At 32.9% G+C, this 57,671-nt stretch carries 56 protein-coding genes, 2 pseudogenes, 1 CRISPR repeat array, 1 riboswitch and 1 other annotated feature (2 of these 61 cut by a window edge); of the genes and pseudogenes, 55 read left to right on the top strand and 3 right to left on the bottom strand.

Annotation, left to right across the window (positions count from 1 at the left end; translation table 11 throughout):
* The 18 genes and pseudogenes from E4Z98_RS05190 to E4Z98_RS05105 all read left to right on the top strand — a co-directional run.
* Window positions 1-210 carry the 3' end of a DUF2075 domain-containing protein gene (locus tag E4Z98_RS05190; RefSeq protein ID WP_135254657.1) on the top strand. Its footprint begins 1,455 nt before the window's first position, so only the last 210 of its 1,665 coding nucleotides appear in the window; its start codon lies off the left edge, out of view; its stop codon occupies window positions 208-210.
* A gap of 12 nt (window positions 211-222) precedes the next feature.
* Window positions 223-549 (top strand): nucleotide pyrophosphohydrolase, encoded by a 327-nt coding sequence (locus E4Z98_RS05185; RefSeq protein ID WP_135254658.1) that lies wholly within the window; start codon window positions 223-225, stop codon window positions 547-549.
* Complete coding sequence (locus E4Z98_RS05180) at window positions 549-1,229, top strand: hypothetical protein (protein WP_135254659.1); 681 nt, start codon at window positions 549-551, stop codon at window positions 1,227-1,229. Before E4Z98_RS05185 ends, E4Z98_RS05180 begins: the two co-directional genes overlap by 1 nt.
* Window positions 1,230-1,239: 10 nt before the next feature.
* Window positions 1,240-1,803: a hypothetical protein gene (locus E4Z98_RS05175; RefSeq protein WP_135254660.1), complete on the top strand. Its 564-nt coding sequence runs from the start codon at window positions 1,240-1,242 to the stop codon at window positions 1,801-1,803.
* Entirely contained in the window at window positions 1,803-3,551 is a 1,749-nt protein-coding gene (locus tag E4Z98_RS05170) for an AAA family ATPase (RefSeq protein WP_135254661.1), read from the top strand. The genes E4Z98_RS05175 and E4Z98_RS05170 overlap by 1 nt, the downstream gene beginning before the upstream one ends.
* Complete coding sequence (locus E4Z98_RS05165) at window positions 3,548-4,855, top strand: hypothetical protein (RefSeq protein WP_135254662.1); 1,308 nt, start codon at window positions 3,548-3,550, stop codon at window positions 4,853-4,855. The genes E4Z98_RS05170 and E4Z98_RS05165 overlap by 4 nt, the downstream gene beginning before the upstream one ends.
* Window positions 4,856-5,051: 196 nt before the next feature.
* Window positions 5,052-5,222: pseudogene (locus E4Z98_RS05160) on the top strand (phosphopyruvate hydratase); the annotation flags it as partial.
* A gap of 190 nt (window positions 5,223-5,412) precedes the next feature.
* The gene (gene cas9 / locus E4Z98_RS05155) at window positions 5,413-8,676 is read left to right on the top strand and encodes a type II CRISPR RNA-guided endonuclease Cas9 (RefSeq protein WP_135254663.1); all 3,264 of its coding nucleotides are present in this window, start codon (window positions 5,413-5,415) and stop codon (window positions 8,674-8,676) included.
* A gap of 189 nt (window positions 8,677-8,865) precedes the next feature.
* Window positions 8,866-9,774: a type II CRISPR-associated endonuclease Cas1 gene (gene cas1, locus E4Z98_RS05150; protein WP_135254664.1), complete on the top strand. Its 909-nt coding sequence runs from the start codon at window positions 8,866-8,868 to the stop codon at window positions 9,772-9,774.
* Complete coding sequence (cas2, locus tag E4Z98_RS05145; protein WP_135254665.1) at window positions 9,771-10,097, top strand: CRISPR-associated endonuclease Cas2; 327 nt, start codon at window positions 9,771-9,773, stop codon at window positions 10,095-10,097. The genes cas1 and cas2 overlap by 4 nt, the downstream gene beginning before the upstream one ends.
* Entirely contained in the window at window positions 10,094-11,146 is a 1,053-nt protein-coding gene (gene csn2-St, locus E4Z98_RS05140) for a CRISPR-associated protein Csn2-St (RefSeq protein WP_135254666.1), read from the top strand. The genes cas2 and csn2-St overlap by 4 nt, the downstream gene beginning before the upstream one ends.
* 40 nt (window positions 11,147-11,186) lie before the next feature.
* A CRISPR array of direct repeats spans window positions 11,187-12,542; the repeat unit is 36 nt; unit sequence GTTTTAGTACTCTAAAGATTCAAGTAATCGTAAAAC.
* Window positions 12,543-12,736: 194 nt separating this feature from the next.
* Window positions 12,737-13,183: a GyrI-like domain-containing protein gene (locus E4Z98_RS05135; RefSeq protein ID WP_135254667.1), complete on the top strand. Its 447-nt coding sequence runs from the start codon at window positions 12,737-12,739 to the stop codon at window positions 13,181-13,183.
* Window positions 13,184-13,329: 146 nt separating this feature from the next.
* Window positions 13,330-14,403: a serine hydrolase gene (locus E4Z98_RS05130; RefSeq protein ID WP_135254668.1), complete on the top strand. Its 1,074-nt coding sequence runs from the start codon at window positions 13,330-13,332 to the stop codon at window positions 14,401-14,403.
* Between the two features lie 109 nt (window positions 14,404-14,512).
* Window positions 14,513-14,752 (top strand) — a binding site (T-box leader).
* Between the two features lie 96 nt (window positions 14,753-14,848).
* Window positions 14,849-16,048: a M20 family metallopeptidase gene (locus tag E4Z98_RS05125; protein WP_135254669.1), complete on the top strand. Its 1,200-nt coding sequence runs from the start codon at window positions 14,849-14,851 to the stop codon at window positions 16,046-16,048.
* A gap of 77 nt (window positions 16,049-16,125) precedes the next feature.
* Complete coding sequence (locus tag E4Z98_RS05120) at window positions 16,126-16,542, top strand: MmcQ/YjbR family DNA-binding protein (protein ID WP_209316310.1); 417 nt, start codon at window positions 16,126-16,128, stop codon at window positions 16,540-16,542.
* Window positions 16,543-17,236: 694 nt separating this feature from the next.
* Window positions 17,237-17,551 (top strand): PTS lactose/cellobiose transporter subunit IIA, encoded by a 315-nt coding sequence (locus E4Z98_RS05115; RefSeq protein WP_135254670.1) that lies wholly within the window; start codon window positions 17,237-17,239, stop codon window positions 17,549-17,551.
* Window positions 17,552-17,648: 97 nt separating this feature from the next.
* The gene (locus E4Z98_RS05110; protein ID WP_135254671.1) at window positions 17,649-19,583 is read left to right on the top strand and encodes a BglG family transcription antiterminator; all 1,935 of its coding nucleotides are present in this window, start codon (window positions 17,649-17,651) and stop codon (window positions 19,581-19,583) included.
* An 85-nt stretch (window positions 19,584-19,668) separates the two neighbouring features.
* Window positions 19,669-20,004 carry a hypothetical protein gene (locus E4Z98_RS05105; RefSeq protein WP_135254672.1) on the top strand — a complete coding sequence of 112 codons (336 nt, stop codon included), beginning with the start codon at window positions 19,669-19,671 and terminating at the stop codon, window positions 20,002-20,004.
* 46 nt (window positions 20,005-20,050) lie between these two features.
* On the opposite strand, the gene E4Z98_RS05100 is transcribed toward E4Z98_RS05105, so the two are convergent.
* Complete coding sequence (locus tag E4Z98_RS05100) at window positions 20,051-21,397, bottom strand: Nramp family divalent metal transporter (RefSeq protein ID WP_135254673.1); 1,347 nt, start codon at window positions 21,395-21,397, stop codon at window positions 20,051-20,053.
* A gap of 358 nt (window positions 21,398-21,755) precedes the next feature.
* Between E4Z98_RS05100 and E4Z98_RS05095 the strand changes: the two genes are divergently transcribed.
* From E4Z98_RS05095 to E4Z98_RS05055, 9 genes are all read left to right on the top strand, one after another.
* The gene (locus tag E4Z98_RS05095; protein WP_135254674.1) at window positions 21,756-23,192 is read left to right on the top strand and encodes an NCS2 family permease; all 1,437 of its coding nucleotides are present in this window, start codon (window positions 21,756-21,758) and stop codon (window positions 23,190-23,192) included.
* Window positions 23,193-23,327: 135 nt separating this feature from the next.
* Window positions 23,328-24,209 (top strand): CvfB family protein, encoded by an 882-nt coding sequence (locus tag E4Z98_RS05090; protein WP_135254675.1) that lies wholly within the window; start codon window positions 23,328-23,330, stop codon window positions 24,207-24,209.
* A gap of 64 nt (window positions 24,210-24,273) precedes the next feature.
* Window positions 24,274-25,467 (top strand): MFS transporter, encoded by a 1,194-nt coding sequence (locus E4Z98_RS05085; protein WP_167790930.1) that lies wholly within the window; start codon window positions 24,274-24,276, stop codon window positions 25,465-25,467.
* Window positions 25,468-25,566: 99 nt separating this feature from the next.
* Window positions 25,567-26,007 carry a ferric iron uptake transcriptional regulator gene (gene fur, locus E4Z98_RS05080; protein WP_135254677.1) on the top strand — a complete coding sequence of 147 codons (441 nt, stop codon included), beginning with the start codon at window positions 25,567-25,569 and terminating at the stop codon, window positions 26,005-26,007.
* Window positions 26,008-26,108: 101 nt separating this feature from the next.
* Complete coding sequence (gene xerD / locus E4Z98_RS05075; protein WP_135254678.1) at window positions 26,109-26,999, top strand: site-specific tyrosine recombinase XerD; 891 nt, start codon at window positions 26,109-26,111, stop codon at window positions 26,997-26,999.
* 68 nt (window positions 27,000-27,067) lie between these two features.
* The gene (locus tag E4Z98_RS05070) at window positions 27,068-27,832 is read left to right on the top strand and encodes a segregation/condensation protein A (protein WP_135254679.1); all 765 of its coding nucleotides are present in this window, start codon (window positions 27,068-27,070) and stop codon (window positions 27,830-27,832) included.
* Between the two features lie 8 nt (window positions 27,833-27,840).
* Window positions 27,841-28,485 carry an SMC-Scp complex subunit ScpB gene (scpB, locus tag E4Z98_RS05065; protein WP_135254869.1) on the top strand — a complete coding sequence of 215 codons (645 nt, stop codon included), beginning with the start codon at window positions 27,841-27,843 and terminating at the stop codon, window positions 28,483-28,485.
* A gap of 27 nt (window positions 28,486-28,512) precedes the next feature.
* Complete coding sequence (locus tag E4Z98_RS05060; RefSeq protein WP_135254680.1) at window positions 28,513-29,241, top strand: pseudouridine synthase; 729 nt, start codon at window positions 28,513-28,515, stop codon at window positions 29,239-29,241.
* A gap of 85 nt (window positions 29,242-29,326) precedes the next feature.
* Window positions 29,327-29,456, top strand: a riboswitch (FMN riboswitch).
* Window positions 29,457-29,583: 127 nt separating this feature from the next.
* Window positions 29,584-30,180, top strand: a complete 597-nt coding sequence (locus E4Z98_RS05055) for an ECF transporter S component (protein ID WP_241856667.1) — start codon at window positions 29,584-29,586, stop codon at window positions 30,178-30,180.
* Window positions 30,181-30,194: 14 nt separating this feature from the next.
* Here the strand turns inward: E4Z98_RS05055 and E4Z98_RS05050 are convergent, their stop codons facing one another.
* Window positions 30,195-30,413, bottom strand: a complete 219-nt coding sequence (locus E4Z98_RS05050; protein WP_135254681.1) for a ferredoxin — start codon at window positions 30,411-30,413, stop codon at window positions 30,195-30,197.
* A 28-nt stretch (window positions 30,414-30,441) separates the two neighbouring features.
* Here E4Z98_RS05050 and E4Z98_RS05045 point away from each other — a divergent pair, with 28 nt between their 5' ends.
* From E4Z98_RS05045 to E4Z98_RS04950, 20 genes and pseudogenes are all read left to right on the top strand, one after another.
* Window positions 30,442-31,521 carry a helix-turn-helix domain-containing protein gene (locus E4Z98_RS05045; RefSeq protein ID WP_135254682.1) on the top strand — a complete coding sequence of 360 codons (1,080 nt, stop codon included), beginning with the start codon at window positions 30,442-30,444 and terminating at the stop codon, window positions 31,519-31,521.
* Entirely contained in the window at window positions 31,505-32,944 is a 1,440-nt protein-coding gene (locus E4Z98_RS05040) for a RecQ family ATP-dependent DNA helicase (protein WP_135254683.1), read from the top strand. The genes E4Z98_RS05045 and E4Z98_RS05040 overlap by 17 nt, the downstream gene beginning before the upstream one ends.
* An 80-nt stretch (window positions 32,945-33,024) precedes the next feature.
* A complete protein-coding gene (locus E4Z98_RS05035; protein ID WP_167790931.1) occupies window positions 33,025-33,735 on the top strand; it encodes a LysM peptidoglycan-binding domain-containing protein in 711 nt (236 codons plus the stop codon).
* Between the two features lie 102 nt (window positions 33,736-33,837).
* Window positions 33,838-34,506 carry a (d)CMP kinase gene (cmk, locus tag E4Z98_RS05030; protein ID WP_135254685.1) on the top strand — a complete coding sequence of 223 codons (669 nt, stop codon included), beginning with the start codon at window positions 33,838-33,840 and terminating at the stop codon, window positions 34,504-34,506.
* 108 nt (window positions 34,507-34,614) lie between these two features.
* Window positions 34,615-35,817 carry a 30S ribosomal protein S1 gene (gene rpsA / locus E4Z98_RS05025; RefSeq protein ID WP_135254686.1) on the top strand — a complete coding sequence of 401 codons (1,203 nt, stop codon included), beginning with the start codon at window positions 34,615-34,617 and terminating at the stop codon, window positions 35,815-35,817.
* Window positions 35,818-35,977: 160 nt separating this feature from the next.
* Window positions 35,978-37,288: a ribosome biogenesis GTPase Der gene (der, locus tag E4Z98_RS05020; protein ID WP_135254687.1), complete on the top strand. Its 1,311-nt coding sequence runs from the start codon at window positions 35,978-35,980 to the stop codon at window positions 37,286-37,288.
* Window positions 37,289-37,469: 181 nt separating this feature from the next.
* Complete coding sequence (locus E4Z98_RS05015) at window positions 37,470-37,745, top strand: HU family DNA-binding protein (RefSeq protein ID WP_135254688.1); 276 nt, start codon at window positions 37,470-37,472, stop codon at window positions 37,743-37,745.
* A gap of 144 nt (window positions 37,746-37,889) precedes the next feature.
* Entirely contained in the window at window positions 37,890-39,137 is a 1,248-nt protein-coding gene (locus E4Z98_RS05010; RefSeq protein WP_135254689.1) for a tetratricopeptide repeat protein, read from the top strand.
* Between the two features lie 12 nt (window positions 39,138-39,149).
* Window positions 39,150-39,686, top strand: coding sequence for a YpiB family protein (locus E4Z98_RS05005; RefSeq protein ID WP_135254690.1), 537 nt, complete (start codon window positions 39,150-39,152; stop codon window positions 39,684-39,686).
* A 72-nt stretch (window positions 39,687-39,758) separates the two neighbouring features.
* Complete coding sequence (locus E4Z98_RS05000) at window positions 39,759-40,127, top strand: MazG nucleotide pyrophosphohydrolase domain-containing protein (RefSeq protein ID WP_241856665.1); 369 nt, start codon at window positions 39,759-39,761, stop codon at window positions 40,125-40,127.
* Window positions 40,114-41,337: a CCA tRNA nucleotidyltransferase gene (locus E4Z98_RS04995; RefSeq protein WP_135254692.1), complete on the top strand. Its 1,224-nt coding sequence runs from the start codon at window positions 40,114-40,116 to the stop codon at window positions 41,335-41,337. Before E4Z98_RS05000 ends, E4Z98_RS04995 begins: the two co-directional genes overlap by 14 nt.
* Window positions 41,324-41,680: a thioesterase family protein gene (locus E4Z98_RS04990; protein WP_135254693.1), complete on the top strand. Its 357-nt coding sequence runs from the start codon at window positions 41,324-41,326 to the stop codon at window positions 41,678-41,680. The genes E4Z98_RS04995 and E4Z98_RS04990 overlap by 14 nt, the downstream gene beginning before the upstream one ends.
* A gap of 86 nt (window positions 41,681-41,766) precedes the next feature.
* Window positions 41,767-42,225, top strand: coding sequence for a hypothetical protein (locus E4Z98_RS04985; RefSeq protein WP_135254694.1), 459 nt, complete (start codon window positions 41,767-41,769; stop codon window positions 42,223-42,225).
* Window positions 42,226-42,388: 163 nt separating this feature from the next.
* Complete coding sequence (locus E4Z98_RS04980) at window positions 42,389-44,281, top strand: ABC-F family ATP-binding cassette domain-containing protein (protein ID WP_135254695.1); 1,893 nt, start codon at window positions 42,389-42,391, stop codon at window positions 44,279-44,281.
* Window positions 44,282-44,299: 18 nt separating this feature from the next.
* Window positions 44,300-45,247: a thymidylate synthase gene (locus E4Z98_RS04975; protein ID WP_135254696.1), complete on the top strand. Its 948-nt coding sequence runs from the start codon at window positions 44,300-44,302 to the stop codon at window positions 45,245-45,247.
* Between the two features lie 24 nt (window positions 45,248-45,271).
* Complete coding sequence (locus E4Z98_RS04970) at window positions 45,272-45,763, top strand: dihydrofolate reductase (protein ID WP_135254697.1); 492 nt, start codon at window positions 45,272-45,274, stop codon at window positions 45,761-45,763.
* Window positions 45,764-45,906: 143 nt separating this feature from the next.
* Window positions 45,907-46,278, top strand: coding sequence for a methylglyoxal synthase (gene mgsA, locus E4Z98_RS04965; protein ID WP_135254698.1), 372 nt, complete (start codon window positions 45,907-45,909; stop codon window positions 46,276-46,278).
* A 50-nt stretch (window positions 46,279-46,328) separates the two neighbouring features.
* Window positions 46,329-47,849: a UDP-N-acetylmuramyl-tripeptide synthetase gene (gene murE, locus E4Z98_RS04960; protein WP_135254699.1), complete on the top strand. Its 1,521-nt coding sequence runs from the start codon at window positions 46,329-46,331 to the stop codon at window positions 47,847-47,849.
* A pseudogene (locus tag E4Z98_RS04955) lies at window positions 47,842-49,081 on the top strand (carboxylate--amine ligase). Before murE ends, E4Z98_RS04955 begins: the two are co-directional and overlap by 8 nt.
* A gap of 20 nt (window positions 49,082-49,101) precedes the next feature.
* A complete protein-coding gene (locus E4Z98_RS04950) occupies window positions 49,102-49,803 on the top strand; it encodes an aspartate/glutamate racemase family protein (RefSeq protein ID WP_135254701.1) in 702 nt (233 codons plus the stop codon).
* A 44-nt stretch (window positions 49,804-49,847) separates the two neighbouring features.
* Here the strand turns inward: E4Z98_RS04950 and trhA are convergent, their stop codons facing one another.
* On the bottom strand, window positions 49,848-50,477 hold the full coding sequence (trhA, locus tag E4Z98_RS04945; RefSeq protein WP_135254702.1) for a PAQR family membrane homeostasis protein TrhA: 630 nt from the start codon (window positions 50,475-50,477) through the stop codon (window positions 49,848-49,850).
* A 173-nt stretch (window positions 50,478-50,650) separates the two neighbouring features.
* Between trhA and E4Z98_RS04940 the strand changes: the two genes are divergently transcribed.
* From E4Z98_RS04940 to fitB, 8 genes are all read left to right on the top strand, one after another.
* The gene (locus E4Z98_RS04940; protein WP_135254703.1) at window positions 50,651-51,508 is read left to right on the top strand and encodes a DegV family protein; all 858 of its coding nucleotides are present in this window, start codon (window positions 50,651-50,653) and stop codon (window positions 51,506-51,508) included.
* 77 nt (window positions 51,509-51,585) lie between these two features.
* A complete protein-coding gene (locus tag E4Z98_RS04935) occupies window positions 51,586-52,413 on the top strand; it encodes an SGNH/GDSL hydrolase family protein (RefSeq protein ID WP_135254704.1) in 828 nt (275 codons plus the stop codon).
* Window positions 52,414-52,429: 16 nt separating this feature from the next.
* On the top strand, window positions 52,430-53,068 hold the full coding sequence (locus E4Z98_RS04930; RefSeq protein WP_135254705.1) for a YpmS family protein: 639 nt from the start codon (window positions 52,430-52,432) through the stop codon (window positions 53,066-53,068).
* Between the two features lie 2 nt (window positions 53,069-53,070).
* Entirely contained in the window at window positions 53,071-53,592 is a 522-nt protein-coding gene (msrA, locus tag E4Z98_RS04925) for a peptide-methionine (S)-S-oxide reductase MsrA (RefSeq protein WP_135254706.1), read from the top strand.
* Window positions 53,582-53,803 carry a YozE family protein gene (locus E4Z98_RS04920; RefSeq protein WP_241856663.1) on the top strand — a complete coding sequence of 74 codons (222 nt, stop codon included), beginning with the start codon at window positions 53,582-53,584 and terminating at the stop codon, window positions 53,801-53,803. The genes msrA and E4Z98_RS04920 overlap by 11 nt, the downstream gene beginning before the upstream one ends.
* Before the next feature lie 165 nt (window positions 53,804-53,968).
* Window positions 53,969-55,744 (top strand): acyltransferase family protein, encoded by a 1,776-nt coding sequence (locus tag E4Z98_RS04915; protein WP_135254708.1) that lies wholly within the window; start codon window positions 53,969-53,971, stop codon window positions 55,742-55,744.
* Window positions 55,745-55,971: 227 nt separating this feature from the next.
* Window positions 55,972-56,925, top strand: a complete 954-nt coding sequence (locus E4Z98_RS04910) for an ABC transporter permease (RefSeq protein ID WP_241856662.1) — start codon at window positions 55,972-55,974, stop codon at window positions 56,923-56,925.
* On the top strand, window positions 56,918-57,671 hold the 5' portion of the coding sequence (gene fitB, locus E4Z98_RS04905; protein ID WP_135254710.1) for an iron chelate uptake ABC transporter family permease subunit FitB. It continues 206 nt past the right edge of the window; only the first 754 of its 960 coding nucleotides appear in the window; the start codon lies at window positions 56,918-56,920; its stop codon lies off the right edge, out of view. Before E4Z98_RS04910 ends, fitB begins: the two co-directional genes overlap by 8 nt.

The raw sequence follows: 57,671 nt of genomic DNA, 5'->3' as shown, positions 1-57,671 counted from the left end.
ACAGTAAAAGATGGTCAAATTATAGCTGTACCAGAAAATTATAAAGATGTTGGTGGAACACCTTTGAAAGAGACATTTAACTTGTATGAACTAACTGAGTATATATTGAATATCTATTATGTACTCCTTTCAAGAGGAATTGATGGCTGTGCGGTTTATTTCGAAGATAAGAGTGTTGAGAGATTATTTAGAGAAAGAGTTGGACTATAGGGGGATTTAATTATGGATGAGCTAATTAAAGAAATCAATCAATTTAGAGATGAGCGAGACTGGAGACAGTTTCATAATGCCAAAGATTTGGCATTATCAGTTTCATTAGAGGCTTCTGAGCTACTTGAAAACTTCCAATGGAAAACAAGTGAAGAAGCCATAGCAGACGATTTAGAAAATATCAAAGATGAAATAGCTGATGTGATGATTTATTCATTGATGTTAGCAGATGATTTAGGTTTGAGTGTTGAGGAGATTATTAGAAATAAGATTAAGAAGAATGGTAAAAAATATACAATAGAAGAAAGTAAAGGTAAATATGGGAAGGAGGGAAATTAATGAATCCTAAAGTTGAATTTTCAGATTCAGAAAAATTAAAGTATTTTGATGAAATATGTGAAAAATACTATCAAAAAAACTTTGGTTTAACCTCAAAAACTGAAATAGATTTACTAATGTTTAAGTTTTTTTATCAAAATAAAATCAAGAAAAAAGCAGAAGGTTTTTTTAACGCAGATTCAGATTACCTTCTTAGTAAAGAACTAGGAATAACTCAAACTAGAGTAAGGAATTTAAAAATAAAAAAAGAATTACTTTATCCTGAAGAAAACAAGGATTGGAAGAAAGATTTTTTAGATTTAATAGCTTTTGCTCAGTATGATGAACAAACAAAAAAAATGATATTAAATATTTCAGACCCTAATTTACAAATAGAAATAGAAAATCATATAGAACAACGAGGTTTATATATAGAGAAGCAACTTAATTCTAAACTATTAATAATTAGAGTAGAATACTTTATTGAGTTAGTTATTTCATTAGATTCAACTGTTAGTCAAGATGAATTAATAGAGACTATTACAACACAAATTGATGAATTAAAATCGTTAGATAAAAAAATGATGCAGCAGGGGTTTGGTAAAGTAGTAATAGAAAGAGGAGTCAATGTGATTAACTTGTTATCTGCTTTAGCAACAATTTCTCAAACAGTAGGGCCCATTTTAAGCAAATTAATTTAGGAGCAATAAGATGAAAGATAAAATTACATACCCAAATGTATTTTTTTGTCCCATGGGAGAAAAGAATACTGATACCATAGATATTAATTTCGAGAATGAAGAAGTAAATCAAAAAATTAATTTTTTTAAATCCCATCCAGAAATATTACAAGAAGTTTTTGGAAATGAAAAAAACTATCCAAAAGATTATTCAAAAATTTCTTTTTGGGGTACAACACCTAGTATGGAAAATATTTGGAAAGAAATGAACGAGAATGATTTAGTATTTTTTTCAAAAAATAATCAAGGTTTTGTATATATGGCAAAAATACATAAACGAATAGTTAATGAAGATATAAAAAAAGAGTTCTGGGAAATAGATGATGTGAAGTGGCATAATGTATTTTTTTTAAAAGATGTAAGGAAAATACAAATAAGTACTAAAGAAATGAATAAGTTTGCTAATTATAAAGAGGGATATATTTATAGAGGTTTAAGTAAACTGTCTAGATATTGGTCTGTGGAATTTTGGGAATCTTTTTCAATATATTACTATTTTAATCAATCTTTATTTAAAAAGCTGGAGGACGAATAATGACAGTAGTTGGTATTATTGAAGTGACAGGGTCAGATGTAAGAAGTTATTGTTTCGACTCACGTATTCAAATGGAAACGGAATTTAATGAAAATAAAGTTTTTGTGAGAATACAGAAAAGCGATAAGTTTATACAAAATTTTTATGGCGAAGTGGTGGACTGTTTGACCGTTAATGTTGGTGGAAATGGAAGTGGAAAGACAAGATTATTGAGAAAAATAATAAGTATTTTAGAGGGAGAAGAATTAAATAGAAATACTATCGTTATATTTAAAGAAAATGAAGAGTATTTATATAAAATTTCAAGAATATTCGATTTTGAACTATATATTGATGATGTAATAAAAAAAGAAAAAGGCCAATGGGGGAATATTATTAAACATACAAAATCTATGTTTATATCAAATAATTTAGAATCTACAAATTTGTTAAATTCTAAAAAAAAGAGTCGTGTCATAGATGCTTCTTTAACCAATTTGATAATAAATGGATTTTATGATTATAAATCACTTGAACAATCTAATACCGCTAATCAAATTAGATTTATTTTTAATGATATTTCTAGTAATGATGAGGAAGGAATGTTAGAACGCTTTGGTTTGAATAGTATTATTGAACTTGAATCAGAAAGAGTAGACAACGCTTATGATACTTACTTCAAAAAGCATAGTTTTGCCTATGCTTATCTAAACAAAGAGTCAGAAAAATTAGTTGATAATACTAAACATACTAATTTTCAATTAACGGCTAATAAAAGTTTTTTGTTCAATCAGATAAAGAGAGAAAATGATGCGTATACTGATTTTCGCTATTTTTTAGAAAATAAATTTGGAAAAGAAAGGATTAATGAAGCCCCAGACTATAATATTAATAGAATTATTACTAAAATTGACTTATTCTTAAGTGAAGAGGAAGAGTTTAGTGAAATATTTTTTGATAAATTATACAACGAAGAACGTTCAATTTATGATTCTTTTATAAAAGGGTTAGATGTAGATATTGTAGATGAATATAAGTACCTAATAGATATTTCTAACTTTATTGTAAAAGATAAAGTAGTATTAAATACTAATAAAAAAATGTTAAATAATGATATATTCAAGTATTTTAATAAATCTTGGAATAGTATTAGTTCAGGAACAAATTCCTTATTGTCTATATTTTCGAATTTAAGCTTATTGTCTGATAAAGAAGAAGATAATATTATCATATTATTAGATGAAGTAGATGTTACACTTCATCCTGAGTGGCAACGAAAATTTATCCATGAATTATTATTGTTTACTAACAAAAAGTTTAAAGGGAAAAATGTTCAAATAATATTAACAACTCATTCTCCACTGGTTTTATCGGATATTAGAAAAGATGATGTTAATTTTCTATGTAACAATCATAGTAAAATAGAGATAAATACGTTTGGAGCTAATTTAAATGAATTGATGGCGGAAAGTTTTTTCTTATCAGATGGCTTAATCGGAGACTTTAGCAAAGGTGTTATTAAAACGATAATAAATAAGATAAATGGTCAAGAAAGACTATCTCAAAGTGAAGTGAACAATATTTATTCAATTATTGAAGAAATTGGAGAGGTTTTCATTAAAAATTCATTAATTAAAAATATGGAATCATCAAGATACTATAAAGCAAATGAAAATGTAGAAGCTAGACGAGAATACTTAGAAAATGAGTTAAATAAAATTAAGATAGAGTTGAAAGAAATTAGTGAAAGTAATGGTGTAACAAAATGATTCCTTTAGAAATGAAACCTAAAATTAAAGAATTACACAATGCTTTTTTTAAAGAAGAATTTATAAAAGAATTTATTTACATGTTTCTAAAAGACAGTAGGGATTTTAATTTTGATGATGAAATTTCTAAAGATTTTAAAGAGTTATTAATTAAAGCGAAAAAAGAGTATGAAGATAAAAAAAAAGAAGATGAAAAAAAGAAAAAAAAGAAAATAAGTATTAGTAAAAATTTGGTTAGTAAAGAAAAAATGCTAACTATAAAAGAATTTAAGTGCCTATTTATGTATGCTAATTCGTTGTTAATAGAAGAAGAATATTCAGAATTGATAAAAAAAGAGAAGCAATTTGGCAATTATCTCATTAAATTAGACAAAAAGGTTTTTAATTCAAAAGTCAGAACAAGGTGTTATGATATTTACAAAAAAAATGGAAAAAAAGACATTGAATTAATTAATAACTTTGAAGAATTATTTAAAGAAAATTTTTATAAAAATAGAATGTGTAGGAATATTGGCGTAATTAAATTTAAAAATATTGAAAATATGAATGAAGTTCAAAGAGAAGGGATAGAATCGAAAGATTGGTGCGCATATTTATATACTTTTTTATTAGGAATCAGCGTATGTCCTTATTGTAATTCACAATATATCTATACATACCAGAATAAGAATAAAGGGAAAATACGTGCAGAATTAGACCATTGCTTTCCTAAGGTACACCATCCTTTTTTAGCAGTTTCATTGTTTAATCTTGTTCCCAGTTGTTCTCAATGTAACAGTTCTTTAAAAGGTAGCACGGACATTGGCATTGATAGTGTAATGAATGTGTTTACTGAATCCTTTTTAGATAAGTATAAATTTTATATTCATTCTGAAAAGAGTATTGAGAGCTTTATTGGTAATTCTTTAGACTATGATATTAAAATAGTATATGACAAGAATTATCCTCATTCAGTGAGACTAAAAAAGTTTATTGAGTCTTTCCATATTGAAAATAGATATAATTTTTTTAAGAAATATTTGAATGAACAAATCTATTATCAAGTGAATCATAGCAAAAGTTACAATAATTTTTTACAGGAGCTTTTAAAAGATATTCCTGATAAAGAGTCAATTCATATACATAGGAGAAAATATATAGAAGAAAGAAATGAAAATAGGCTACTAGGTAAGTTAGTCTCCGACATACTAGATGACAAAGAGTTAACTATTAATAATTTTGAAACAAATAATAATTTTGAAACAAAAAATTATAAGGAAACCTTTTTAGATGAAAAAACTTTAAAACAAGATATGAATACTTAATCGTTGGTGGATACATATATTATGTTTAATAAGTAAAGTATATATCACAATCTAATATATTAAGAATTTTCTTTTGGATTTTACCGTTATTTTATCATAATATTACTATGTCGAACATCTAGTATGTAGTTTACAAAAATGGCTATACTTGTTATAATTAATTCAACAATTAAATCACTGAGAAAACATTGGTATAGCAACAATCGCTGACATCGCTGTTGCAACTAACGCTGGCCAAATCAAAACAGGTTCATTAAGCCGTACTGACCGTATCGCTAAATACAACCAATTATTACGCATCGAAGACCAATTAGGTGACGTTGCTGTATACAAAGGAATCAACTCTTTCTACAACTTAAAAAAATAAGCTCTAAATTAAAAATAGTGTAATTAGGAAACCTCCCCATTCTAATGAGTGGGGAGGTTTTTTATGTTTTAAAATAAAAACACCAAGTTATTAAACATTCTAAAATTTAATGTTTAGTATTTCAAATAAACTATAACGCTTACAAATTCAGGTGGTATAATTATTAATAATAGAATATAAGGAGGTATATATGGGGATAATAATAGGTTTAGACATAGGTGTTTCATCAGTCGGTTATGGTGTAATAAATGCTCAATCAGGAGATATAATTGAGGCGGGTTCAAGACTATTTCCTATGGCTGATGCAGACAATAATAAAATCAGGAGAGAAAGTAGAGGGGCTAGAAGGTTAAAAAATCGCAGAACTTATCGATTAACTAGAGCTAAAAGATTGTTAGAAAAAAATGGATTTCCAATTGGAAAAGAAATAATTAATATATATTCTGTACGTACTAAAGCACTAACTGAACAAATTAGTAAAGATGAATTAAGTGCGTCACTGATTCACCTTTGTAAACGAAGAGGGGTATCTTATTTAGATGATTTAGCAGATGATAAAGAAGTTTCAAACGAAGCAATTAATGAGAATAAAAGATTACTAGAAGGATATTTTCCTTGTGAAATTCAATTGGCTCGTTTATCTAAATTTGGGGCGACGAGAGGAACTATTATTAAAGATAATCATGCGTATGAAAATATTTTCCCAACATCCGCTTATGTAAATGAAGCTAAAGAAATTTTAAAAACACAAAAAGCCTTTTATGATGAAATAAGTGATGAATTTATAAATGAATACATTTCAATATTAAGTAACAGAAGAGAATATTTTGATGGACCTGGATCCGAAACATCTAGGACTGATTATGGACGATATAAAGTTAATGGAGAAACTTTAAATAATTTATTTGAAGTATTAATCGGCAAATGTACTGTTTATCCCAATGAATTAAGGGGAGCAAGAATAAGTTATACCGCTCAAGAATTTGATTTGTTAAATGAACTTAACAATTTAAGTGTTAATGATGAGAAGTTAACAGAGACTCAAAAAAAACAAATTATAAAACAAATAAAAAATGAAAAAGCTCCTAAAGTAATGAATATTATATCTAAAATTACAGGTGAGTCTAAAGAATTAATTACGGGATTTATTGTAAAAGATGACAAACCAATGTTTCACAATTTTAAAACCTATCGTGACATGCAGAAATTCTTCGATGAAGAAATTATTGTTGATAACTTAAGTAGAGAAGAGTTAGATACATTAGGCTATATATTAACACTAAATACCGAAGCAAGTGGAATAAAAAGGGACATTGCTGATAAATTACCGATTTTTAACGATAAACAAATCGAACTCATTATTTCATTCAGAAAAAAATACTCTAAGGATATTAAAGGATGGCACAGCTTGTCGTTACTTGCCATGAATGAAATGATAGCAGATATGTATATTGAACCTAAAAATCAGATGCAAATTCTCGCGGAGCGAGGATTTTTCAAGAAAAATATAGAAAAATATAAATCGTATAAATATTTACCCACCAAAATGATTAGCGAAGAAATCTTGAATCCAGTTGTTAGAAGATCAGTAAATCAGTCACTAAAAATAATAAATCAACTGCTTAAAAATTATGGTGAAATTGAAAAAATTGTAATCGAAATGCCTCGTGAAACTAATCTTGCAGATCAAAAGAAGGCACAGGAACAAGCACAAAAAAATAATCGTGAAGAAAAAAGAAAAGCTATCGATCTAGCTAAAGCAGAATATGGTTGTGATGACAGTGTATTCCATGGTCATAAAGACTTAGATACTAAATTAAGGTTATGGTATCAACAGGGTGGAAAATGTCTATATTCAGGTAAAATAATAAAAATTTCTGAGTTGGTAAATAACCCTAATCAGTTTGAAATTGATCATGTTATTCCACTTTCGGTTTCGTTTGATGATGGTTTAAATAATAAAGTGTTATCCTATCGTTCTGAAAATAAAGTAAAAGGACAGCGAACACCTTGGCAATATCTAAGCGGAAGTAGCCGTAGAAATTTTGAAGATTTCAGGAATGATATAGAAAAATTGTACAATAAAAAGAAAATAACTTTATCGAAAAGAAAAAATTTACTCATGATGGAAGACATTAATAAATGGGAAGTGAGGCAAGGTTTTATTAATCGAAACTTAGTGGATACGCGTTATGCTTCCAAAACTGTGTTAAACGAATTACAAAAATTTTTTAAAGCACATGGAAATAATACACAAGTTTCAATCGTACGTGGAAAATATACAAGCACTCTTAGAAGAAAATGGCGAATAAACAAGGATAGGGATGAAAGCTATGCCCATCATGCGATTGATGCACTAATTGTCGCAAGTGTTCCTCAACAAAAGATTTGGCAAAATAAATTCAGCTCCCTACAAGAAAATAATACGAATTCAGATGCTACTGAGGAAAAACTATACCTTGAAAAAATGGATAAAAAAGTTTATGGAGAGCTAGCTTATGGAAACCCGTATCCCAATTTCTTTGATAATGTAAAAGCTTATGAGCCATACGTTAAGTACTCACACAGAGTGGATACAAAGTATAATCGCAAAATAAGCGATGCTACTATTTATTCAACAAGAGAAGTTGAAAATGCCAAGGGGAAAAAAGAAATTAAAACAATCGGAAAAATTAAAAATATTTATGATGTTAATATTTATAAGAAAGATTTTTTACCAAAATATAAAAAAGACAAAACCCAATTTTTGATGTATCACCATGATCCAAAAACCTTCGAGTTAATGGAAAAAATTATGGATCAATATTCGGATATGGACAATCCCTTTGCTGCATATCAGCAAGAATACGGTGAAATTAAGAAATACAGCAAAAAAGGTAATGGACCGGTGATTAAAGATATAAAATACTATAACAAAAAAGTAAATGAATGTGTTGATATTACACCAAGTAATTCTAGTAAAAAAGTGGTGTTGTTATCGACGAATCCTTATCGATCTGATGTATATTATAATCATCAAAAAGGTGTTTATGAGATATTAGGAATCAAGTATAAAGACATTCAGTTTCTTAAAGGTGGTAAATACGGGTTTAAAGACGGTGTTTATGAGGAATTAAGAATAAAAGAAGGAATAGGAGAAAATTCTGAATTTGTCTTTTCGTTATATAAAAATGATATTATCAGAATTACAGATACAGAAAATGGTGAAACCAACATTTTTAGATTTTTATCTAGAACGATGCCACAAAAAAGAGGATATGTTGAGTTAAAACCTTATCATAAAGCATTATTTGAAAAAGGTGATGATACGGGATTAGAAAAATTAGGAAAATCTGCAGGTCGACAATTATTAAAAGGAATTTCTAAGGAAAATTTAGTTATTGAAAAATTAAGAACGGACATATTAGGTAATATCTATCATGTAAAAAAAGAAGACTTAAGTTTAATTTTTTAGTTGCTCGTTCAATATACGGATGATATAATCTAATTGTGAGGACGCTCATATCACTAGTGATTAGGTTAAAAAATTTTTACGATTACTTGAATTTTTAGAACCTACTAAAATAAGGGGAAATCCCGAATTTACTTCTCTTGTTTAGGCAAGAGAAGTTTTTTTGTTTATTAATGAAAGGAGTGTGGTAATTTGACCTGGCGAGTAGTCTTAATAAAAGACTCAGAAGAATTAAAGTTAAAGCTCGATAATTTACACATTATTTGTTCAGAAAGTGATTTCGTAATTCCTCTTTCTGATATTTCTATGATTGTCATAGAAAGTGTTCGAACTAAAATCACTAGTAGGTTATTGGCTAAATGTGCTGATTATTCAATTTCAGTCATTTTTTGTGATAAAAATTATCTACCTGTAGGTGTTTATCACCCATTTTTATCTCATTCAAGGTCAAGTAAAATTGTTCAAAAACAGGCAAAATGGACAGAAGAAATGAAAGATAATATTTGGAAGGAAATAATTAGCTTGAAAATTGAAAACCAGAAGCAAGTGTTAGTGGGATACGGCTGTGATGAAGAAAGAATAGCGGTGCTTGATAAGTTAAAAAATGAAGTAAAGTTAGGTGATTCTAGCAATCGAGAAGGTCATGCGGCTAAAGTATATTTCAACACCCTTTTTGGATTAGAATTTAATCGTCGTTCAGATGACTTTATTGTAAACGGAGCGTTAAATTACGGCTATACTATATTACGTTCTTATATGGCAAGATTAGTTACAGGTTATGGATTAATCCCCGCTTTAGGAGTATTTCACAAAAGTGAATATAATCAATTTAATTTAGTGGATGATTTGATTGAGCCATTTCGTCCTATCGTGGATGCTTGGACAGTGAAGTATATGAATGGGAGGGAATATCTTACTGCGGATGATAGACGTGCTCTAATTGATTTACTTAATCAACGTTTAGTGTATAACGGTAATAATACATTATTGTCAACCATTATGGAAAAGTATGTTCAGAAATTTGTAAACATAATGATTGATAATAAAGAAATTAATCTAAAAAATTTTGATTTATTAAGTTTAGAAAGCGTATTTAAATGAGGTATACGGCTATGAGATTGATGTGTTTTTTCGATTTACCAACAGAAACAAAGGCTGATTTAAGATATTATCGGATTTTTCGTAAATCATTATTAGCCAATGGGTTCCAGATGATTCAATTTTCAGTTTATGTACGAACGTGTCCCAACAGGAGTTTTGCTATGAAGTATGAAGCACTACTAACTAAATATTTGCCTCCAAACGGTGAAGTAAGGTTGATGATGGTAACGGAAAAGCAGTATGAAGATATGACGTTTCTAGTTGGAAAGAAAAGTCAACAAGAGGAAGTTATTGGTGATAAGAGATTGGTTGTGATTGAGTGATTTGGAAGATAAAGTTAGATCATTCAGAGACCGTTGAAATCGAAGTTGGACAAAAAAATCAAATAATTGGGCAAAATGTTGATAAAATAAAAAAAATTCAAAAAGTATTAGGATTATTTTTTAATAAAAAGAAGTATGATGAATTGGTTTTGAGAGACTTTGGTATGGAAGAGCCTTGGATTCAAGAAAACAACGAGTTAATCTCTAAATCTCGATTCAATTTTTTTTCCTATGGCTCTATGGAAGAAATTTATAAGGAGCTTGAGTTAGGAAATAAAAAAATACTAGACGAAATTTTTGATAACTTCTTAAATAGTGACATAAATATCACAGAGATTTCAAATCAAATCGATACTGCTAGTAAAAGTATTCTATTCCTTTTTGAAAAATATCTTAAGGAAAATATTTTTAATTCTATTGAAATGGATCTTGAATTTTCTAAGAAGTTGATGATTGATTATTTGAAAAAGAATACTACGATTAATTATTATGATGAAATTGATCAGAGAAATATTTCCTATTTTGATAAAATAACGATAATAAAAGTATTTATCAATTTAATAAAATATTCATTATCTAATTCGGGAGACAGAATCTTATTAGTTGTTAAAGATAGTCCGAATTTCTTATCTAAAAAGCAATATTTAGAACTATACAGATTGATGAGTTCATTGTCAGATGAATTTCCTAATTTTTATTTTATGATGATACATTCTGATGTAGAATATTTATCTTTGGATGAAAATTCTAATATAACTATTTTAAATGACGTGAAGTTTGAAGTAAATGATTTAGAATTTTTGTATGAAAGATTGAAGTTCAATTATCCTTCTAAATATATTGAATATGAAGATTTTTTTGAGACAGGTAATAAATGGCTTGGTTATATTGGGAGTTTCGATATTCCGAATATTAATAGTCAATATTTAGTCAGTCTAATAGTGTTAAACAAGTTGTTAGGTATCGTAAATAATGATTATCTTTATACAACTAGCTTATCTGAACCAGAAATTAAATATTTAATTGATAATTTAAGGCGAACATTATAGAATTAAATTAATACTACAATCGCATTTCGACGGATTTGAGGTTTTAGTACTCTAAAGATTCAAGTAATCGTAAAACATTGCGCTCTGTACGGCGGTCTTGAAAGCTGTTTTAGTACTCTAAAGATTCAAGTAATCGTAAAACGAGCAACTGCTGCTAAACCAATCATGACTTGTTTTAGTACTCTAAAGATTCAAGTAATCGTAAAACTAATGACCGGCTGTTCAAAAAATAATTCTAGTTTTAGTACTCTAAAGATTCAAGTAATCGTAAAACAAGCAAACAAGTCACAAGCGTTTGACGAGTGTTTTAGTACTCTAAAGATTCAAGTAATCGTAAAACTTCTAAATATTGGGAAGAACATAGAAAAGCGTTTTAGTACTCTAAAGATTCAAGTAATCGTAAAACAGGAGTTATCCAAAAAGATACGAAACCGACGTTTTAGTACTCTAAAGATTCAAGTAATCGTAAAACCATTGAATTATTTCGGTTGGCGTGAAAGTAGTTTTAGTACTCTAAAGATTCAAGTAATCGTAAAACAAGAAACGATTGATCGTATCTTTGAAGATTGTTTTAGTACTCTAAAGATTCAAGTAATCGTAAAACCTAATATTGGTGGCGGTGCTTTCGAAACTGGTTTTAGTACTCTAAAGATTCAAGTAATCGTAAAACAATTTCTATGTGAGTTTGATAGCCACTTTCGTTTTAGTACTCTAAAGATTCAAGTAATCGTAAAACTCGGCGAGAAAATGATTGTAAAAGCAAATGGTTTTAGTACTCTAAAGATTCAAGTAATCGTAAAACTTTTAGTAAGGTTTAGCAAGGTTCAAATCAGTTTTAGTACTCTAAAGATTCAAGTAATCGTAAAACCAATTTATGCAGATAATCAACATTGACTTCGTTTTAGTACTCTAAAGATTCAAGTAATCGTAAAACATTTGTACGTTCGTGATGCTGCAACTGGTAGTTTTAGTACTCTAAAGATTCAAGTAATCGTAAAACATGTAGCGCCTAGCGTCCACATAGCGCTTTGTTTTAGTACTCTAAAGATTCAAGTAATCGTAAAACGTCATTTGTTATTAAGTAAATGCTCATATTGTTTTAGTACTCTAAAGATTCAAGTAATCGTAAAACAGTTGGTTATGAGTTCAAACGAACGCTTAAGTTTTAGTACTCTAAAGATTCAAGTAATCGTAAAACAAGAAAAGCACAAAATTATAGGTAAATATGGTTTTAGTACTCTAAAGATTCAAGTAATCGTAAAACACTTGTGCAATCGACATAATCTTAGTATTAGTTTTAGTACTCTAAAGATTCAAGTAATCGTAAAACAAAAGTTTACGTGTATGACACAACAGAAGAGTTTTAGTACTCTAAAGATTCAAGTAATCGTAAAACAATTCAGTTACAAAACAACCACTAAGAGAGAAGTAAGTGGCTTTTGGTAAATCAATTCTTAATTTATTTAAAACATCCTGTCATTATACATATCGTATGGTAATTGGATGTTTTTTCTATTGTATTTCATTTTAGTATAGATTATTCTGAATGTGTTGAGCCGGCATCAACCAAATAATAAGGGAGATGACAACATGAGCTATATAGAATTAGAAGATTTTGATAGTTACTATAAACGTCGAATAGGACACTATGGAACAGAAAATCATTACTTAATGGAAGACGTAAAACAGACGTTGATAAGGAAGCATTATCTTGATGAAACGTCTGTATTAATTGGCATAGCATTAGATGATCCCATCCAAATAGAACCAGCGTTGCTTAGGTATGATGTAGGAGTGAAACTTAGTCAAAAAGATGATCGTTTATTGGAGGAAGGTTTTGATAAACGACGTATTTCAGGTGGGAAATATCAAGTAATTGAATTAGCTCATACAGAGGAAGCTATTACTAGCTTTTGGTCTACAGTTTTTTCGGGAGGGGGAACGATAGAACGGGATGTTAGCCGCCCTATTCTTGAATGGTATAGTTATAAAGATATTCAGAATCATACGATGTGCATGTATATTCCTATAAAATAATTATGTAAACCTAATTTATAAAATATGAATATTTTGTGAATTTAATATAACATTTTTGTGAACGTGTTGATACGGTTACCCTCATATATTACAATCATTATAGACGAGTATGTAAATGATAAAATAATGGTTGGGTGAGTTGATAAATGAATAAGACAAAATACATGATGCTTTTTTTGGGGATAGTAGTAGGAATGGTTGCCTTTCTTAGATATTGGTGGTTGTTTATTGCAATATGTTTATTTTTTATGAGTTATTTGTACAAAGAGAAAAACTTAAAAAGACTTAATAATCATCAAAAAAGAAGAGCGCAGATATTCTTGTGGACAGGTACAATTGTCGCGGTTATTCTTTTGGGAGAACTGGGCGTCCATGCAACAGAGCGATTAGATGCTAAGGTTTCAGACTATATGACGGCATATAAAAATAAAGATAAGCCTGATCCCAAAGTGTTAGCACAGCAAAAGAAAGAAAAAGAACGACAAGACAAAGAACAAAAACAAAAAGATTTATCTAACCAGCTAATTAATCTATGGAAAGAATACGCAAAGGATAAATCACCGGTTATTGATATTGCTGTCTATGACATGCAATCCAATCAGGAATTTCAATATACGAATCAACACGAACAGCCTTTAATTCCTACCGCAAGTGTTATCAAAGTTTCTGTATTAACGGCACTATTACATAAACATCAGGAAGAACAAACTGAATTATCAGAACTTGAAATAAAAAGTGCAGAAAACATGATCAAAAGCAGTGATAATAACGCGACAACCTATTTAATCGATAATTATTTAGATAAAGCAACATCAATCCAAGCTTTATTTGATACATTAGAAATGAACGATTCTACGTATAATTATCATTGGGGGCAAACAACAACTACAGCAAAAGATCAAATCAAATTATTAAAAAATGTATTTATGCCATCAGATTACTTAATTGATTCAGAAAGAGAATACATTCAAAAATTAATGTCTGAAGTAGATATCGATCAAGCTTGGGGTGTTGGGGCAGGATCTAGTCACGTTGCTTTAAAAAATGGGTGGTTAACTGATACTAATGATTGTGTCATTAACAGTATCGGACAGGTCATGAATGGTGATAAAAAGTATTTAATTGCGGTGTTTACGAATCATGATCAAACCATGGCTGAAGGTAAACAAATTATTGAACAATTGACTAAAATTACAAGCGATATATTATTTCAACAGTAATAATAAAACCGTCATGTTTAGGCATGACGGTTTTATTTTAACTAGTTGACAATTAATTAAAATAAGATTAGAATAATTAATGTTAGATTATAAAAATATTGATTAAATATGTAAAGCAATGAACGGGTGAGTACATGATAGTAACTTTAACAGAGAGCTTCGGTAGCTGTAAAGAAGCAAAGTAAACATCATGGAAAATGGCCAATGAGCTTTCTAGTCTTAGTTTTCAACTACAAAGGACTAGCGGTAGCAACCGTTATGAATGCAAGAGTATAATGATACTTGAAGAGGAGCGTGTTCGTGAGAGCCGTTCAAATTAGAGGTGGTAACACGCAAAAGCGTCCTCGAGCAAATGATTAGTTATTTGCTCGAGGACGCTTTTTTTATTGGTCTGAATATAATAAAGAGTTTTATCCCAATAAATAAACAAAAGGAGAGAAAAATAATGATGAATTATCATGACAGAATAAAGAACGCGATCCAAATACGACTGAAAGAATATCAAGAGGTTGCTCTTGATATCCATGATCATCCCGAAGTAAGTAATGATGAGTTTTATTCATCTGATCGTTTAATGAAAGTCTTGATGAAGGAGGACTTTTCTGTAGAAGCTGAAGTAGCGGGACATCGTACCGGTTTTATTGGTCGCTATGTATCAAAGAAATCCGGCCCTATTTTAGTGTTTTTAGCAGAGTATGATGCTTTACCAGGGATTGGACATGCATGTGGTCATAATTTATTTGGTGTTTATTCTATTTTAGCCGCCACAGCCCTAAAAGAAGTAATTGATGAGGTGGGGGGCGAAATTCGTGTTTATGGAACCCCAGGTGAAGAGGGTGGTGAAAATGGTTCTGCTAAAGGAAGTTTTGTAAGAGAGGGGTTATTCAATGATGTCGATGTTGCATTATGTGCTCATCCAGCTCATAAGTATGGTCGTACAACGACTAGTTTGGCCAATGATCCGGTTGACATTAAGTTTTATGGAAAGGCCTCACACGCCGCAGGGGCACCGGAACAAGGAATTAATGCACTAGAAGCGTTAATACAAGTCTTTAATAGTATTAATGCTTTACGACTTCACTTGCCAAAAGATGTTAATATTCATGGTATTATAACAGCTGGTGGTGTGGCTGCTAATGTCGTCCCTGATTTTGCTGCCGGTCGTTTTTATTTGAGAGCTACCAATCGACAAATGCTCAATGAGGTGTATCAAAAAGTTGAAAATATTGTAAAAGGGGCGGCACTGGCTACAGGCGCTAGTTATGAATTTGGCTTATTCCAAAATTCAGTAGATGATACTATTGTCACACCAGTGTTTGACGATGTTTTTTTAAGACATATGAAAGATCTTAATATCGCTACATCAGAAATTGATTTAGAAGCAACAACTAGTTTAGGTTCATCAGATGTAGGAAATGTTAGTCAAGTGATTCCTACCATTCAACCAACTATCTCTATTTCAGATGAGTATATTGCGGGGCATTCTGAAGAATTCAAAATCGCAGCTAAAAGTGAAAAAGGACTAGCTTCTATTAGTATTGCAGCGGAATTGCTAGCACGGACAGCTTTAGATCTACTATTAAATGAGGCATTACTTGAATCAATTAAACATGCGCATCATGTGAGTTTAACGACAGGCAATTAATCAGTTATTTATTTGGTATTTAAACAAATAGTTCTGATAGAATAGATTAGAGTATTCAGAAAGTGAGGGGGCTATTTATGACTGTGCAACAAAGGATGGACTATTTAATCAGACAGGTAACTCATCTTCCCTATGCCAAAGTCTATTTACGTGAGGATTGGAACGTTTATTATTTCGATATTTTTGGTAAGATGTTTGGCTTAATGTCCCCAGAAGCAACCACAACTAGTTCTATATCGTTAAAAAATATACCAGAGCAAAACGAAGAATGGCGAGAACTATATCCAACTATTGTTACACCAGGCTTCCATCTGAATAAAAAACATTGGAATACCATCCTATTAGATCAAGATGAAATTGCTGATGAGGTGTTAGGGCAATTATTAACGAAGTCCTTTGAGTTAGTCTGCGCTAACTTAAAAAAAGAGCAAAAAGAATGGATTAGTAAGAGAAAGCATGAGTGCACCATTAGCATCAATAATGAAATATCATGACGTGTAGTATTATCTAACGTCTATTAATGATGTGATTATGAATTTTTTTATATTTTGATTTATTTGTGACGTATAATTTGGGGATATATGCTGATTTGTAGTATGATAAAGGCAGTTAGAGGAACTTGTGTTATTTTAAAAGGTTTCAATTTGATAGCAGATGAGGTGCTAGAAAGTTAATGAATCGTTTTATGGCCAAGCAAGTAATCTCTCAAAGTTAAAAATCAAGAAATCAATTACCCCCAATTTTTGTTTCTTGAGCGTCAAATAGATTATGGGCCATCCTCCCATGTCTATATATTTTGACAACTCCCTTTTAATACTGTACTGGCTGAAAATTAGTTGAATCAACTAAAAGAGTAAGCACAAAAAAAGACTGCTTTAGCAGTCTTTTTTTGTGTATCGTGTTTTTATAACGTGTATTAAATAACGGGTGGTTAATGGGATTCTCTTGTTTAAATAATGAATATTTAATTATATATAACATAACTTTCCTATTTGATAGGAAAGAGTTGAGTTGTACATATGAAGTAGAACTTATAAACTATAAGTATTAATTGTTGATGATTATTTACATAGTTTTATTGAATAGTTTGTAACAAGTAGTTAAAAAGAGGGCATCGTTTAACAAGTAAAAAAGATTTATATTGGTTGATTTAGGGAGAAGATCATTGATTTCAGGGGAGGAAATAGTATGAAATTAGCAGTTAATGAATATATAGAAGATTATACCGTTCGTTTAGTTCTAATGATTGGTGATATTAGGGAGAAAATTAATCAATCGTTAGACAGTGCGTTAGATAAAGATTTTGATGACGCTTATCGTTATTTGAATGAAGCAGAACATGATTTATATCAAGCAATATTAGTTTCTAGCAAAAAAATAACGATGTTAAATGAGTTGTCCTCAGAAGAAAAAAACTATAGCGCAATTGTATTGAATATGTTATCGGCAATTGAGCAAGATTTTAAAAGTATGCAACAGCTTATTCCTTTATTAGAAGATTAATGAAGCATTATAGTTATCTAATTGTATCATTTTACATAAGGTAACATAATGAGTAAAATCAAGGTATCACTAATAATGGTTTAGGAGGGTATATTCGATGAAGGAGTTTCAATTAGTAGAAGAATTAAGGAAGAGTTCTATACCTATTTCTTCATCCGTGCTCTCAAAAAAAATGGCTGTTTCAACTCGTACTATTCGTAACTATGTCAGTAGAATCAATCAACATTTTGAAACGCCAGTTATCATATCGAGTTCTAAAGGCTACTTATTAAAAAAAAGTTATTATGAAGCTGTGATGTTTCACTATTTGGATTCACCCGCGAATAACTTTGTGGAGCGTAGAAAATTATTGATTAGACAGATTTTATTGACTCCTGAAGGGATTAATTGGGATATTGTATTAGAAGAGATGAACGTCTCAGAAGCTACTTTAAAGAACGATTTAAAAAGCGTGGTACACTATTTTTATAAAAATGAGTTGCAGATCAAAAAAAATAACAATATCATAAAATTATCAGGCGAAGAAATACAAATCAGGAAATTAATGAAAGAAATATTTGAAGAAGAAGGCTGCGATGTTATCTCATCCTTTTTCAAAAATCAAGATTTATTAACGGATGATGAAGTAGACATACTTCGCCAAATTGTTCAAACAACGTTTAATCGCCGTCATCTAGTAACGGTTGATTTTGTTATGGGGCAATTAATTCGTTATTTAGTGATAACGATCAGTCGATTGCAAAGAAACTGTTCGTTACTAACAACCAATAAACCAGTTAATAGAGAATCTACTGGTTATCAATTATCTGTCGAAATTATGGAAGAACTTTCACTCGCTTTTTCCTTTAAGTATTCGCAAGCCGAGATTGATAACTTGAGTCTATTAATTGTTGGCAATACTATTAATCCGCATGAATTGAGAATTTTAGATGAAGTTATTGAGCCATCATTTCTTCAGCGAATGGATGGTATTTTAAAAGATATTCATTTAGTTTATGGGATTAATTTTATGATGGATGGTTTTCGATCTCGTTTTATTTTACATGTATATGGTCTAATTGAACGGATAAATAAAGGCGAATTAATCGACAATCCAATGCTAAATTTAATGAATACTAAAGATCTACTTGTCTACGATTTAGCGTTGTATGTAGGAAATAAGCTCAAAAATGAAATTGGCCTTGATATACCGGAAGAGGAATTATTATTTTTATCTATTTTATTCGGTGTTTTTTTAGAAGAAGAAGTCGAATTTGAGCCTGTTACAATAGGTATTGTATCACCATCAATTTCTTATCAGCATTTAGAAAATAAATTAATTAGAAAATTAGAGTATTATTATGGTGATAAAATAGCCGTTAATCAATTAGTAGATGCCTACTCAGAAATAAACGACCTATTAGATACCGATATTATTGTTTCTACAATTCCGTATAAAGGAACTGATCATCAAGAAGTTGTAAATGTTTCCCTTTTTATTACGGAATTAGATATCCAAAAAATTGAAAAGAAAATTGTGGCTTTAAGAATTAAGCGTAAAATTGATTATTATCAAGAGCTGACGTATCAATTTTTTGATGAGACATTTTTTTATCAAGGTTTATCGATTAATCATAAGGATAGGTTAATTGACAAAATGGGGAAAGATTTTTTAAGAGAAGGTATTGTTTGCCCTTCATTTATTCAATCGCTTAATGATAAAGAAGCCATCTCACCGTCGATTATCCAAAATGTGGCCATGCCACATTCATTAAATCGAGATGCTAAGGAGACTAAAATCTCGGTTTGGTATGATTGTTCGTCTCGAGGCATTAAATGGGAAGAAGACTGTGTAGTACTTGTTCTATTATTGGCCATCAATCAAGAGCAACAATACGAACTAAATGATTATTTCCATTTATTGTTCGGTATTTTATCAGAAAAACAAGCAGTTCAACAATTAATTAATCAAAAAAGTTTTCCGTTATTTATAAAGAAATTAAATGAGCTGATAAAAAATGAAGTTGAAAAAATCTATATGATTAACAAATAACCTGCTTTTTGGGTTATTTGTTTTTTTATTTGTTTTGAATTATTATAAGAAAGCACGAATAAAAAGATATGAGGATGACACAATCATGCGTAACAAACAAGAAATAATCACTTTAATCATGGATATAGTAAAAGAATACTGGGTGTTGGTGGTCTTTACATTGGTTCTTACGATCGTATTACCTGTTATTTACAAAAAAACTAAAAAAATTTTAAGAAAAATCAAACACCAAATTATTTATCATTATACAGGTATCATCGTTTTAGCTATTATGCCAATGGTACAAGAATTTTTATATAAGCAAGCTATTATAAAAAAAATACCGACAATAGGTTCTATAAATCTCGTAACATTAATCATGGCAGCGTTATCGATTAATCTAACAAGAATTGTTGCTAAGCAATTAAATAGAAGGTTTTAAAAAAGCCTCATCAATTTTTCTTGTGAAGAATTGATGAGGCTTTTTATTATGGGAAAAGTGTTTGGATAATTAATTGGATGTTTAGTACACATAGGGAGACAGTGGCTACCCAACCTAATATAGCTACCCATTTTTTATTTTTGAATTGTGCCCCCATTATTTTTTCAGAGCTAGTAAAGTATACTAGCGGAACCATAGCAATAGGTAAGGCGATACTTAAGAGTACTTGAGAGTATATTAATAGGTTATCTAAAGCCGCTTCATTATCTCCAAAAATATAAGCACAAATGATGACAGGGATAACAGATATTAATCGTGTCACTAAGCGTCTCACCCATGAAGGTATTTTTAAATGAATGAAACCTTCCATTACAATTTGTCCAGTTAGTGTTCCAGTTATAGTAGAGTTTTGTCCTGAAGCAAGTAATGCCACAGCGAACAAGGTGCTTAATAAGGGACTAGCCACACTACCGGCATAATTAGGATCTTGTAACGCATTGTATAAACTTGAGAATGTTCCTAAGCCTTCTCCATTCCCGAAGAACAATGCCCCACCAAGAATTAATAACAAACAATTAACAAAGAAAGCAGCTGACAATTGGATATTTGAATCCCAAGTTGCAAACTTAACGGCTTTAGCGACTTCTTGTTTATTAGACGCATCAATTTTTCGTGATTGAGAAATGGAAGAATGTAGATATAAATTATGTGGCATAACCGTTGCACCAATAATCCCTAGTGACATGGTTAACTCGCCTGGATGTAAAACTTGCTTTTGTGGCATGAATCCTTTGAAGATATCAGGAACATTTGGTTGTGCGATAATAACTTCGTAAAGAAAGACAAATAAAATGACGCCAATTAATAAAACAACGATTGCTTCAATCTTTCTGAACCCTAACTTCATTAAAAACAAAAGAATAAATACATCAAAAACAGTTAAAAGAACGCCGTATAACAAAGGTATTCCGAACAACAAATTAAGTGCGATAGCACCACCTATAACTTCAGCGATATCAGTTGCCATAATCGCTAACTCTGCAATTATCCATAAGAAGAATGACATTTTCTTACCGGTAAGATGTTGAGTAGCTTGAGCTAAGTCCATTTGTGTCACAATGCCTAATTTTGCAGACATATATTGTAATAACATGGCAATTAAACTAGATAATAAAATAATTGAAAGTAGTAAGTAACCGTATTTTGCGCCTCCTCCAATAGACGTAATCCAGTTTCCAGGATCCATGTAGCCAACTGCCACTAAGGCACCAGGACCTGAAAAAGCTAATAGATTTTTGAAAAAACTTTTGTCTGTTGGAACGTCAATAGATTGATTAATCTCACTTAAGCTTTTATGTGGTGGATTATTTTTGGTTGATTGAGTAGCGGACATAAAAACCCTCCTTTTTTTTAGGTTTGCCTAAATCTGTTAATATCGTACACCCTAATATAAAATAAATCAATCAAAAAACGCTCAATAATTGTTTTTTGTATGAATGGACGATTTGTTAGAGATGAGGAAGATTTTAGAGAAGAATAGATTAGAAATATAATGTTTTGCACGCTAACTACCTATCCGTTTAATAATTAAACGTCTAAACACGAACATTAATCATAATGTATATAGATAAAGTTCACAAAAGTGTTGCATTTTGTTTATTTTATTCATATAATTAATTTATTCATTAAATATGAACAATATTAAATCAGAAGGGTTAATTGTTCGTAAAAAACATAAAAGGGGAATCATAATGGATAAGTTTTTTAAACTGAAAGAAAATGGTACAACAGTCTCAAGAGAGGTAATAGCTGGATTTACTACGTTTTTTGCTATGAGCTACATTTTATTTGTAAATCCTAATATTTTATCGCAGTCTGGCATGCCATTTCAGGCAGTATTTTTAGCAACAATTATTTCTTCAATTATCGGAACATTAGTAATGGGATTATTTGCAAACGTTCCTTACGCGCAAGCACCAGGTATGGGGCTTAATGCATTCTTTACATTTACTGTCGTATTTGGTTTAGGCTATTCTTGGCAACAAGCATTAGGAATGGTATTTTTATGTGGAATTATTAATATTTTAATTACAGTAACAAAAATAAGAAAAATGATTATCAAAGCAATTCCTGAAAGTTTACAACATGCCATCGGTGGAGGTATCGGTATCTTTGTTGCCTATGCAGGGTTGAAAAGTGCTAATTTATTAACGTTCTCAGGTGATGCTGGCTCTATTACAAGTTCAATTGTAGATGGCGATCAAGCTGTTAACGTTACAGTTAATGGTGGGATTGTTCCCGGCTTAGCGATGTTTAATAGCCCAGGAATGATTTTAGCAGTGATTGGTTTAGTGTTAACGATTATCTTAGTGGCTCTTGATGTTAAAGGTGGTATTTTAATTTCAATCATTGGGACAACGATTATCGGTATTTTTATGGGTGTGGTTGATTTATCAGCTATTGATTTCAAAAACAATTCGTTAGGTAGCTCAATTAAAGAGTTAGGCACAACGTTTGGTGCGGCGTTTGGTTCAGAAGGATTACCAAGTCTATTTGAGAATGCACAACGTATTCCGTTAGTGTTAATGACCATTTTAGCGTTTAGTTTATCAGATACCTTTGATACAATCGGCACATTTATTGGGACTGGACGAAAAACAGGTATTTTCAGTGCTGAAGATGAAGCAGCACTTGAAAACAGTACTGGAATGAAATCTAAGATGGATCGTGCGTTATTTGCAGATGCCATTGCAACATCAATTGGTGCTGTGTTTGGTACGTCTAATACAACGACGTTTGTAGAAAGTGCTGCCGGTATTGGGGCGGGTGGACGTACAGGATTAACGTCTGTGGTAGTTGCTGTCTTATTCGCTTTGAGTAGTTTATTTGCTCCATTAATTTCAATTGTTCCTGCTCAAGCAACGGCACCAGTTTTAATCGTTGTAGGTATTATGATGTTAAGCTCATTTAAAGAAATTAATTGGGATAACTTAGACGAAGCAATTCCAGCATTTTTCGCTTCAATCTTTATGGGATTATCATTTAGTATTTCTTATGGAATTGCGGTTGGTTTCATTTTCTACGTGATTCTAAAAGTAATCAAAGGAAGAATGAAAGAAGTGGCACCTATTGTTTGGGTAATCACAGCTTTATTTATCTTAAATTTCATTATTATGAGTGTTTTATAATAAATGTCTTAAAACTTTTGGAGTTTGTGCTAAATTTTAGTGCAAACTCTTTTTATTTTTTGCTAATTTGTGTTTCGGTACAGGGATTATGATATAATAAAGCGTAAATAAACATAATAGAATCGAGTGAAATGTATGAAAGACTTATTAGGGACTGTATGGACAGGCTTGATTATCGATGAAAACGATATATCATATTTTGTCCAGAAAAATGGTTACACGTTTAAATTAGCCAAATCAGAAGGCGAACACGCATTAGGTGAAGCAGTTGAAGGATTTGCTTATTTAAATCAAAAAAGTGAAGGCGCATTAACAACGCAAATTCCTGAAATCGTTAAAGGAAAATATGGCTTTGTAGATGTTGTTGGCACACGCCGTGACTTGGGTGCGTTTGTAGACATTGGTCTTAAAGATAAAGATATTGCGTTATCTTCAGATGAATTGCCAGCAATGAAAGAATTATGGCCGAAAAAAGATGATCGTTTATATGTCACGTTGCGTACAGATGATAAAGATCGCTTATGGGCGGAACTAGCCGATGAAGAGTTGGTTGCAGCGATGAGTCGTCCAGCAACTGAAGAGATGCATAATAAGGATGTTATAGGGACGGTTTACCGTGTGAAAGTTGTTGGGACGTTTGTTTTAACCGAAGACTATCACTTAGCCTTTATCCATCCGTCTGAACGTTTTAATGAACCAAGACTTGGAGAAAAAGTAACGGGTCGTGTTATTGGTATCAGACCAGATGGCATGCTTAATATCTCACTTAAACCACGTGCGCATGAAGTAATTTCTGACGATGCGAATATGATTTTGACTTTCCTACGTCAATCTCGTGATGGTAAAATCCCTTATACGGACAAATCAACACCAGAGGAAATTAAAGAAATGTTTGCGATAAGCAAAGCACAATTTAAACGTGCATTAGGTAGTTTATTGAAAGCTAGAAAAATTAAACAAGAAAATGGTTTTACTATTTTACTTGAAGAAGCAACAGAAACAACTAGCGATAAATAATAAACTTTGAGATAAAGGGTGTGAAGCTATGTTTCACATCCTCTTTTTTTGGGAGGGGAACGTTTTGTTAGGTAAAAATAAATCAGTTTTTGGTATCATGAGTGTTATTCAAGGATTGTACTGGATAATTTTTTGTAGTGTTAGTGGATTTGCTACGGTTTATATGTTAGATAGGGGCATTAACGATGGAGAAGTAGGGACAATTATTGCTGTAGCTTGTTTTATTTCGGTTTTTGTTCAATTTGGGTCCGGATTTATAATAGAAAAAATCCCTAAATTGACATTGAAAAGGATGATTGTTGGTAGTACGTGTTTAATGGCGCTTATTAATATATTGCTTATGTTATTCCATGAATCTAATCTGGTGATTGGGACGTTATATTGCATAGCGGTGATATTACTCTACAATATTCAACCGTTAATGACTAGTTTAGTTTATGAATATGATAATGCTGGATATCATGTATCGTTTTCGGTGACTAGAGGGATTGGGTCCGGAGCGTATGCTCTTACATCATTTCTTTTAGGTGGGTGGTTGGCTAAGCACTCAAGTCTGACAATTCCAATAGTGACCATATTGGCATCTCTTTTATTATTGAGTTTATTGTTCGCGCTTCCAAAGATTGAGGAAGTGCCTAAAGAAATGGTAGTTAATAAGTTAGATGATAGTAAGAGTAGTAATCGTCTATTAAAACGTTATCCTAGCTTATTGCCATTAATTATTGCGATTGCCTTAGTGTTTACCTTTCATAATTTAGTCAATGTCTTTTTACCACAAATTATTAGTAGTGTTAACGGGGGACAAAGTCAAATTGGTTATGCAATCGCCATCGCAAGTGCCGTAGAAATTCCAGTGATGTTTGGCTTTCAGTGGCTAGAAAAGAAATTTAATGTTAGAAATTTATTGCTAATTTCAGTGGTCTTTTTCCTAATTAGAAGTGTGTTGTATTTAATAGCTGGAAGTTTTACGCAAATTATTCCTGTCCAATTACTGCAAATGTTCTCATTTGCTTTAATTACGCCGGCTTATGCTCACTATATTAATCTGATAATGGATGAAAAAGATAATGTTAAAGGGCAATCGTTTGTAATGGCGGCTCTTACATTTGGTAATGTCGTGGGAAGTTTCGTAGGTGGACAAATTATCACTCATTATGGCGTTAAAACAATGTTAGCGTTTGGGGTTGTTGTTATGGTTTTAGGTGTTTTATCAATGTTTTATAGTATGAAAGTCGATAAAAACTGTCGAACCCAATAGAATTCTTGCTTAATCAGACAAACTATTTTATAATCATTATAAATAGTTTGTCTGATTTTTTGTGATAAATAATAATTATTATAAATAAGAGGTGTTAGAATGACAGAAACACAACTAGAATCTATTCGTAAACAATTACATGAAGGTGGCTATAAACTAACACCTCAACGAGAAGCCACTGTTCAAGTGCTAATTGAGAATGAAAAAGACCATTTAACAGCAGAAGAAATTTATTTATTAGTTAAATTAAAAAGTCCAGATATAGGTTTAGCAACTGTTTACCGTACGTTAGAGATGCTAACGGAACTGAAAATTATTGATAAAATTAGTTTTACTGACGGTGTTGCACGCTACGATTTGAGAAAAGAAGGGGCGAAGCACTTTCATCATCATTTACTTTGTTTAGAATGTGGTGATATTCAAGAAATAGAAGATGATTTGTTATTAGAAGTAGAAAAAACTGTTGAACGAGATTTTCGTTTTCGCGTAACGGATCATCGATTGACGTTTCATGGTATTTGCCATAAGTGTCAATCATAATAGAAAGTAACTAAAAAGGAGATGAAACGTGTTTCATCTCCTTTTTAGTTTTGGTATAATAGTTTACATAATATATATACGGTTAAAACAAGGAGGTTAGTATGAAACAAGTAATCGAAGAGTATCTACATCATTTAAAAGTTGAGAGAGGATTATCCAAAAATAGTATTGAGAGCTATACTAGAGATTTAATGCAATACGCAACTTTTTTAGAAGAAGAAGCTATTGAGGAGTGGCAATCAGTTGATCGTTATCATGTTCTTGCCTTTTTAAAAAAGTTAAATGATGAAGGAAAGTCTGCTGCCACAAGTATCAGAATGGTTTCTACTTTGAGAAAGTTCCATCAGTTTTTAAGAATTGAGAGGCTAACAGATCATGATCCTATGCAATATGTCGAAACACCTAAAAAGGGTCGCACGTTGCCAAAAACATTGTCTTTGGAAGAAGTGGAAAAAATTATCAATGCTCCTGATACACAATCTATTTTAGGTATACGTGACCGTGCTATTTTTGAAGTGATGTATGCAACTGGCTTACGTGTGACAGAGTTAATCACCTTGAAATTGGATGATTTACATTTATCGTTAGGCTTAATTCAAACGATTGGTAAAGGCGATAAGGAGCGGATTATTCCGTTAGGTGATCACGCTATTAAATGGATCACGACCTATCTAGATGAAGCACGTCCTTTACTTGCAGATGCCAGAAAGCCAACAGATATTTTGTTTTTAAATCACCGAGGTGGAGGATTCACACGACAAGGGATATGGAAGAATTTAAAACAGTATGTGGTTCAAACGGGTATAAAAAGTGAGGTAACACCTCATACACTACGCCATAGTTTTGCTACACATCTATTAGAAAATGGAGCAGATTTAAGAGTGGTTCAAGAGCTATTAGGTCATTCAGATATTTCAACGACACAAATTTACACGCACATTACGAAGAAACGAATGGCAGAAGTCTATAAGCAATATTTTCCTCGTGCATAAATCATTACACGTTCAGCTAGTTAGTATGCTATAATACATAAGTTAATCATGCATGAAAGGTGTCGGAAATGACGGAATTAAATTTAAAATTAGAGGTATTTGAAGGACCTCTAGATCTACTATTGCATTTGATAAAAACCTTAGAAGTGGATGTTTATGATATTCCAATTGCGGAGATTACTTCACAATACATGAAGTTTATTCATTCGATGAAAGAGCTTCAGCTGGAAGTAGCTGGGGAATACATGGTGATGGCAGCAACACTTATGTCTATTAAAAGTAAAATGCTATTGCCAAAGCAAGAACTAATGATGGATGATGAATTATTAATGGATGAAGAAGAAGATCCACGTGAAGCATTGGTCGCACAATTATTGGAATATAGGAAATTTAAATATGCAGCAGGGGTATTGAAAGAAAAAGAACATCAAAGAGGCGACTATTATTCTAAAGAGCCCATGGATTTGGATCACTATCAAGAAGAAATCCCTGAATTAGAACCAGATCAAGTAACTACGATTGATTTATTTTTTGCTTTTCATGATATTTTAGAAAGACGTAAACATAAAATGACACAAGAAACAACGATTAGACCGGATAAAAATTCTATAGAAGAACAGATGAACTGGATTGAATCAAAATTAAATGAAGTCTCTACATCTCATAAAGGTTTATCGTTTGAGTCTCTATTCATTACATTTAGCAAAAGTGAAATTGTGACAACTTTTATGGCAATGCTAGAATTGATAAAGAAAAAAACAATCATTGCTAAACAAGTAGAACCCTATGCTCCAATAGTATTATTTCAAACAAGTATAGAAGAGGTGGAGTAACAAAAATGATGTCTTTACAAAGCAAAATAGAAGCGTTATTATTTGTCGTTGGGCAAGAGGGCATTTCCATCGATGAATTGGCCTACTATACCCACCAACCAACTAATGTTATTTATGAAGAAATAGAACAATTATCTCAAAAGTATTTAGCAGATGCTCAATGTGCGCTTAATATATTAGAAGTAGGTACCCATTATGTGTTAACAACAAAAAAAGAAATGGCTGATTTGCTTAAAACCTATGCCCAGTCTTCGCTGTCACATAATCTATCACAAGCAGCGCTTGAATCTTTATCAATTATCGCCTATAAACAACCCATTACGCGTGTAGAAATTGATGATATCCGTGGCGTTCAATCGTCAGGGTCTTTACAAAAGTTGTTGGCGCGTAATTTAATTGAAGAACGTGGGCGTATGGATGGACCGGGTCGTCCAATTTTATACGGCACAACGAACTATTTTATGAATTATTTTGGGTTAGAGTCACTTGATCAATTACCATCCATCGATGAAATGGAAAAAGAATTTGCAGATGATATGCCGACTGATTTGTTTTTTGATAAATTAAAAGAAGAACTCAATGATCAAGATGCGTTTGACTCACATGATTTAACCGACTATTTAAATGAACAACAAGACGAAATTAGCGAGTAGATCTCGCGAAAGGATGATAAAACAAATATGGAAGAAGTTAGATTACAGAAATTTCTAGCTCAAAGCGGTGTTGCTTCGAGAAGAAAATCAGAGGAATTAATTGCACAAGGTAAAGTAACCGTTAATGGTAAAAAAGTAACGGAAATGGGAGTTAAAGTTACCAAGAAAGATGTTATCGAGGTTAATGGAATCCCATTAACACGTGAAGAAAATGTTTATTTCATGCTATACAAACCAAGAGGGGTTGTTTCAACCGTATCAGATGATAAAGATCGTACGGTAGTGACGGACTTTTTACCAGGTGTACATGAACGTATTTTCCCAGTTGGACGCTTAGATTACGATACATCAGGTCTGTTATTATTAACCAATGATGGAGAATTCACCAATAAATTAACGCATCCAAGCTATGAGGTAGATAAAATATATGTAGCTAAATTAAAAGGAATTCCTACGCAAAAAGATTTACAAAAAATCGAAAAAGGAATTCGTATTGAAGGACGCAAAACAGCGCCTGCCAAAATCATGGTTTTATCACGTGATAAAGCGAATCAAACAGCAATTGTTGAGCTAACTATTCACGAAGGTCGTAATCACCAAGTTAAAAAAATGATGGAAGCGATTGGTTATCCGGTTGTAAAATTAAAACGTGAACGTTATGGTAATTTAGATCTTAAAGGATTAGCGCCAGGACAATATCGTCGCTTAACACCAAGAGAAGTCAAAGATTTAATGAATTTAGATAAAAACGATTAGTCTTTTATATGATGTTTTTTTAACGTGAACATATTGTATTGTCGTTGTTTTCATGTTAGAATTAAGTCGTAAAAATTAAATAAAGGTTCGTCTTCAGGGGCAGGGTGTAATTCCCGACCGGTGGTTATAGTCCACGACCTGTTCTAGCTTGCTAGAATGGCTGATTTGGTGAAATTCCAAAACCGACAGTATAGTCTGGTATAAAGAGGATTGAGCTTATTTGACTAGCTTTCAAATAAGATAATTCGCTATTTTTCTGCCCTTATGTAGAAAAATAGTTTTTTTGTTTGAAAATAGTCTTTGCAGTTCAGTGAAGATGGATCCTTCTAGGAGGGTTTCAGTTTGAAAAAGAGTAAAGTACAAGGTATGGTGATTATCGCCATGCTGGCCGCAGTTTCATTTGTGTTAATGTTTTTTGCATTTCCCGTTTTACCAGCTGTTTCATTTATGAGAGTGGATTTTAGTGAGATTCCTATTTTATTAGGGACATTCATTTTAGGGCCGCTTGCAGGTATTGGTGTTGCTGTGTTACGATCAATATTGCATTTGTTATCAACAGGTTTTAGCATTCCTAATATGATCGGTGATCTGGCTAGTTTTTTAGCTTCGATTGCATTAAGTATTCCTGTGTATCTTATTTATAAGAAAAAACATACATCGGTTGGTTTGATGACGGGGTTAATTGTGGGTGTGTTAATTTCAACGGTTGTTATGGCAATTGCTAACTATAGTTTCATACTTCCTGTGTATGCTAAATTTGCTGGCTTTGTTCTTCCGGGGACAATGGCAGACTATATATTCTTTGGGGTATTGCCCTTTAATTTAATTAAAGGGGTTATCGTCAACAGTTTATTCTTTGTTGTCTATAAGAGTCTTGCACCATGGCTAAATAAAAAAGAAAAGACTTCTAATTCGTATATAATAAAAGAAGAACGCTAATGAGCGTTCTTCTTTTATTTTTGCAATTTTTCAATAATAATGGCACGAGTGGGACACTTTTTGTAAGCAGCAAGACATTGTGCTTCTAACTCACTTGGGATGGTTTTTTCTAATAATTGATCATCTTCTTGGAAAATGACGATACCATCAGCTGTGTAGTCAAAAATATCTGGTGCTTTTAACTGGCATAGTCCACATGCAATGCATTTTTCTGGTATAATTTTGGTTAACATCTTATCACCCTTATAAAGAGGTATTTCAATGACATATAGTATTGATGATTTTATTTTATCCCTATTTGCTCACGGGAACAAGGTTAGAGCCTCAACACTCTATCAATTATTAAAAGGTAAACGAACAATTTCAATAATATCGTATGGTTATCTATACGATTCGTTACCTTATTTTGCGATTTTTCCTGAATTTCAAGAATATCAATTTAATCAAATAATTAAACGATTATTGCGTAACCAATTACTATTAGAAAGTAATGACAAAGTGGTGATCACCCGTTCAGGTAAGTCCTATTTGGAGCAACATCAAATGAACGTTCCGACATCTACTATTAATGGGTTTAAATATAGCCGTAATGATGAGTTGTTCAAATCAGTTTTACTACTTGTGATACAAGTAAGCTCAGAGTTATCTTTTCATAATAAGCACTACTTGCCGATTGAATTGAATGGTTTTCGCCAAATGCTAGTAAAAAAATGGTTGGCAATGCAACTAGAAAAGCAATCAAAAACAGCGTTGGTGCAATCTTTATCGATTGAATTGACAACAGTTTTAGATTGGCTAGTAGAGGATTCTCTTGAGTCTTCGTTGTTTTTTTCCCAAATTAGTGGGCATGGATTGACGGGGAAAACATTGGCCCAATTAAGTGATGAACTAAACATGAGTCCACTAGAAGCCCTATTAATCGATCGTAATAGTTATCATTTTATTATGGGGAAATTAAATATGAAAGAAACACCGCTTCTAGCAAGTGTTTATCAATTAATTTATCACTATCCGTATAATCAAAGTGCGGCGCAAAGTTATGCGTTATATAAAGAAATACGAGATGTTAATGAAGTAATGCACAGAAGAAGGATTAAGCAGAGCACATTGGATGAGCATTTGTTAGAATTTGCTATTATCGATGAGGCGTTCCCGTTTGAAGACTTCTTATATGAAGAACTTTATGACGAGTTATTGCATCTCAATGAACTATTTCCAAATGAAAAAGAGTGGGTATTTCAAGTGATTGAAAAAAATGCACAAGTGCCGCTGACTTATTTTGAAATGAGGCTTTATCAACTATACAGAAAGAAGATGACGTTAAATGGATCCAGTTATTAAAACGTTAAGACATCGCTTTGGTTTTGAAACCTTTAGAGAAGGTCAAGAAGAAACTATCCGAACGATTATTTCTACACGTCATGTATTAAGTATCCTTCCAACTGGGAGCGGTAAGTCACTCTGTTATCAACTGACAAGCTATTTACTTACTGGTCAGACGATTATTGTTTCTCCGCTTATTTCTTTGATGGAGGATCAAGTTAGACGGTTGATAAAACAGGGTGAAAAAAGTGTCGTTTCAATCAATGGTCAATTATCTGCCGAGGAACGTCAGTGGATTTTTGAACGTTTAGCAACATACAAATTTATTTTTGTTACGCCAGAATCGTTGATGAATAAAGAATTAATCTATCGTTTAAAACGTTTGTCGATTTCTTTATTTGTTGTTGACGAAGCTCATTGTATCTCAACATGGGGGATTGATTTTAGACCGGATTATGAGCGATTACATACCGTTATTCATCAGTTATCCAGCCCTAGAGTATTGGCATTAACTGCTACAGCGACGTCTCACGTGATAAAAGATATTGAGCAGAAATTATATTTAAATAAACCAGTGCATGTAATAAAAACAACTGTTAATCGTCCCAATATTTATTATCATGTAGAAGAAACGAATGGAACGACCAATAAAAATGACTGGTTAGAATCGTTTGTTAAACAATACGCTGGCCCTGGAATGATTTATTGCACAACAAGAAAAGATGCTGAAGGGGTTTATCGTTTTTTGAAGGATAATACGTCAGTTAAGATAGCTTATTATCATGGTGGGATGAACGGCGTGGAACGAGCTAATGTGCAAGAACAGTTTATTAAAGGACAATTGGATTGTTTGGTTGCGACAAGTGCTTTTGGAATGGGGGTTGACAAAGCGGATATACGTTATGTAATTCATTATCAGTTACCTAATAGTCTGGAAGCATTCGTGCAAGAATCCGGTAGGGCTGGTAGAGATGGTAAACAATCGGTTTCTGTCGTTCTTTTTGATGAAAAAGATCAACGGATTCATCACTATTTTAGAAAAGAATTAGAAAATGAATGGCAAACATTTACGCAATTAACGTCATTAAAAGATGTTTCGAAAGAAAATTATTCAGATATTCAAGTTAAATGGTTAGAATATCAATCTAACGAACAATCCAGCAAGGAAGAATTAGAACAACGTATTCAACAACGATTACTTGAGAAACAATTGCAAGTGTCGGAAATGATGACTTTTTTAACAACCGCTACATGTCGTCGTCAAATAATCTCAGATTATTTTGAAGAACCAGCGTTTCCTCATCAAGATATTTGTTGTGATAATTGTAACGAATTAAACAACGAATCATTTCCAATCGATTATTTTCAGACAAAAAATGAAAATAACACAATTATTGGCTTAAAACCCCAAGAAATTATAAAGAAACTGTTTAATTCATAGATTTTTTTTTGAAAATGTTGTACTATTTATTAGGATAGGATAACGATATAGTTAACTACGTATTTAAGGAGGAGTTTTTCTTGGATAAAAACGATAACAAACGCGAGCCGTGGGAAGAACCTATTTATGATACAGAGTCAGAGGATGAATATTCTCGTTCTGGTAAAAAAAATAATTCTAAAGGGAACGCGGGATTCATTACAGTCTTGTTGGCATTATTAATAGCCATTGTGTTACTGATTGTTTTTATTTTTGTGCAAGCAACACGTACACCTGAGTCATCATTAAAAAATGAACCAGGTATTGCTATTCAAACAACAGAGTCAAGTACGAAAGCGAGTGCTTCTTCTACATCAGAAGAAGCCAGCAAAACGAAAGAAACAAAAACAGTTGACTCTGAGAGTGTAGCAAAAGAAAAAGAAGACAAAGAAAAGTCTGAAGAAGAAGCAGCTAAAGCTAAAGAGGCACAAGAACAAGCTGAAGCTGAAAGATTAGCAGCTGAAAAACAAGCACAAGAAGAAGCGGCTAGAGTACAGGCTGAGCAAGAACAACAAGCGGCAGCAGAGCAACAGGCTGCTCAACAAGTTGAACAGAACCAAGCAGAACAACAAGTAGAAACACCAGCAACACCTGAAACTGCAGGAGCAGCGGGTACGTACACTGTTCAACCAGGTGAAGGAATTTACAGAGCAGCTATTAATGCAGGAGTTTCAATGGAAACATTAATGCAATTAAATGGTTTAACACAAGATTCACCATTATCAGCTGGTCAAGTGCTAAGAACTAAATAATTAGTTGATTTGATATTAACTTTGATTTATATGAGAAATATGGGGCTGTGACATTAAGTTGTCACAGCCTCATTTATGGTAAAATATAGGAGTGTGTTTAATATGACCAAAAAAATTAGTATTGCAATTGATGGTCCAGCTTCAGCTGGAAAAAGTACAGTAGCAAAATTATTAGCAAAAAAATTAAATTATGTTTATGTTGATACAGGAGCAATGTACCGCGTGATAACATACGCAACGTTGAAAAATAATATTAATCCTTCTGATGAGAAGGCAATTGTTAAGTTATTAGAGACGATTGAAATAGGTTTTCAATCTAATGACGATGCCCCTCAAACAGTTCTGATGAACGGTGAAGATGTAACAGAAGTGATTCGTGAAGACTTAGTTACAAATAATGTATCGCAAGTTTCTGCCCATGAACAGGTGAGAAAGATTTTAGTGGCCCGTCAACAAGAAATAGGACGTAATGGTGGTGTCGTAATGGATGGCCGTGATATAGGGACAGCTGTTATGCCAAATGCAGAATTAAAAATCTTCTTAGTAGCGAGTGTTGAAGAACGTGCAGAAAGACGTTATAAAGAAAACCTTGCCAAAGGGATGGATGTTGACTTTGAAAAACTTAAACAAGAAATTGCAGATCGTGATCATAAAGATATGACACGTGATGTGTCACCGTTAATTCAAGCAGAGGATGCCAAACTAATCGATACAACTGGCATGTCAATTGAAAAGGTTGTCAATACCATTGAATCGTATCTTGTGATATAATAGTTATATCAAAAATAAGTTATTCTACTAGAATTACTTGATCCAATACGTTAAAATTGTTTTGTAAGAGTAGTTTTAGACTATGGATTAGCAAGGAGGTCAAAAGTTATGTCAGAATTTGGTTTTGAAAACGTAGAAAATACTTCAATGTTAGATGCGCTAGATAGTGTACAAGAGGTACAAATTGGAGATGTTGTCCAAGGAGAAGTTTTACAGATTGAAGACAAACAAGCTTTAGTTGGTATTATTGGAGCAGGCGTTGAGGGGGTAGTTCCACTTAAGGAATTATCAACATTACCTGTAGAAGATATCAACGAGATCATATCAGTAGGAGATGTTTTAGATTTAGTTGTTATTACAACAATCGGTAAAGATAAAGAAAATGGTAACTATCTATTATCTAAACGTCGTCTAGATGCTAAAAAAATCTGGGCTGATATCGAAGAAGATTTCAAAGCAGACCGTATTATCGAAGCGCCAATTACAGATGTTGTAAAAGGTGGTTTAGTAGTTGACGCGGGTGTTAGAGGATTCGTGCCTGCTTCTATGGTTGAAGACCACTATGTTTCGGATTTTTCAGATTATAAAGGCAAAACAATGACATTTAAAATTATTGAAATTGAGCCATCAGAAAATCGTTTGATTTTATCTCACAAAGCGATTGTTGAAGCTGAAAAAGCTGAACTTAAAGATAAATTACTAGCAGATATTACTGAAGGTGCTGTGTTGAACGGGAAAGTTGCTCGTTTAACTGATTTTGGTGCTTTTGTTGATTTAGGTGGCATTGACGGATTAGTTCACGTATCTGAAATTTCACATGCTCATGTAGCAAAACCTGAAGATGCGCTATCTGTTGGCGATGAAGTTGACGTGAAAGTATTATCAGTAGATGCCGATAATGAAAGAATTTCATTATCTATTAAAGAAACACAACCTGGACCTTGGGAAAATGTTGCAGAAAAATTTGTTGTAGGATCAGTTATTTCAGGTGTTGTTAAACGTCTAACAAGCTTTGGTGCTTTTGTTGAGATTGCTCCTGGTGTTGAAGGTCTTGTACATATTTCACAAATTTCACATAAACATATTGCGACACCGCATGAAGTTTTAACAGAAGGTCAAGAAATAGAAGTAAAAGTGTTAGAAGTGAAACCAGAAGAACATCGTATTGCTTTAAGCATTAAAGCTTTAGAAGAAAAAGAAGAACCAATTGTAGAAGAAGAAATCGTTGAAGTATACGAACCTGAGGAAGATTCAGGCTTTACTTTAGGTGATTTACTTGGAAAAGATTTAGAACTTTCTGAAGAAGAATAGTCGTTTTTAAGCAAAAGGATGTGACGTTGTCACATCCTTTTATTATGGACGTATGAGGTGTTATTTAGGCTAAACACAAAATAATAACATAATTTACTTGAATTGCGTGATTCAATTAGGTAAACTATGAAAGTATGACGAAATGGAAGGAGATAAGCTAATGGCAAACCCAACAATTGCAATTGTAGGTAGACCTAACGTAGGGAAATCTACATTGTTTAACCGTATCGCTGGAGAAAGAATTTCCATCGTAGAAGACACACCGGGGGTAACTCGAGATAGAATTTATGCTGTCGGTGAATGGTTAGGAAGAGAATTCAGTATTATTGATACGGGTGGTATCGATCTTGGTGATGAGCCTTTCATGGAACAAATCAAGTATCAAGCTGAAATTGCGATGGAAGAAGCAGATGTAATTATCATGGTATCAAGTGGACGTGAAGGCGTGACTGACGCTGACGAACTTGTTGCACGTATGTTACAACGCTCAACAAAACCCGTTATTTTGGCAGTAAATAAAGTAGATAATCCTGAAATGAGAGCAGATATTTATGATTTTTATTCACTAGGATTAGGTGATCCATATCCAGTATCAGGAAGTCATGGTATTGGACTTGGAGATGTATTAGATGAAGCTGTTAAACACTTTAATACTGAGCAAGAGGAAGAAGATGAAGGGGTAATTAAATTTAGTTTAATTGGTCGTCCTAATGTAGGGAAATCATCTCTTATTAATGCCATTTTAGGTGAAGAACGTGTGATTGTTTCTGATGTTGCGGGTACTACACGTGATGCGATTGATACATCATTTGTATCGGATACTGGTCAAGAATTTTTAATGATTGATACAGCAGGTATGAGGAAACGTGGGAAAGTATACGAATCAACTGAAAAATATAGTGTCATGCGTGCAATGCGTGCGATTGATCGCTCAGACGTTGTTTTAATGGTGCTTAATGCAGAAGAAGGTATTCGTGAATATGATAAACGAATTGCTGGATTCGCTCATGAAGCCGGTAAAGGTATTTTGATTGTTGTTAACAAGTGGGATACGATTGAAAAAGATACGCACACAATGAAAGAATTTGAGGACGAAATTCGTCAAGAATTTAAATACTTAGATTATGCCCCGTTAATTTTTGTTTCAGCTAAAACAAAGCAACGATTAAATAAGTTGCCTGAAATGATTGAACAAATCAGCATGAATCAAAATCTACGTGTCTCTTCATCAGTATTAAATGATATTATCATGGATGCGATTGCGATTAACCCAACGCCTACAGATAAAGGGAAACGTTTGAAGATTTTCTATGCAACACAAGTAGCAGTAAAACCTCCTACTTTCGTTGTTTTTGTGAACGAAGAAGAATTAATGCATTTTTCTTACAATAGATTCTTAGAAAACCAAATTAGACGTGCGTTTCCATTTGAAGGAACACCAATTCACATCATTCCAAGACGTAGAAAATAACTTAATTTGATTCACTTTAATCTACCTTAATAAAAAGTTTAATTAAATAGTCCAAACCCTTGATAATAAAGGGTTTCTATGTTATCTTTGATATGGGTAACAATTTGTTATCTTATGTGTTTATTATCTTTTTATCGATAAGTGTCCAACACTTTAAAATTTACGGAGGTGAATAATAGACATGGCAAACAAAGCAGAATTAATCGAAAAAGTTGTTGAGAAAACAAACTTAACTAAGAAAGACGCTACAGTAGCTGTAGATGCAGTATTTTCATCAGTTCAAGATTTTCTAGCTGAAGGTGAAAAAGTACAAGTTATCGGTTTTGGTAACTTTGAAGTACGTGACCGCGCAGAACGCAAAGGTCGTAACCCTCAAACAGGTGAAGAAATCAGCATTCCAGCAAGCAAAGTTCCTGCATTTAAACCAGGTAAAGCTTTAAAAGACGCTGTTAAATAATTACCTAAACCCCCACTAAAAACGCTCATGGTCGTTTTTAGTGGGGGTTTTTGTTTTTTACAATAAGCTTGTATTAATTTATAGTCTATTTAAATGAATATTCCTTATAAATGAGGTATAATATAGCCAATAAGAGGTGAGGAAATGACAACATATAGTGAACAAATGTTAGCCGCTATTCAAGAAAACGACTACGTTGAAGCGGAATTATTATTAGAAAAAGCCTTAAAATTTGATGATCATGAATTATTAGGCGTATTAGGTGATGAACTTTTTAGAATGGGTTTTATTGATGAAGCCAAAAAAATATTTATTTTCCTATTAGATACCAATAAAGTTGAAACAAGTACGTATATTTCCTTAGCAGAAATTGCAATTGAAGAGGATAAAATTGATGATGCGTTGGAGTATTTAAGCAAAGTATCAAAGGAAGATGAATTATATCCGGCAAGTTTGCTCGTGGCAGCAGATTTGTATTTTACTATTCAAATCCCTGAAACAGCAGAGGCTAAGTTAAAAGAAGCTTTACAATTAATGCCAAATGAGCCAACTATTCTGTTTGCTTTAGCTGAATTATCGCTAGAAACTGATCAATTTGCTAAAGCAGTTAACTACTACAAACAATTATCAAACTTGGGAATTGAAGACTTCGCTCAAACAAGAATTCCTAAACAATTAGCGACTGCGTTAAGTCATATGGGTGAGTTTGATGAGGCTGTTGAACTTTTTGAAAAAGAACTTAAAGAAAATCGTTCGGATGATGTGCTTCATTCATTGGCATTGTTATATATTCAAACTGGTGAAAATGAAAAGGCTATTGCCTTACTAGAAGAGATTCGTTTGTTAGGTTCTACGTATCTTAATGTCTATGTACCACTGGTGAGTGCGTTGATTGACGAAAATCGTCTCGAAGAAGCAGACGCAATGATTAAAGCAGGGTTGAAAGAAAATCCTTATGATGTGTCACTTTATCATTTAGGATCAGATTTTGCTTATAAGTACCATCGATTAGATGAAGCAGAAGAATATTTGATTAATGCCTTAAAAATTGAAGAAGATAAAGAACTAACGTTGATCAAATTAAGTAACTTATATATTGCGCAAGAAGAATTTGAAGAAGTGGTTGCATTATTAGAAGATCAACAAGACTTAATGAACGTACAAGGGCACTGGAGCCTTGCTCAGGCGTATTACGGGTTAGAACAATATGAAGATGCGAATATCCAGTATCACCGTGCTTACGAAGGCTTAGACGATGAACCAGACTTTTTGAGAGAATATGGATTATTCTTAAGAGAAGAAGGCAATTTAGCCGAAGCACAAGTTGTCTTAGAGCAATATCTAGAGTACTTCCCTGATGATATGGAGATACAACATTTATTGGTAGAATAAGGAGTGAGTAAAATGATTCCTACTGATGATAAAAAGTTATTTTTAACGTGGGTGCTTCAAAATATTCGATTTAAGGATAGAGAAGCTTATTGGTTATTGAATTATATTGTGACACATGACAATGTATTAAAGAAAGTAAGAATCGTTGAACACGTCGAAAAGACACCTAGAGGAATTAAATTTTCAGATTTGAAGCAAAAAGAACCGGCATTTCAAATGTTTAAACATCAGCTTGTATTTGAACATGGAGAACAAATTTTTCATGAAATTCGTTCTAACTTATTGTTTGATTTATTTTTAGAATTTAATTTTGAAGAGGGTTGGAAAAACGAAGCGTTACTAAGCGTTTTAGAAGATAATCCGTATGCGCCTTGGAATGAGCAAGTAGCAAAAGGCGAACGACATACGGTATTAAATGAACTTGAAGCTACTTTTAATGAACAAGTACTTCGTGAGGCAATTGATCTTGCACTTGAACAAGGTGACATTGCAAGGTTCGAGTCACTATCGGAATGTTTGAATACTAAAACAAAAGCTAAGACAAAATAAGGTCTTAGCTTTTTATTCGCTTTATTATGTGTTTTTTTTTTGTTAAACTAGGGAGGTAGTTTCAAGGAGGAAATGATGAAAGAACCGACACTTAAAGAAATTCAAGCAACATTAGATGAGTATATTTCACAGTTTAAAGAAGGCTATTTTCCTCCACTTGTTTTATTAGGTAGAATGACGGAGGAACTTGGAGAGGTTGCGAAATCATTGATGTATCATGAAGGTCATGTTACTAAGAAAAAGAATGAAGAAATCAGTGAAATAAGCGAAGAATTGATGGATTTATTGGTTTCGGTAGTAATTATGGCGAATGCCTTAGAAATAGATTTATCTTCAACCTTTGATCAAAATATGAAGAAGTATCGTAAAAGAGATCGCCATCGTTTTGAAAGAAATGAACAAGATGTTAGAAAGTTGGACGAAGCAAATGAAAATCACTAAAGAAAAGATGCCTATAGAATTTATCGAGGCAATTCCTATTATGGAACAAATTGAAGCAGCTGGATATGAAGCGTATTTTGTGGGAGGAAGCGTTCGAGATGTCTTGTTAAATAAACCGATTCATGATATTGATATTGCAACGAGTGCTTTTCCTGAAGAGGTTAAAACGCTATTCCCTCATACGGTTGATATTGGGATTGAACACGGTACCGTTCTGGTGTTATCTGAAGGCAATGAATATGAAATCACCACCTTTAGAACAGAATCTGACTATCAAGATTATCGTAGACCTGATGAAGTAGTCTTTGTACGAAGTTTAGAAGAAGATTTAAAACGTCGTGACTTTACTATAAATGCGCTAGCCATGAATACCAAAGGTGATATTATTGATCTCTTTGATGGAGAAGCTGATCTTAAAGCAGGAATCATTAGAGCGGTTGGACTAGCACATGAGCGCTTTAATGAAGATGCGTTACGAATGATGCGTGCCGTTCGTTTTGCAAGCCAGTTAGATTTCAGTATAGAAGAGCAAACGTTTGAAGCCATTAAAGAGCTAAGTCCGTTACTACAACATATTTCGGTAGAACGTATACATATAGAATGGATCAAGTTACTACTTGGTAAAAATCGTAATAAAGGAATTGAAGCATTTGTTTTAACTGAGTTGTATCAATATTGTCCAGGCTTAAATGAACAAGCTGGTATGTTAAAAAGTCTCATAGAATTAGCACCATATGAAATTGAATCAGAAGAAGATAGTTGGGTTATTCTTTGCCATAAGTTATCTTTAAAAGGACAAGAATTGACCAGCTTTTTAAAAAAATGGAAGCTTTCCAATAAGATTATCGATAATTGTAAAAAAGTAGTTCCTTCTGTTTCCTTTAGGTTAGAACATGAATGGGATACGGCTCATTTATATCCATTAAACGAAGAACAAGTCCTTATGACAGAACGTGTATTAAAGATACTAAACGTTTCATATGACGTGTCTTTAGCGAAAAAGAAATACAACGAATTGCCTATTCACGGGCTAAAAGATTTGGCAGTGACAGGTAGTGATTTGATTGCTCATTTGAATCAACAACCAGGCCCTTGGTTAGGACGCCTGTTGAAAACGCTAGAACAAGCTGTATTAATTGGACAGGTTGAGAATAATAAATTATCTTTATTAAACTTTTTGGAGGAGAGGAATGTAAATGGAAATCAGTAAAGTGTTTATTGTCAAGCCGGAAGAAACGGCTGAATTTGTCGGATCAGGCGGCTTACAAGTCTTGGCAACCCCAATGTTGATTGCTTATATAGAGAATGTTTGTTTTGAATGGCTAGAAAACGAGCTTCAAGACAATGAGACATCTGTAGGTGTTCATATTGAAGTTTCTCATTTGAAACCAACTAAAGTTAGTGAAAAGGTTAATATAGTGGTAGATATTATAGAGAAAACAGATAGAAAAGCGACGTTTGAATGTGCTGCTTTTCAAGGGGAAGAATTGATAGGAACCGCTAATCATAAACGAGTTATTGTTGATCAATCATCTTTTTTGAAAAAATTATAATCTTTGTGTTATTTTTCACAAAAAGCTTGCTTTTCGTTTTGTTTGTGATATTATATACATATAAACAAGCGAAGGAGTCGATCAATATGACAAAACAAATGAACGCTTTAAAATTTTATTTCAGAAATGGTGAAACTTGGACAATCGAACGTGAAAATATCGGAGACTTATGGATTCGTCAGATTACAACAAGTTTTGGTAGAATCAACGGTGGTGATTTCCAAAAAATTAATCCATGTGAAGGAATCAAGATTGAAATTTTTGAAGAAGCTGATCATGTGTTAACAGATGATATTAATCAAGGTGGACTTGAATCAGGAATGTTCGGACGTGCTTTACAATATCAAGACATTGAAAAAATGGGTATTGTGTTTGATAATGAAGATGAAGATTTAGTTTATTTCCCATATAAAGATAAAGCGACTCCTGGACAAGAAGGTTTAGATAATGTTTACCAAAGTACTAAAGCAGGGAAAAATAATCATCTATACATCGTCATTGATCCTAACGAAACAGTCGATTCAATTTACGGAAAAGATATCTAATAATCGCTTAGTAAAGCTTAACAATCAACAAATGATTGTTAAGCTTTTTTTGATTGTTTGTTGAAAATAAAAAGTTAGATTCAATAAATTGTCTAGACCTATTTGTTTTTAATGGTTATTTTTGGTAAAATAAGGTGAATTTTTAAGAAATGATGGTGGTGTTATGAAGGAACTTAGAGTCGATAACTTAACAAAAACGTATGGGGACAAAGTATTATTTGATGATATTTCGTTTTTAGTTCATACGAATGATCGTATTGGATTAATCGGAGTAAACGGTACAGGAAAGACAAGCCTATTAAATATCATCGCAGAACTTGATACAGGCGACCAAGGGGAATTAAAACACCCACATGATTATCAAATTAGTTATTTATCACAAACCAGTCATTTTAATGTAAATGATACGGTAGCAGAAGCCATTTTTTCTGGTGAATCGCCTTTACTAAACGTAATTAGGGAATATGAATTAGCACTGGCCGCTTTATCTGAAGATGGTTTATCTGAAGCAAACCAACGTCGATACGCGAAAGCTGAAGAGAAGATGAACGCTACTGACGCTTGGACAGCAGATACCGAAGCGAAAACAATTTTGAATAAACTGGGTATTATCGATATTACAAAAAAGATTGGAGAACTTTCTGGTGGTCAAGAAAAGCGTGTAGCTTTAGCACAAGCGTTGATTCAAGAGGCAGATTTATTAATTCTAGATGAACCTACCAATCATCTAGATTATCAAACGATTGAATGGTTAGAATCTTATTTGAGTCAATATAAAGGCGCAATCATTATTGTGACACATGATCGTTATTTCTTAGACAAAGTAACCAATCGGATTTTTGAATTAAGCTTCGGCAAACTTCATGAATATCGTGGTAATTATCAAACCTATTTAGAACAAAAAGCGCTTAGAGATGAGCAAGAACGAGGCGCTGAATATAAACGTAAGCAATTATTTAAGCAAGAACTAGCTTGGATAAGAGCAGGGGTTCAAGCTAGAGGGACTAAACAAAAAGCGCGTAAAGAGCGTTTTGAAGATTTAAAAGAAAATTTACATCAAGTAAAAGAACAAGGATCGATTGATTTAGGTATCGCGACAAAACGATTAGGTAAGAAAGTAATTGAAGCTAAACATGTTAGTTATTCTTTAGGGAATCAACCGTTAATTCGTGATTTTTCATTATTAATTACGACTAATGAACGTTTAGGTATTACGGGGATGAATGGAGCGGGTAAGTCGACGTTGCTTAACTTATTAGTCGGAAGACTAGAACCTGATCAAGGCGTCATTGAGATTGGTGAGACGGTAAGAATTGCATATTACACGCAACAAAATGAAGCTATTCCTGATGATATGCGTATGATTCAATATATGCACGAAGTAGCTTCTCAAGTTAAGACAGCAGATGGGTCAGAGATTAGTGTGACAGATATGTTGGAACGCTTCTTGTTTCCAAGAAGCCAACATGGTACACTTATTAGAAAATTATCAGGTGGCGAAAAAAGACGCTTATACTTATTAAAATTATTAATTAGTCAACCCAATGTTTTAATACTTGATGAGCCAACCAATGATTTAGATATTGACACGCTAACTATTTTAGAAGATTATTTAAATGAATTTAGTGGTGCTGTTATTGCGGTCAGTCACGATCGTTACTTCTTAGATAAAACAATGGAAAAACTTTTAGTTTTTGAAGGAAAAACAGTGATCAAATCACATTATGGCTCAATGAGCGAATACTTGATGAAAGCACAAGAAACGCTTTCAGAAGAAAAAGTAACCGTTCAAAATAAACCATTAGAAAATTCAACTTCAGCTGAAGTAATCAATAAACCTAAGAAAAAATTAACCTATATGGAACAAAAAGAGTGGGACACGATTGAAGAAGATATCGCTATTTTAGAAGGGAAAGTGGAAGAACTTCAAGAAGAAATGAACCATCAAAACAGCGACTTTACGTCGTTACAAAAACTTCAAAAAGAATTACAAGAAACAGAAGCAGCACTTGAAGAAAAATTAGAACGATGGGAATACCTGAGTGAATATATCTAATAAGAAGGAGTAGTAATCATGGAGCAAGCATACTTAGACTTATGTCAAAAAGTGATGGAAAGTGGCACAGAAAAAACAGACCGCACGGGAACTGGAACAAAAAGCATTTTTGGACATCAAATGCGCTTTGATTTGCAAAAGGGTTTCCCTTTGTTAACAACTAAACGCGTGCCATTTGGTTTGATTAAAAGTGAGTTGCTATGGTTTTTAAGAGGGGATACGAATATTCGCTTTTTATTAGAGCATAACAATCATATTTGGGATGAATGGGCATTTGAGCGTTATGTTAAGAGCGAGGATTATCAAGGACCAGACATGACAGATTTTGGCTTGCGTGCTGTTTCAGATGAGGCATTTAATCAAGCTTATTTAGTAGAAAAAGACGCATTTTGCCAACGTATATTATCTGATGACACCTTTGCACAAACGTATGGTGATTTAGGAAATGTCTATGGTTCACAATGGCGCCATTGGCAAACAAAGACAGGAGAAACGATTGATCAAATTAAAGAAGTTATTGATATGATCAAACACACACCAGATTCTCGACGTTTAATTGTCTCTGCGTGGAACCCAGAAGATGTTCCTACAATGGCCTTACCTCCATGTCATAGCCTCTTCCAATTTTATGTGTCAGATGGTAAACTAAGTTGCCAGCTTTATCAAAGAAGTGGCGATATTTTCTTAGGTGTGCCGTTTAATATTGCTAGCTATGCATTATTAACGCATTTAATAGCGCATGAAACAGGCTTAGAAGTAGGAGAATTTGTTCATACATTAGGTGATGCGCATATTTATAATAATCACGTTGATCAAGTAAATGAACAATTAACACGAGAAATTCGACCATTTCCAACATTGAAATTAAACACAGATAAACAATCTGTTTTTGATTTTGAGATGGAGGATATTACCATTGAAAATTATGAACCACATCCAGCCATAAAAGCCCCAATCGCGGTTTAGGAAGGCTTCAGGGAGGAAAAAACTATGTTTGCTGCTATATGGGCACAAGATGAGAACAGATTAATAGGGAATAATGATCAGATGCCATGGTATCTGCCAAATGACTTACAATTTTTTAAAACGACAACAGAAAATAATACTATTGTGATGGGTAGAACTACTTTTGAAGGGATGAATAAGCAACCTTTACCAAATCGTCAGACAATCGTTCTTACTTCAGATGAAAATTACGAAGCTGAAGGGGTTATTGTCATGCATTCAGTTGATGAAGTTGTGGCCTATGAAAAAAATTACGAAGGCATTGTTTTTATTACTGGTGGAGCGAAAGTTTATCAGGCATTTTTACCACTATGTGATATTGTCTATCGAACAGTCATTCATGAATCATTTGAAGGAAATGTGTTTATCCCAGATATTGATTTCGATAGATGGTCGATGATTGACGTTAGTGATGGTGTTGTGGATGAAAAAAACAAATACCCACACTCATTTGAAACATTTAAGCGAAAAAAATAGTTTTTTACCGCATAAATTTTATAAAAGGGATAAGACATCATGTCTTATCCCTTTTATTGACGATTTTTCAAGCAAAGCATTTGGAAAAAATTAAAGATGTGATAAACTAGGAAAGAAACAGTCATTGAAGAGGAGAAAAGGATATGAATATTGCTTTAATTGCGCATGATAAGAAAAAAGAATTAATGATTGAATTCACCAAAAAGCATCGTGATTTTTTTTGTAAACATCAATTATTTGCCACTGGGACGACAGGACAATTAATTATTGATCATACACAATTACAAGTACACCGTGTTAAGTCTGGTCCGTTGGGAGGAGATCAACAGATTGGGGCGCTTATTTCGGATGAAAAAATGGATTTAGTTATCTTTTTTAGAGATCCACTTACTGCTCAGCCTCATGAGCCAGATGTTTCAGCTCTTATTCGTTTGTGTGACGTTTATAATATCCCACTAGCTACTAATATTGGAACAGCTAATTATCTATTAGGATATGCTAGTTCAAGGGAGTAAAAAGTTTATAAAGTTCATATCTGTCATGCAGATATGAAAGGGGGATCCTTATGTTAAGCATGCAACAAATTATTGGTCTATTAAAAAAAGAAGCACTATTAAAAGAAATTATTATTGATAAGCGGTGGCACTATAATGTTCCAACTGACTATCAACTTGATATTGAACATATTACTTATGATTCCCGAGAAGTGAGCCAGTCGACCTTGTTTTTCTGTAAAGGTTTAATGTTTAAGGAAGAATATTTAGTGGATGCCTGTCAAAACGGTTTACAAGTTTATGTTTCAGAATTAGTCTATGAACAAGTACCCTCTAATACAATGGGTATCATTGTGACAGATATTCGTAAAGCAATGGCTATCATCGCAATGAATTTTTATGGTATGCCACAAAATGAACTTAAGATTATTGCCTATACTGGAACCAAAGGGAAAACAAGCTCTGCTTATTTTTGTTACAGCATTTTAAAACATGTAACCAACAATAAAACAGCCTTGTTTAGTACATTAGAAACTTTTTTAGGTGATGGAGAGCACTTTAAATCAAATCTAACAACGGAAGAAGCATTACCTTTATATAAAATGATGCGACAAGCAGTTGATAATGGCATGACACATTTAGTGATGGAAGTTTCTTCACAGGCGTATAAATTAAATCGTGTCTACGGGTTGGTTTATGATGTAGGTGTATTTTTAAATATTTCACCGGATCATATAAGTCCAATTGAACATCCAACGTTTGATGATTATTTTTATTGTAAACGTCAGCTAATGTCTCATTCAAAACAATTTATTTTGAATTTAGATAGTGATTATAGTGACTTTTTATTACAAGAATGTCAGTCGAATAATAAAGAAGTCCTAACATTTGGAGAGAATAATAAACAAGCCGATGTTTCGTTTATCAGTCGCGATCTTCATTCGTTCGCGATTCAACCAAATGAATGGGTGCTTGAAGGTGATTATTCACTTAGAGTGGAAGGTGTCTTTAATCAAAGCAATGCAACCAGTGCCCTGCTAGCATGCTCACTAGTAACGGATAATCAAGGGGAAAATGCCCGTATTGGATTAGAAGAAACCGTGATTCCAGGGCGCATGGAAAAATTGATGACTAAACAAACACCGGTTTATGTCGATTTTGCTCATAATTACTTGAGCTTAGATAACTTACTATCACATGTACATACTAGTTATCCTAATCATATGATTAAGTTAGTAATCGGTAGTACAGGTGATAAAGGTGTCGAGCGTCGCATGGATTTTGGTAAAGTAATTAATCAATATGTTCAGCAAGTTATCTTAACCAGTGATGACCCAGGAACAGAAAATCCTGTAAATATCGCTGAAACCATTAAAGAACATATTGATGGAAAAGTGATAACTAATGTTATTATAGATCGAAAAGAAGCAATTCTTTACGCATTAACTCATTCATCAGAACAAGATGTCGTAGTAATTGCGGGTAAAGGGACAGATAAATACCAAATTATTGGTAAAGAAAAAGTCGCTTATCAAGGGGATAAACAGATAGTAGAGGAATTTATATCGAAGGAAGATGTTATTAATGGATAAATCAGCAATTGTAGAAAAATTTACAGTTATTTTATTAGGCAGTGATATTAATGTTTATGGGATGGCCCGTGCCTTTCATGAAGAATACGGGATTGTATCTGAAGCCCACAGTTTGATGCATTTATCACCAACTAAATACAGTCATATTGTCAATGTTCATGCCCATGATAAATTCGATGAACCTGAAGGATTTATTAAAGCCATGAGAGAAGTAAAAAAAACATTACGCCAATAATGGTAAAGTTAATCTCTTGATTCCATGTGGAGATGGCTATACAGAGTTAATTGCGATGAATAAAGCAGAACTGGAAGAAACGTTTATTTGTCCAACGATTGATACCGACTTGCAAAAACAACTAGAGGATAAAGTAACCTTCTATGAAACATGCGAAGAGTACGGTTTACCTTATCCTGCAACGTATATTATTAATAAAGATATCGTCGCAAACAAAGCAGTCAATGTTCCTTTTTCTTTCCCTGTGGCATTAAAACCAGCCGATAGTGTGGCGTGGTTAGATGCTAAATTTGAAGGTAAGAAAAAAGCCTTTATTTTTAAAGATGAACAAGAGTTTATGACAATCGTTGAGCGTATATTTGCTTCAAATTATCAAGGAGAAATGATTTGCCAAGATTTCATTCCTGGTGATGATAGTCATATGCGTGTATTAAATGCTTATGTCGATCAACATCATAAAGTACGTATGATGTGTTTAGGTAATCCTTTATTAGAAGACCCTACACCTGAAGCAGTAGGTAATTATGTCGCTATTATGCCCGATTATAATGAAAAAATTTACCAAAACATTCAATCGTTCTTAGAAAAAATTGAGTATACAGGATTTGCTAATTTTGATATGAAATATGATGAACGAGATGGTGAGTATAAGTTATTTGAAATTAATTTACGCCAAGGTAGAAGTAGCTACTATGTAACATTAATGGGGTATAATTTAGCTAAATATATCGTAGAAGATTATGTGCTTAAAAAAGAATTAACAGAGGTTGAATACGCTAAAGGAAACAAATTATGGTTAGGTGTTCCTGAAAAAATCGTAAAAAAATACGTGAAAGATTCTGATCAAAAAACAAAAGCGCTAGAAATGATGAAGAATAAACAATGCGGTACTACGTTGTTCTATAAAGAAGATATGAATTTCAAACGTTACTTGCTCGTTAATCGTATTTATAGATTATATAATAAACGATATAAAGAACATTTTACTGAAAAATAGTCCTAAAAGAGGTAGTCATAATGAAAAACTTTTTTGTTATCTTAGGGGGAATGGGCACAAAGGCTACCGAAAGCTTTGTCCACTTATTGAATGAAAAAACGCCCGCAAAAAAAGACCAAGATTATCTAGATTATTTATTGGTTAATCATGCAACTGTTCCAGATAGAACTGCTTATTTATTAGGGGAATCAGAAGAAAATCCTGCGATTACTTTAATTGAAGATATTAAACAATTTAGTTTAATGTCACCTGATTTCTTTGTTTTAACTTGTAATACAGCCCATCGTTTTTTTGATGAATTACAAGAGGCTACAACGGTTCCTATTCTACATATGCCAAGAATTGCAGTAGATCAGGTCATTGAAAAGAAAGCCGTTAATGTCGGTGTGTTAGCAACTAGTGGCACTATCAAAACGGGTGTTTATAAAGATGCTCTAGCTAGATATCCTCAATTGTCAGTTATTACGCCAGATGAACATTTACAAAAAGAGGTCATGAATTTAATTTATCGTGATATTAAAGAAAAAAACTTTATGAATAAAGCGTTGTTTTATCAGATTTTGGATAAAATGAAGAATGATTATCAATGTGATACGATTATCCTTGGATGTACAGAACTTTCTTTAATTGCCGAATATACAGATTTATCTAATTATGAAGTCGTTGATGCGCAATTAGAATTAGTGAATCAAACAATTAAACAAGCTATGAAGCATAAATAAAAGCACGCCCCGTATCAGTTGAGATACAGGGCGTGTCTTTGTGTCTAAGTATAAAGATAAATAGAAAAATAGATAAAGGCAGCACCTGCTAATACGAAGAGATGCCACACAACATGCATGAATTTTTTATTTTGTAGTGCATAGAAAATGGTTCCTAGTGAATAGCTAAGACCGCCAAGAACTAATAATAGAATGCCATTCCAACCTAATCCGTCATATAAATCTCGACAAGCGACTAAACATAGCCACCCCATGAATAAGTAAATAACAAAATCAAATTTCCACTTCTTGTTAATGAAAAATGATTTATAGATGACACCACCAATCGCCAGTAGCCAAATGATGCTAAAAAGTATCCACCCCTTTTTGCCTTGAATAGTTAATAAACAATAAGGCGTATAGGAGCCTGCAATCAATAAATAAATGGAACAGTGATCCATAATTTGAAAAAAATTTCGTGCTTTTGTAAAAATCAAACTATGAAATAAAGTTGACGATAAAAAGAGTAACGTTAAACATAGACCGAATACTAAATAGGCAAACATGTAAATTTTACCTAAAGAAACAGCCTTAATTAAGAGAAAAATTAAGCCACTAATTGCTGCCAAACACCCTAATCCATGTGTAATAGCGTTAAATACTTCATTGACAATATCGTATTTTCTTTGACTCATATGTATTCCTCCGTTCTTACTTCATTAAACCTTTATAAAAATAACACAGTTAATGGGTTATTAAAAAAATAGTATACCTTTACCACTAAAAAAGTCAATCTGTATGATATAATATTAGCATCAAATACTAAAAAAAGTAATTTATTTAAATAATTAAGGGTGGTTTGGTCTCAATGAAAAAAGTTAAAGTAGTAACCGATTCAAGTGCAAAATTTCAACCTGGAGAAGCAGAACGTTTGGGTATCGAGGTGATTTCTTTATCTGTCATGATTGATGATGTCATATATAAAGACACAGATTTAGATGGTAAAGCGTTTATGGATATGATGGGTTCAGCTAGAGCATTGCCTAAAACATCACAACCACCAATTGGAGAATTTGTAGAGCTATATGATAAATTAGCTAATGAAGGCTATGACATCATTTCATTACATATGACAGGCTTATTAAGCGGTACAGTGGACGCTGCAAGACAAGCTGCTCAACTATCACAAGCCAATGTGACAGTTCTTGATACTAAATTTATTGATCAAGCACTTGCTTTTGTTTGTGAGCGTGCTGCTGAAGTTGCAAATACAGGTGCAACATTAGAGGAAGTGCTAGATGCGACAGAATCAGCTTTGGGTAACAGTTTATTATATATTGGTATTGCCACACTAGATAATATGGTTAAAGGTGGTCGATTAAGTCGAGCGACAGGAATTTTATCAAATATGTTAAATATTAAGGCTGTGATGCAATTGTTGCCAACGGGACTAGAAACAATGATGAAAGGCCGTGGCACCAAAACATTTAAAAAATGGTTTGATGACTTAACTGAAACACAACTAAAACATTTAACACACGTCAAAAAAATTGGCATCTCTCATGCTGATGGTTTAGCAACAGCTGAAAAATTCAAGAATGCGCTGACTAATTTGTTCCCTACTGCAGAAATTAGCGTATTAGATACGTCACCTTTAGTGGCAACACATACCGGTGCAGGTGCTTTTGCTATTATGATTTATAGTGAAAATGATACCGCAGCGTAAGTTGTATTATTTTTTACAATCTATTGCAGGGTGTGACGGTTTACTGTCACGCCCTGTTTATATAAGGAAGTGAGTGAATGTTTTTTTCAAAACATACTAAAGAATTAGTAGTCTGTACAATTTTCTTTGTGTTACCGCTGATTTTTGGAAGTTTATTGTTAAGAAAACCAGCAGATCGAATGGAGCAAAATAATATCCCTAAACAAGAAGATGTTAAGGAAGTCTTTGTTGTTGCAATTGGTGATTCTTTAACAGAAGGGGTAGGAGATAGTACTAATGAAGGGGGCTATGTGCCGCTTCTACAATCCAATTTAATGGAAAAATATCCAGACAAAATCATTAGTACTGTTAATTATGGTAAAGCGGGTAATACGACCCGTCAGATTATTAAGCGAATCAATAGCTCAACTGATATTCAAAATGATTTAAAAGAGGCTACAATTATCACCTTGACTACTGGAGGGAATGATTTAATGAAGGTTATTAAATCGAATTTATTCAATAATTTAGCAGTAGAAACATTTGATAAACCTAGCCAAGAATATCAGGAAGATCTAGATGAGTTGTATCAATTAATTCGACAATATAATGATCAAGCACCTATTTATCAACTAGGAATCTATAATCCTTTTTATGTGAGTTTTAATGAGATAGATGCGATGCAAGAAATTGTTGATAATTGGAATGGTTCTGCTAAATCCACCTTAAATACGCGTAAAAAAGCTTATTTTGTCCCTATTAACGACAATATTTATGATGGATTAGCTTCAGAGTCATCCAATACAGATGATGGTATCAATAATTTATTATCAGATGCTGATAATTTTCACCCCAATAACCTTGGCTATCAAATCATTGCAAATGAGTTTGCGATGATTATTGAAACTTCAGGAGAGCTGAAGTAATAAGGAGATAAGACACATGAAGGAACAAATGAATGAGCAAGAACAAACAGTGAAATCAACAAATTATTGGAAAATGGCTTTCCTTGCCTTATTAGCAACTATTATTGGCTTGGCAGTGTTCGTAGGTGTTCGTCTTAGTGAAAACCGAGAAGAAGTCTATAAGGATAAAGTTGACCAAGTAATCTTTGATGATAAACCAAGTTTTCAATTAGTTTCTAATAAAGAAGACATTAATCGGATTATCAATCATTACTTAGATAAATATTTAAGTACTAAAACGGTAAAATATGATTTTTATTTAGAAAATCAAGCGATGTTAAATGGGACGTTTAAATTACTAGGATTTCCAGTTGAGTTTTATTTATATTTTGAACCATTTGTCATGAGTGATGGCAATGTGCTACTAGAAGCTAAAAATGTTTCTGTAGGAAGCTTGAGTATTCCAATGAATCAAGTATTAAAACAAGTCGCCAAATTGGACTTACCAGAGTGGGTTGAAGTAAAATCAAAAGACGGACAAGTCATTCTTCATTTGAATCAATTAGTAATCGAAGATGATATCCGTATTAAAGCTGACAAAATAAACTTAGTTGATGACGAAATTCGCTTAAGTGTTTATTTCGATGTGAACGAATCAGCAAGTAAGGAGGAATAATCATGACACAAGCAAAAGCAATATTTGCTGGGGGATGCTTTTGGTGTATGGTGCATCCGTTTGACCAACAACCAGGTATTCATTCAGTTATCTCAGGTTATACAGATGGACATGTTGAGAACCCAACCTACGAAGAGGTATGCTCAGGAGAAACTGGACATACAGAAGCTGTAGAGATCACTTATGACCCTGCTATTATTAGTTATGCAGAATTGGTTGAAATTTACTGGCTACAAACTGATCCGACAGATGCATTCGGTCAATTTCAAGATAGAGGATCAAGTTATCGTCCAGTAATCTTTTATCAAAACGAGGAAGAGCGACTAATCGCTCAAACAAGTAAGGATAAGCTACAAGCAAGTGGCCGATTTGATCGTCCTATTGTGACAGAGATCAAACCTATCGCACCTTTTTATGAAGCAGAAGAGTATCATCAAGATTTTTATAAGAAGGATCCGAGTCGTTATAAAGCCTCAAGTCAACCTAGAGAAACGTTTGTAAAGGATGCGTGGCATGAGAAGTAAAAGTTTTTATCAATTTGTTCAAACTGTTAAAAATCCTTATGATCTTACGCCATCAGTGGTACTAGCAGGATCTATCCATGATGATATTAATTTTTCAAAGACTTCTGAAGATTATCACCAAATTAGCTCTTATTTGGAAGATTATACCAATTACGTAAAAAGTATGGATGATTTTGATGCTTTGTGGCAACAATATCTTGAACAAACATAATAAAATGAGTAAAAGACCCTTTATTAAGGGTCTTTTTTTAATGTTTCAATAAATAATATTTGTCATTTGTTTGTAAAAATAAAGATAATATATTGCAGTAATGTTACGGTTGTATTACAATGATAAAGGATCGTTTTAGAAAATGACCTGAAAGGGAAATGAATCATGAAGAAAAAAAAATCATATATAAAAAGTTTAGATGGGCTGCGCGCCTTAGCTATCCTACTAGTGATAGGGTATCATTTTAGAATGCCATTGTTTAAAGGGGGCTTCATAGGAGTCGATATGTTTTTTGTCCTCTCAGGTTATTTAATTACCGGACAATTATTATATAAATTATCACATAAAGAAATTTTGTCTCTAAAAGAATTTTGGATAAAACGAGTCAAGCGATTGTATCCAGCAGTAGTAGCATTAATGTTATTGGTGACACTATTTGTATTCGTGAAATCACCCACAAATATTCAATCGGTATTAACCGATGATTTAGCGGGTATCTTTGGGGTGAGTAACTGGTGGTACATAGTCAAAAAAGTACCGTATGCAGATACTTTTGCTAATCCAGCGCCACTAAAGCATCTCTGGTCTTTAGCTGTGGAAGCCCAATTTTATTTATTATTACCTCTATTATTTATAGGGGATAATAATTCTCCAACAAAGAAAAAAAGTCGTGCTTTTATTTTGTTACTAGCGGTCATTTTGTCCGTTATAAGCATGATGTGTTGGTATAGTCCTGGTGATATTAACAGAGCTTATTACGGAACAGATTCAAGAATTTTTACGTTATTAATGGGAAGTTTATTAGCCTTTATTTATCCGTATAATCGTTTGAAAGTGACAATGCCAAAGAAGATGACACGATCTTTTGATGGTGTAGGTACATTGATGTTAGTCATCATAGGAATTTTTGTTTTAATGGGAAATGAATATCAGCCGTTTCTATATCAAGGTGGCTTTTTACTAATAACACTTGCAAGTACGTTAATACTAGCAGTTGTTATTCATCCAGCGACAACATTAAATCGCCTCTTTTCTCATTCATTATTAAGATGGATTGGTATGAGATCGTATAGTCTATATTTATGGCACTATCCGATTATTGTCTTAACAACGCCAATGAAAATTGCAGGTGTTTATCACTGGACGTTGATGTTTTTCCAAACAATCCTTATGTTCGTTTTGGCAGAGATGTCTTATAAATACATTGAAACGCCTATTAGAAAATATAGCGGAAATTGGTTTAAATCCGTTAATCATGCCATTAAAGAAAGTAAAACAAAAATTATTGAACTAATTCTGATTGGTATAACTATACTAGGGATGGTCTTTACGGTAACATTCTTTAATCAAATGGTGGATAGATCATCAACACTGTCTACAGAAAACGTCTCGAAAAAAACTGATAAAAAACCATCAGAAAAGGAAACAACAATAAAAAAAGTTCCGATTAAACATATCTATATGATTGGTGATTCTGTCCTATTGGGATCAAAAAGCAATATTGAAGCCATTCTACCCCAAGCTAGTGTCGATGGGGAAGTTGGTCGTCAATTTATCGATTTACCTGATCTTTTAAAGAAACAATATGCTAATAAATTTAATCAGGAGACGCTAGTTCTTGTGTCATTAGGAACTAATGGTCCTTTTGAAGAGAAAGACTTGGCTAATTTATATCAACAAATCACCACAACAGGCGCTCATTTAGCCCTAATGAATACTTATGTGCCACTTAATTGGCAAGATCAAGTCAACCGTGTGATCGATTCGTTTGCAAATAAACATCAAGAGGTTCATGTAATTGATTGGCATAGCTATATTGCAGATAAGTTAGCTTATCTGGAAAATGATGGTGTTCATCCAACAGTTGAGGGCCGAGACTTACTGGCAAATTTAATCAAAGAAGATTTAGAAAAACAATTTATTTTTGATGATAAGAAGTAAACTTTTTAAAAATAATCATAATAATAGATATACTTCCACGAGTTCAACGATTGCGAATGAATTTGTGGGAGTTTTTTTATTAAAAAACCGACATAATATTAACGATGGATTAAATTGCAAGAGATATGCTCAAAGAAGTGAACTTTAGGTTGTAATTTGTGAAATATTGATTTAAAATGATTAGTGAGAGTGAAAATCATTCTCAATTAGAAATAGGAGGTAGGTCTTTGAAAAGATATTTATTACCTTTGTTCTTTCTATTATTAGTCATCACTTCATTGTTCATAGGTGTACAAAGTATTCCTCTTACAGATATATTTAATCTGTCTGAAACACAGAAATTAGTATTATGGAGTACTCGAATCCCTAGAACAGTGAGTTTAGTTATAGCTGGGGCAACGGCTAGTGTGTGTGGGTTGATCATGCAACATCTAACACAAAATAAATTTGTTTCACCGACAACTGCAGGCACAGCAGATAGTGCTCGCTTAGGTATCCTAATCGCGATGATTTTTTTTCCTAATAGTTCTAGTATTATGCGATCTTTTGTTGCTTTTATCTTCGCCTTCATCGGTACGATGGTATTTGTTCAATTGATCAATCGTTTACCACAAAAAAGTAATGTCATGGTTCCTTTGATAGGGATGATGTTTGGTAATATCATTGGTTCTATTGTGACCTTTTTTGCCTATCAACTAGAAATTATCCAAAATATGTCTTCGTGGTTGCAAGGTAATTTCTCAACAATTACTCGAAATGGTTACGAATTGATTTATTTATCTGTGCCATTACTAATTATAGCAAGTCTTTATGCGTATCAATTTACGCTTGCTGGAATGGGGAAAGATATTGCGACGAGTGTTGGGATGAATTATACAATGATTCAAATGGGTGGTTTAATCATTGTGTCCTTGGCTAGCTCGGTGTTACTAGTAACAGTAGGAAATTTACCTTTTTTAGGAATTGTTATTCCTAATCTGGTGTCGTTATATGCGGGGGATCAAATGAAAAAAACACTTTGGCCCACTGCGTTATGTGGTAGTTTATTCTTGATTGGTTGTGATATTCTTTCGAGAACAATTATCCCACCCTACGAAGTACCGGTGAGTTTAATTGTCGGTATCATTGGTAGTTTAGCCTTTATTGGACTACTTGTTAGGGGGACGAAATCACATGCCTAAAACCAAAGAAAGAATCATTTGGCTAAGTCTAATAAGTGCAGTGGTCTTAATGAGCCTGTTATTCTTAACCTATAACACATATGGTAACTGGAGTTTTGCACTTAATTTCAGAGGAAAAAAATTACTGGCGTTTATTTTTGTAGGTATTGCGACCAGTTTTGCTACTATTAGTTTTCAAACGTTAGCCAACAATCATTTTCTTACGCCTAGCATTTTAGGATTTGACTCGTTATACACGTTAATTCATACAGGTTTATTTTTCTTTATGGGAGAACAAGCAAAGCTATCGCTTTTAGAAAATCAATTAGTGATGTTTGTTGTTAATGTTTCGCTAATGATTGTTTTGAGCACGTCGATGTTTTATTTCTTATTAAAAAAACAAGGCAATAACTTGTATCTATTATTAATGGTAGGTATGATTCTAGGAACGCTTTTTGGAAGCGTCAGCACGTTTCTACAAGTCTTACTAGATCCTAATGAGTTTGATAAGTTACAAGGGAAGCTGTTTGCAAGTTTTGCAAACGTCAATACAACGTTACTTACTCTAGCGTTTGTTTTCTTAATGATAGGTGCTGGGTATTTGTGGTTATCGGCAAAGAAAATGGATGTTTTACATTTAGGAAAAGATGTGGCGACTAACTTAGGCATTAATGTGGGACGTTTTCAATGGCAATTATTGTTTGTGATTAGTTTATTAGTGGCCGTTTCAACCGCTCTAGTAGGGCCTATCACCTTCTTAGGGTTTA

Source organism: Vagococcus xieshaowenii (assembly GCF_004792515.1).
GTDB lineage: Bacteria > Bacillota > Bacilli > Lactobacillales > Vagococcaceae > Vagococcus_A > Vagococcus_A xieshaowenii.
This window is presented reverse-complemented; position numbering and strand designations above follow the sequence as displayed.

What these genes read in the sequence shown, in the direction of transcription:
- E4Z98_RS04920 (WP_241856663.1), top strand. Translation starts at nt 53,582, where the DNA reads ATGAGAAGTAAAAGTTTTTATCAATTTGTTCAAACTGTTAAAAATCCT.
- cmk (WP_135254685.1), top strand. Translation starts at nt 33,838, where the DNA reads ATGACCAAAAAAATTAGTATTGCAATTGATGGTCCAGCTTCAGCTGGA.
- E4Z98_RS05000 (WP_241856665.1), top strand. Translation starts at nt 39,759, where the DNA reads ATGATGAAAGAACCGACACTTAAAGAAATTCAAGCAACATTAGATGAG.
- E4Z98_RS05110 (WP_135254671.1), top strand. Translation starts at nt 17,649, where the DNA reads ATGAAGGAGTTTCAATTAGTAGAAGAATTAAGGAAGAGTTCTATACCT.
- E4Z98_RS05100 (WP_135254673.1), bottom strand. Translation starts at nt 21,397, where the DNA reads ATGTCCGCTACTCAATCAACCAAAAATAATCCACCACATAAAAGCTTA.
- cas2 (WP_135254665.1), top strand. Translation starts at nt 9,771, where the DNA reads ATGAGGTATACGGCTATGAGATTGATGTGTTTTTTCGATTTACCAACA.
- scpB (WP_135254869.1), top strand. Translation starts at nt 27,841, where the DNA reads ATGTCTTTACAAAGCAAAATAGAAGCGTTATTATTTGTCGTTGGGCAA.
- E4Z98_RS04930 (WP_135254705.1), top strand. Translation starts at nt 52,430, where the DNA reads ATGAAGGAACAAATGAATGAGCAAGAACAAACAGTGAAATCAACAAAT.
- E4Z98_RS05120 (WP_209316310.1), top strand. Translation starts at nt 16,126, where the DNA reads ATGACTGTGCAACAAAGGATGGACTATTTAATCAGACAGGTAACTCAT.
- E4Z98_RS05050 (WP_135254681.1), bottom strand. Translation starts at nt 30,413, where the DNA reads ATGTTAACCAAAATTATACCAGAAAAATGCATTGCATGTGGACTATGC.
- fur (WP_135254677.1), top strand. Translation starts at nt 25,567, where the DNA reads ATGACAGAAACACAACTAGAATCTATTCGTAAACAATTACATGAAGGT.
- E4Z98_RS05135 (WP_135254667.1), top strand. Translation starts at nt 12,737, where the DNA reads ATGAGCTATATAGAATTAGAAGATTTTGATAGTTACTATAAACGTCGA.
- E4Z98_RS05115 (WP_135254670.1), top strand. Translation starts at nt 17,237, where the DNA reads ATGAAATTAGCAGTTAATGAATATATAGAAGATTATACCGTTCGTTTA.
- E4Z98_RS05005 (WP_135254690.1), top strand. Translation starts at nt 39,150, where the DNA reads ATGATTCCTACTGATGATAAAAAGTTATTTTTAACGTGGGTGCTTCAA.
- murE (WP_135254699.1), top strand. Translation starts at nt 46,329, where the DNA reads ATGTTAAGCATGCAACAAATTATTGGTCTATTAAAAAAAGAAGCACTA.
- mgsA (WP_135254698.1), top strand. Translation starts at nt 45,907, where the DNA reads ATGAATATTGCTTTAATTGCGCATGATAAGAAAAAAGAATTAATGATT.
- cas9 (WP_135254663.1), top strand. Translation starts at nt 5,413, where the DNA reads ATGGGGATAATAATAGGTTTAGACATAGGTGTTTCATCAGTCGGTTAT.
- E4Z98_RS04940 (WP_135254703.1), top strand. Translation starts at nt 50,651, where the DNA reads ATGAAAAAAGTTAAAGTAGTAACCGATTCAAGTGCAAAATTTCAACCT.
- E4Z98_RS04935 (WP_135254704.1), top strand. Translation starts at nt 51,586, where the DNA reads ATGTTTTTTTCAAAACATACTAAAGAATTAGTAGTCTGTACAATTTTC.
- E4Z98_RS04975 (WP_135254696.1), top strand. Translation starts at nt 44,300, where the DNA reads ATGGAGCAAGCATACTTAGACTTATGTCAAAAAGTGATGGAAAGTGGC.
- E4Z98_RS04990 (WP_135254693.1), top strand. Translation starts at nt 41,324, where the DNA reads ATGGAAATCAGTAAAGTGTTTATTGTCAAGCCGGAAGAAACGGCTGAA.
- E4Z98_RS04970 (WP_135254697.1), top strand. Translation starts at nt 45,272, where the DNA reads ATGTTTGCTGCTATATGGGCACAAGATGAGAACAGATTAATAGGGAAT.
- E4Z98_RS05040 (WP_135254683.1), top strand. Translation starts at nt 31,505, where the DNA reads ATGGATCCAGTTATTAAAACGTTAAGACATCGCTTTGGTTTTGAAACC.
- trhA (WP_135254702.1), bottom strand. Translation starts at nt 50,477, where the DNA reads ATGAGTCAAAGAAAATACGATATTGTCAATGAAGTATTTAACGCTATT.
- msrA (WP_135254706.1), top strand. Translation starts at nt 53,071, where the DNA reads ATGACACAAGCAAAAGCAATATTTGCTGGGGGATGCTTTTGGTGTATG.
- E4Z98_RS05175 (WP_135254660.1), top strand. Translation starts at nt 1,240, where the DNA reads ATGAAAGATAAAATTACATACCCAAATGTATTTTTTTGTCCCATGGGA.
- rpsA (WP_135254686.1), top strand. Translation starts at nt 34,615, where the DNA reads ATGTCAGAATTTGGTTTTGAAAACGTAGAAAATACTTCAATGTTAGAT.
- E4Z98_RS05070 (WP_135254679.1), top strand. Translation starts at nt 27,068, where the DNA reads ATGACGGAATTAAATTTAAAATTAGAGGTATTTGAAGGACCTCTAGAT.
- E4Z98_RS04985 (WP_135254694.1), top strand. Translation starts at nt 41,767, where the DNA reads ATGACAAAACAAATGAACGCTTTAAAATTTTATTTCAGAAATGGTGAA.
- E4Z98_RS05010 (WP_135254689.1), top strand. Translation starts at nt 37,890, where the DNA reads ATGACAACATATAGTGAACAAATGTTAGCCGCTATTCAAGAAAACGAC.
- E4Z98_RS05130 (WP_135254668.1), top strand. Translation starts at nt 13,330, where the DNA reads ATGAATAAGACAAAATACATGATGCTTTTTTTGGGGATAGTAGTAGGA.
- E4Z98_RS04915 (WP_135254708.1), top strand. Translation starts at nt 53,969, where the DNA reads ATGAAGAAAAAAAAATCATATATAAAAAGTTTAGATGGGCTGCGCGCC.
- E4Z98_RS04995 (WP_135254692.1), top strand. Translation starts at nt 40,114, where the DNA reads ATGAAAATCACTAAAGAAAAGATGCCTATAGAATTTATCGAGGCAATT.
- E4Z98_RS05165 (WP_135254662.1), top strand. Translation starts at nt 3,548, where the DNA reads ATGATTCCTTTAGAAATGAAACCTAAAATTAAAGAATTACACAATGCT.
- xerD (WP_135254678.1), top strand. Translation starts at nt 26,109, where the DNA reads ATGAAACAAGTAATCGAAGAGTATCTACATCATTTAAAAGTTGAGAGA.
- E4Z98_RS04950 (WP_135254701.1), top strand. Translation starts at nt 49,102, where the DNA reads ATGAAAAACTTTTTTGTTATCTTAGGGGGAATGGGCACAAAGGCTACC.
- E4Z98_RS05185 (WP_135254658.1), top strand. Translation starts at nt 223, where the DNA reads ATGGATGAGCTAATTAAAGAAATCAATCAATTTAGAGATGAGCGAGAC.
- E4Z98_RS05095 (WP_135254674.1), top strand. Translation starts at nt 21,756, where the DNA reads ATGGATAAGTTTTTTAAACTGAAAGAAAATGGTACAACAGTCTCAAGA.
- E4Z98_RS05180 (WP_135254659.1), top strand. Translation starts at nt 549, where the DNA reads ATGAATCCTAAAGTTGAATTTTCAGATTCAGAAAAATTAAAGTATTTT.
- E4Z98_RS05170 (WP_135254661.1), top strand. Translation starts at nt 1,803, where the DNA reads ATGACAGTAGTTGGTATTATTGAAGTGACAGGGTCAGATGTAAGAAGT.
- E4Z98_RS05105 (WP_135254672.1), top strand. Translation starts at nt 19,669, where the DNA reads ATGCGTAACAAACAAGAAATAATCACTTTAATCATGGATATAGTAAAA.
- E4Z98_RS04980 (WP_135254695.1), top strand. Translation starts at nt 42,389, where the DNA reads ATGAAGGAACTTAGAGTCGATAACTTAACAAAAACGTATGGGGACAAA.
- der (WP_135254687.1), top strand. Translation starts at nt 35,978, where the DNA reads ATGGCAAACCCAACAATTGCAATTGTAGGTAGACCTAACGTAGGGAAA.
- E4Z98_RS05015 (WP_135254688.1), top strand. Translation starts at nt 37,470, where the DNA reads ATGGCAAACAAAGCAGAATTAATCGAAAAAGTTGTTGAGAAAACAAAC.
- E4Z98_RS05090 (WP_135254675.1), top strand. Translation starts at nt 23,328, where the DNA reads ATGAAAGACTTATTAGGGACTGTATGGACAGGCTTGATTATCGATGAA.
- E4Z98_RS05060 (WP_135254680.1), top strand. Translation starts at nt 28,513, where the DNA reads ATGGAAGAAGTTAGATTACAGAAATTTCTAGCTCAAAGCGGTGTTGCT.
- E4Z98_RS05045 (WP_135254682.1), top strand. Translation starts at nt 30,442, where the DNA reads ATGACATATAGTATTGATGATTTTATTTTATCCCTATTTGCTCACGGG.
- E4Z98_RS05125 (WP_135254669.1), top strand. Translation starts at nt 14,849, where the DNA reads ATGATGAATTATCATGACAGAATAAAGAACGCGATCCAAATACGACTG.